This is a genomic window from Massilia sp. BAP21 (genome assembly GCF_057801335.1).
In genome coordinates, this window is record NZ_CM173596.1 from 1,142,654 (window position 1) to 1,198,448 (window position 55,795).

Sequence of the window (55,795 nt, forward strand, 5' to 3'; positions counted from 1 at the left end):
GCATGATCGACGAATCGGGCCGCGACATCATGCTGGAAGTCGATGGCGGCATCAAGGCCGAGAACATCGCCGCCGCAGCCGCTGCCGGCGCCGACACCTTTGTCGCCGGCTCGGCCATCTTCGGCAAGCCCGACTACAAGGCCGTGATCGACGCCATGCGCGCCGAACTGGCCAGCGTAGGCAAGTAATGCGGGCCGGCGCCGCGGCCATCAGGGCCGCCATCATCGACCTGGACGGCACCATGCTCGACACGGTGCCGGATTTCGAACTGGCCCTGAACGCCATGCGCGCCGAGTTCTCGCTGGCGCCGATCACGCAGGACGTGATCAAGCCGATGGTCGGCAAGGGTTCCGAAAAGCTGATCCGCGACGTGCTGGCGCTCGACTTCGACGCCGCCCGCATCGACGCCGTCTACAACGAGGCGATGGCCGCCTACCAGCGCCACTACCTCGCCATCAACGGCGAGCGCAGCGTGCTGTTCGATGGCGTGATCGAGGGCCTGCAAGCCCTGCGCGAACTCGGCCTGCGCCTGGCCTGCGTGACCAACAAGCCGATCAGCTTCACCACGCCGCTGCTGGCGCAAAAGGGCCTGGCGCCCTACTTCGAGCTGGTCTACGGCGGCGATTCGCTGCCGAAGAAAAAGCCCGATCCGCTGCCGCTGCTGCAGGTCTGCAGCGACTTCGATTTGCCGCCGCCGCAGGTGGTGGCGATCGGCGATTCTTCGAACGATGCCGAAGCGGCGCGCGCCGCGCGTTGCTTCGTGCTCACAGTGCCATATGGTTATAACCACGGAAGGCCTGTTCAAGAGATCGATTCCGATGGTATAGTTAATTCGCTACTGGATGCCGCGAAGCTGATTCGTGCGCACAACGGCGCTTAAACATCACTTATCTATACATGTTCTTCACCAAAAAACACACTGTCAACCAGACCGGCGCCCTTGAGGCCTGGCTGTGGCGACGCTGGCAATCCTGGGCTCACTAACCCTCTATTGATTGCTGCCGGCTGCACGCGCATCCGGCAGGTTTTTTGAACCACCGCCGCCCCACCTCCCTCCAACACGGGCGGCCCGGAGAAGAACATGACCGAACTCGAATTCCGCTCGCTGGCCAACCAGGGCTACAACCGCATTCCGCTCATCGCCGAAGCCTTTGCCGACCTGGAAACGCCGCTCTCGCTCTACCTGAAGCTGGCCCAGTCGCAGAACACCGGCAAGAACACCTTCCTGCTGGAGTCGGTGGTCGGCGGCGAGCGCTTCGGGCGCTACTCCTTCATCGGCCTGCCGGCCAAGACCCTGCTGCGCGCCACGGGCAACCTGGTCGAGATCGTCACCAACGGCGTGGTGACGGAGACGCACGAAGGCAACCCGCTCGACTTCATCGAAGCATTCCAGGCGCGCTTCAAGGTCGCGCTGCGCCCGGGCATGCCGCGCTTCTGCGGCGGCCTGGCCGGCTACTTCGGCTACGACACGGTGCGCCACATCGAGCGCAAGCTCGCCGGCAGCGCGCCGAAGGACGATCTCGGCCTGCCGGAGATCCAGCTGCTGGTGACGGAAGAACTGGCCGTCATCGATAACCTGTCGGGCAAGCTCTACCTGATCGTGTACGCCGACCCGGCGCAGCCGGAAGCCTTTGTCAAAGCCCGGCAGCGCCTGAAGGAACTGCGCGTAATGCTGCGCCGTAGCGTGGACGTGCCCGTCACCACCGGCTCGGTGCGGACCGAGGCCGTGCGCGATTTCAGTAAAGAGGACTACCTGGCGGCCGTGGCCAGGGCCCACGAATACGTGATGGCCGGCGACCTGATGCAGGTGCAGATCGGCCAGCGCATCCGCAAGCCGTATGTGGATTCGCCGCTGTCGCTGTACCGCGCGCTGCGTTCGCTGAACCCGTCGCCCTACATGTATTACTACAATTTCGGCGACATGCAGATCGTCGGCGCCTCGCCGGAAATCCTGGTCCGCAATGAAACGTCACCAGGCGGCGAACGCAAGGTCACGCTGCGCCCGATCGCCGGCACCCGTCCGCGCGGATCGACGCCGGAACGCGACGCCGAACTGGCTATCGAACTGCTGGCCGACCCGAAGGAGATCGCTGAACACGTGATGCTGATCGACCTGGCGCGCAACGACATCGGCCGCATCGCCGAGACCGGCAGCGTGAAGGTCACCGACCGCATGGTCATCGAAAAATACTCGCACGTGCAGCACATCGTCTCGAACGTCGAAGGCAGCCTGAAGGAAGGCCTGTCGAACCTGGATGTGCTGCGCGCCACCTTCCCGGCCGGGACACTGACCGGTGCGCCGAAAGTGCGGGCGATGGAAATCATCGACGAACTCGAGCCGGTGAAACGCGGCATCTACGGCGGTGCCTGCGGCTACCTGAGTTTTGGCGGCGAGATGGACGTGGCGATCGCGATCCGCACGGGCGTGATCAAGGACGGCAACCTGTATGTGCAGGCGGCAGCCGGCATCGTCGCCGATTCGATTCCCGAAATGGAATGGCAGGAAACCGAAAACAAGGCGCGCGCCGTATTGCGTGCGGCCGAGCAGGTGCAAGACGGACTGGATGGGGAGCTCTGACATGCTGCTAATGATCGACAACTACGATTCCTTCACCTACAACATCGTCCAGTACTTCGGCGAACTGGGTGAAGAAGTGCGCACCGTGCGCAACGACGAAGTGACCATCGAACAGATCGCGGACATGCGGATCGACCGCATCTGCATTTCTCCAGGGCCCAAGGCTCCGGTCGATGCCGGCGTGTCGGTCGACGTCATCAAGGAATTCGGCGGCAAGCTGCCTATCCTCGGCGTCTGCCTCGGCCACCAGGCCATCGGCGAAGCGTTTGGGGGCAAGATCGTGCGCGCCAAGCAGGTCATGCACGGCAAGACCTCGCTGGTGGCGCATACCGGCGTCGGCGTGTTCAAGGGCATCCCGAGTCCGTTCACCGTGATCCGCTACCACTCGTTGGCCATCGAGCGCGCCTCGCTGCCCGACTGCCTGGAAGTGACGGCCTGGACCGACGACGGCGAAATCATGGGCGTGCGCCACAAGGCGCTCGACATCGAGGGCGTGCAGTTCCACCCCGAATCGATCCTGTCCGAACACGGCCACGCGCTGCTAAAGAACTTCCTCGCGCGCTCATAACACTACTGGAACCTCCATGCCGATCACACCACAAGAAGCGCTGCTGCGCTGTATCGAACACCGCGAGATCTTCCACGACGAGATGCTGCACCTGTTCCGCCAGATCATGGCCGGCGAGATGTCGCCAACCATGGTGGCGGCACTGACCATGGGCCTGCGCGTGAAGAAGGAAACCATCGGCGAGATCACCGCCGCCGCCCAGGTCATGCGCGAATTTTCCACCAAGGTGCCGATGGCCGACACCAGCCGCCTGCTCGACATCGTCGGCACCGGCGGCGACGGCGCGAATACCTTCAACATCTCCAGCGCCTCGATGTTCGTGGCTGCCGCCGCCGGTGCGCGCGTGGCCAAGCACGGCGGACGCAGCGTGTCGTCGTCGTCGGGCAGCGCCGATTTGATCGAATCGCTCGGCGCCCACATCGATTTGAAACCCGAGCAGATCGCGCAATCGATCGCCCAGACCGGCATCGGCTTCATGTTCGCGCCGAACCATCACGCGGCCATGAAGCACGTGGCGCCGGTGCGCCGCGAACTCGGCGTGCGCAGCATCTTCAACATCCTGGGGCCGCTGACCAACCCGGCCGGCGCGCCGAACATTTTGATGGGCGTATTCCACCCCGACCTGGTCGGCATCCAGGTGCGCGTGCTGCAGCGCCTCGGCGCCCAGCATGCGCTGGTGGTCTGGGGCCGCGACAACATGGACGAAGTCTCGCTCGGCGCCGGCACCCTGGTCGGTGAACTGGTGAACGGCGAGATCTGCGAATACGAAATCCATCCGGAAGATTTTGGTCTGCAGATGGTTTCGAGCCGCAACCTGAAGGTGGCGAATACCGAGGAATCGAAAGTGCGCGTGCTGGAAGCGTTGCGCGGCGAACCGGGTCCGGCGTTCGACATCGTGGCGCTGAACGCCGGCACCGCGCTGTATGCGGCGGGCGTGTGCGCCTCGATCGAGGACGGCCTGGCCAAGGCGCGCGAGACCATCGCAAGCGGTGCGGCGCTGGCCAAGCTGGAACAGTTCGTGAACGTCACGCGCCAGCTGGGAGCACGCTGATCCATGTCCGACATCCTGAACAAGATTTTGGCCGTAAAAGCCGACGAAGTGGCAGCGGCGAAGAAGCACCGCGATTTGTTGAGCCTGCGTCGCGAAGTCGAGTCCGACAGCGAACTGCGCGCCGGCATCCGCGGCTTCGAGGCGAGCCTGCGCCGCAGTATTGCCGAGGGGCGCGCCGGCGTGATCGCCGAGGTGAAAAAGGCCTCGCCTTCGAAGGGCGTGCTGCGGCCGGATTTCCGTCCTGCTGCTATCGCCGAGAGTTACGCGCAAGGCGGCGCATCCTGCCTGTCGGTGCTGACCGACGTGCAGTTTTTCCAGGGTTCCGTGGATTACCTGCGCCAGGCGCGCGCCGCCGTGGAGCTGCCGGTGATCCGCAAGGACTTCATCGTCGACATGTACCAGGTGTACGAAGCCCGTGCGATGGGGGCCGATGCGATTCTCTTGATCGTCTCTGCGCTGGATCATGGCCTGATGGCCGAGTTGGAGGCATGTGCGCAGGAACTCGGTATGGACGTGCTGGTCGAAGTACATGACGGTGATGAGTTGACCGCGGCGCTGCGCCTGAAAACGCGGCTCGTGGGCATCAACAACCGCAACCTGCGCACGTTTGCCGTGTCGCTCGATACGACCATCGATCTGCTGCCGCGTATCCCAAGCGAGCGGCTGGTGGTCACCGAGTCCGGCATCGCCGTGCGGGGCGATGTCGAGCGCATGCGCGCGGCGAACGTGCATGCCTTCCTGGTGGGCGAAGCCTTCATGCGGGCGCCCGATCCCGGCAACGAATTGCGACGATTATTCGACTGACATGAACACTTCCATCCGCATCAGGGCCGCTCTCCTTCTTCTACTGGCAGCCCTGGGCGGATGCAGCACGGTCCAGCCCGTTGCTTCCACGGCCCGACGACTTGTCGAGGCCATTCTTCCCGGTTCTCCCTCTACGCCCAGCCCTGTCGGCCCGCTCGATGCGCCGGCGCCGCCGCCTTCGCGCACGCTCGATGCGTACAAGGCCGAGGTGGCGCAGCACGTCATGCGGCACAACAGCGGGCAGACGTTCAGCGGGCGCTTGCCGCCCATGCTGCCGGCCATCGTGGTGCTGAACATCACGGTGCGCGATGATGGGGAGTTAGAGGATGTAAAGGTACAGAGGTCGCGCGACGAGGATGCGTCGCAGGTGGCGTTGGCGTCGATGCGGCGTAGCGAGCCCTTGCCCAGGCCGGTGCATCTGCTGGCGGGGAGTTCGCGCAAGCTGACGTTTTCGGAGACGTTTTTGTTCAACGACCAGTACCGGTTTCAGTTGCGCAGTCTCGCTGGCCCGCAATAAGCTGACGTGTTTCGATCGGCCCGCGGCTGAAACCGTACGGTGGGGTCATTGATGCCGGGGGCATCAATGACGAAGTGCCCACGCGGAACGCCGCATCATGTTGGCTTCGTTTGAATGTTGCGGTCTGCTCTTGGATGCGGCGTCACAATGCGGGCCACGCGGCTTTAACAATGCCAACGTCATGCAGGCTTCCGCGTGGGCACGGAGTGCCCACCGTACGGTTAGCGTATCAACTCGTGCGCGCGCCGCGTGTGCATCGACACCGGGTGCCGATCCATTACACCGCGCTCGGGCGCGCAATCGTCCCGGCCTTGCGCACGCCGGCCACCGTCGACAGCGTAATGCCCGGCACCCGGTCACCCTGCAGTGTCACCTCGAAGGCCATCAACTCATCGCGCCGGAACGCATGCACCGTCACCTTGTCGCCCACGCGGTAGCGCGACAACAAGGCATCCACGTTCGACGGGTTACCGTTCACGCGCAGGCCGTCGATCGCAATCACGATGTCCAGCGCCGACAATCCTGCCCCATGCGCCGCACCGCCCTCATGCACTTGGGTCAATTTGGCGCCAAGCGGATCACGGCCGATGCCGGCGTCGAGCGACGGCTTGCCGCTGTTGCGCTCGTCCACTAGCTTGACGCCCAGCGGCGCGTACAGCTTGGCCAGCGGCAGGTCCTCGACACCGCGGATGTACTTGTCGAACAGCCCGCGCAGCTTCACGCCGCTGACTTCGTCGAACAGCGCTTCCACTTCGCGCTCGGTCACGCCGCGGCCTGCACCGGCGTAGAAGTCGCGCCCGTAGCGCTGCCACAGCGCGCGCATGATGTCGTCCAGCGAACGCGCACCGTTCGTCTTGGTGCGGATGGTCAGGTCGAAGGCCAGCGCGATCAGCGAACCCTTGGTGTAGTAGCTGATGATGGCGTTCGGCGAATTCTCGTCCTGGCGGTAGTACTTGCTCCAGGCGTCGAAGCTGGAATCGGCCACGCTCTGCTTGGTACGGCCGCTGCCGCGCAACACGCTGCCGACGGTTTTCCCCAGCAGCTTGAAGTAGGTCGGCTCGCCGATGATCCCGGCGCGCACCAGCATCAGGTCGTCGTAGTAGCTGGTGAAGCCTTCGAACAGCCACAGCAGCGGCGTGTAGTTTTCCGCCTGCAGGTCGTAGGGCGCGAACACGGCCGGCTTGATGCGCTTGACGTTCCAGGTATGGAAATACTCGTGGCTGCACAGGCCCAGGAATTTCAGGTAGCCCTCGCCCGGCTCGCCCGACTTCGGCCCGCCTACGCAGGGGAGATCGGCGCGCGCGCAGATCAGCGCGGTCGAGGCGCGGTGCTCGAGGCCGCCGTAGCCGTCGCCCACGGCCATGGTCATGAACACGTAGCGGTCGAGCGGCGCTTTTTTCGTCTCCGGCTCGAAGAAGGCGATCTGGGTTTCGCAGATGGCCTTGAGGTCGGCCTGCAGGCGCGCCATGTCCAGGTTGGGCACGCGGCCGGTGATGACGATGTCGTGCGGGATGCCGTGCGCCTTGAAGGTGGCCAAGGCGAAGTCGCCCATCTCCACCGGGTGGTCGATCAATTCGTCGTAGTCGCCGGCCACGTAGGTGCCGAAGCCGTAGCGCTTGGCGCCGAGTTCCTTCATCGCGGTGGCCACGCGCCAGGTCTTGGCGGCCGCGTCGGCGGGGCGCTGGATGTCGACCTGGTGCGCTTGCGCTTCCTGGCCAACCACGCGCAGGAAGACGCTGGTGCCGTTGAAGAAGCCGTGGGTCTGGTCGAGGTGGGCGGCGCGCACCGACAGGTCCCAGGCATAGACTTCGTAGTGCAGGGTCAGCGGACCTTCGACCGGTGCGGCCTGCCAGGAGTGCTTGTCGAGCTTGGCCAGCGCGACGGCGGCGCCATTCGCCTCGGCGCGGATGCGCACGATGTTGCGCGCGAATTCGCGGATCATGTAGCTGCCCGGGATCCAGGCCGGCAGGGCGAATACCTGGCCATCCGGCGCGGGCGCGGGCACCGTCACCGTGACGTTGAACAGGTGGCCGGCCAGGTCCTTGGGAACGATGCTGTACTGGATGGCGTTCTGCCTATTGGCCGGCTTGCTGGTGCGCCTGGCTGCCTGCGCCGTGGTTTGCTGGATGGTTTGCGGGGCGGCTTGCTGGGTGAGCAGATCAGCGGCCTGATCGGCGGTCTGCGCGGTGGTCTTCTTGGGCTGGGCGGTTTTTTTCATGGGTCGAAGGAAGGCTGCCGGGATACGTATAGTGTAAACGATTCGGCAGCGCCCGGACCCGCAGGCGCTAGAGGTCGGCCGGCGTGTCGATGTCGCGGAAGATCCCGGGGTCGTCGACCTCGACTTCGCGCACCGGCATCGACCTGAGCAGCGCACGCGCGCCGTGCTCCCCTTCCAGCGCCAGCAGCGCCGGCAGGTGCGCGGCGCCGAAAGCCACCGGGTTGCCGCGCCGCCCGGCGTGCACCGGCGTCGCGATGTCCGCGCCATCGGCCAGGGCAGCGAGCAGCGCCCGCATCGTCGCGGGAGAAACGAAAGGCATGTCGCCCAGCGCCACCAGCCAGGCATCGGCTGCGGGCAGCGAATGGCGGATGGCATGCACGAGCGAGGCCGCCATGCCGCTGTCGGCCTCGGGGCACAGCGTGACCTCGACGCCGAGCGCGCGCAGGAGAGCGGCGACGCCGCCGTCGGCCGGCGGCACCACCGCGATCACGCGCGGCACGACAGCAAGAAGCGCACGCGCACTGGCCGCCACCACCGGCTCGCCATCGGGCAGCAACTGGAGCAGCTTGTTGCGCTCGCCCAGCGGATCGAAGCGCCGGCCCCTGCCCGCGGCCAGCAGGATCCCGGCCACATTCATGGCGCCACGCACAGCGCCATTCACGGCGCCATTATGCAAGGGCCTGCGCGGCATCCTTGATGGCCGCGCGTATGCGCTGGTAGGTGCCGCAGCGGCAGATATTCCCGCTCATGGCGTTGTCGATGTCGGCGTCGCTCGGCGCCTTGTTGGTGCGCAGCAGCGCGGTGGCGCTCATCACCTGCCCGCTCTGGCAGTAGCCGCATTGCGGCACGTCGTGGCGTATCCAGGCGTCCTGCACGGCCTTGCCGACCGGGTCGCCGGCCATCGCTTCGATGGTGGTGATCTTCAACCCGGCGGCGGCCAAGATCGGCGTGATGCAGGAGCGGATCGGCGAACCTTCCAGGTGCACGGTGCAGGCGCCGCACAGGGCGGCGCCGCAGCCGAACTTGGTGCCGGTCAGGTCCAGGTTGTCGCGCAGGGCCCAGAGGATGGGCGTGGACGGATCGGCGTCGACCTGCAGGTCGCGCCCGTTGATGTTGAGTTGGACCATGCCGCCCGGCTCCCCTTCATGGCCAAACACTTGTTTGGCTCTTATAACAATTGTTTAGTTCAGCGATTCCAGTTTCGCTTCCAGCGTCTTCAGGTCGACCGCGCCCGGGATACGGCTGCCGTCGGTGAAGAAGATCGCCGGCGTGCCCTGGATGTTCAGCTTGTGGCCCAGTTCCACGACCTTGTCGTTCGGCGATTCGCAGCTGCTTGGCGCGGCTGTCGGCACCTTGCCGTTGATCATCCAGTCGTCCCAGGCCTTGACCTGGTTCGGCGAACACCAGATGTTCTTCGATTTTTCGAAGGAATCCGGCGACAGGATGTTGTACATGAAGGTGTAGATGGTCACGTTGTCGAGCTGGGCCAGCGTGGTGGCGCGCAGGCGCTTGCAATAGCCGCAGTTCGGGTCTTCGAAGACGGCGATCACGCGCTTGCCGTCGCCCTTCACCTGCTTCAGCGCCAGGTTCAGCGGCAGGTCGGAGAACTTGATCTTGTTCAGCTGGTCGATACGCTCGCGGGTCAGGTTCTTCGAGCTCTTGGCGTCGAACACCTGGCCGATGAACAGGTACTCGGCTTTCTTGTCGGTGTACAGGATGTCGCCGCCGACGCGCAGCTCGTACAGGCCGCTGTACGGCGTTTCCTTGATCGAGTCGATCTTGGCGCCGCCCAGGCGCGGCTCGATATTCTTGCGGATCGCCGTTTCGGTGTTCTGGGCATCGACGCAACCCGCGATCAGGCCCGTCGCCAGCAGTACGGCGACCTTGGTTTTTAACATCACTTTGAATTCCTTAGAAAATTACTTGCCGATGGCATGGGCCATCAGGCGCCGTTTCACGAAGGGCAGCTTGTCGAGCAAGTCCAGGCCCAGGTTGCGCACCACGCGCACGGGTTCGAGATTCGCGCCGAACAGGCGCTCCAGGCCGTCGGTGGCCAGCTGCATCAGCAGCACGTCTTCCTTGCGCGCACGCGCGTAACGAGCCAGCACCCGCTCGTCGCCGATGGCGCGGTGCTCCTCGCGCTCGCCGATCACGCGCAGCAGGTCGACCACGTCGCCGAAGCCCAGGTTCATGCCGTGCCCGGCCAGCGGATGCACGGCGTGCGCCGCGTCGCCAATCAGCGCCACGTGCGGCGCCACCAGCGCATGCGGACGCACCAGCGCCAGCGGCACCGCTTTCACGGCTTCCGGCTGCAGCGGTTTCAGGGCGCCGAGCGGCTCGTCGGCATATTCGCACAGGCGGATCGCCAGCTCGCCGAGCGATTCTTCCATCAGGGTGGCGGCCAGGGTTTCCGGCGCCGACCAGACCAGCGACACCTTGTTGCCCGGCAGCGGCAGCAGCGCCACGATGCCGTCCTTGCAGGTGAACCACTGGTGGGCCACGCCGTGGTGCGGCTTTTCGCAGGCAAAATTGGTGACGATGGCGCGCTGGTGGTAGGAGCGGTAATCGATGCCGATGTCGCACTGCCCGCGTACCCAGGAATCGCGGCCGTCGGCGCCGACCACCAGTCTGGCGTCGAGCCTGCGGCCGTCTTCGAGTTCCACTTGCGCGCCTTCCGGGCCGCAGGTGAGACGACAGGCGCAGCCGCTGACGACCTGCACGTTGTGCGCGAACTTCAGGGCGGCGTCCAGGGCTCCATTCAGGTTGCTGTCCTCGACAATCCAGGCCAGGGCGCCGGTATGCGCGCCAAAGGCGTCAAAGCCGAGCTTGCCACCGGCGTTGCCGTTTTCCTTGCCGTCGCCATTTACCGCCATCGCATCGACCGGCGCAATGCGCGCGCCGTCCATCGCGTCCCAGACCTTCAACGACGACAGCACATCGTGCGCCGTATGGTTCAGGGCGTAGACGCGCACGTCCCAGGGCCGTTCCGTTCCCGGCGCAAACGACGGGGCGGCGTCCTGGTCCGCCAGGCGCGGCGCCGGCACCAGCAGGGTGACGCTGTGCCCGGCCTGGGCAAAACCGAGGGCCGCGGTCTTGGCAATGGCGCCATTGCCGACGATGCAGACATCGCTGACGCGGGATTGTGCAGTGGAAGAATGTGGTGTCGTCATGCCAGGCATTATATAGCGGCACCAGCGCGGCACGCCGCGGGCCGCGACCGGGGCGTCAAAAGAAAGTTGCAAGTGGGACTTGCAGAGCCGCGAGGCGCTGGCTATAATCATGCCTCTCTTGGCCTGGTAGCTCAGTTGGTAGAGCAGAGGATTGAAAATCCTTGTGTCGGTGGTTCGATTCCGCCCCGGGCCACCAAGAATTCAGCATTGCGACAGCCATGCAAACAAAAACGCCACCTTCGGGTGGCGTTTTTGTTTTTCCGCTGGCACATCAGCGAGCGGTTTCTGGTGCGCCAGGAAAAACAGCGTTCGTGCTACTTTGAAAATTGGTTTGGTCTACCGACGAATATTCAATGGAGCGAGCATGTCAAAACAGGCAGGCACCGATGACGAGGACGCAGCCAGGCGCCAGACGGTCGCGGAGTTCAAGCAGGCGGTGAACATGACGCCAGCCCAAATGGAGAAGTGGCTCGATACCGACGATTCCAGGCGTGTCGGCCAGAAGCACGGGAATGCCGAATCGACCGGGCACCAATCCGGACGCCGCATCGTCGAACTACTGCACCGGCACGCCCAGGACCTGAGTGCGGATGACATCGCGCACATGCGCAAGGTAATCGGGTACATCCACCGGCACCTGGCACAGAGGCCTACCAGGAGCGATCCGGCATCGAGCGACTGGCGCTATTCGCTGATGAACTGGGGCCACGATCCCGAGAAAAAGTAGGCCCGCTATCAAAGCCTTGCGCCATTGTCCGCACGCTTTCGCCCCGGAGGATGGAAAACCCTGGTGCCGGTGATTCCGCCCCCCAGGAATGCGGCAGCGAGGCCCGGCAAAACCCACCTCCGGGTGGCGCTTCCGGTTCGGGCCAACGGTGGCGTGCACCGTGTCCACGGTCGGGTCAGTAGAATACGCAGGCAAGAACGGTCAGCCCAGGCGATCGTTTGTCCCCCAGCCCAGCGGAGCCACATGAACGCCATCCTGCCCCTTTTACTGTCGGCCGTCATCGCCCATGCGATGCCTGCACGCGCACAAGACACCCAGCCCACGCAAGCCGCGCCGGCCATTACAACGATTCCCTCCCTGGAGGTGTCGCGCTACATGGGCAAGTGGTACGAGATCGCCAGGTTTCCCAACAGATTCCAGCGCGATTGCGTGAGCGACACGAGCGCGACCTATTCCGTCTTGCCGGACGGAAGAGTAAGCGTGGTGAACCGTTGCCGCCAGGCCGACGGATCGGAAAAAAGCGCGGAAGGCGTCGCGCGCCAGCTCGGCGGCCCGACCTCGCCCAGGCTCGAGGTGCGCTTCGCACCGGCCATCCTGTCCTTCATTCCGATGGTATGGGGCGACTACTGGGTCATCGACCTCGATCCGGATTACCGGCTCGCCGCCGTCAGCGACCGCAAGGGCGACTACCTGTGGATCCTGTCGCGCACGCCGACGGTGGACCAGGCTGCCTATGACGCGCTGGTCAAACGGATTGCGGCGCAGGGCCTGGATGTGGCGAAGCTTCAGGCCACGCCGCAGCGCTGAGCCGCACCGCCGCCGACATCACGCACCCACAATGAAGGAAACGAACATGCCACAAACCAATGCCATGAACCGCGCCCTGGTGCTGCAGCAGCGCCCGCACGGCGCACCCGACGCCGACACCTTCCGCCTGACGGAAACCCCGGTGCCGCAAGCGCAGGACGGCCAGGTGCTGCTGCGCACCCTCTACCTGTCGCTCGACCCCTACATGCGCGGACGTATCAGCGCCGCCAAGTCCTATGCGGCCTCGGTCGAGCTCGGCGCCGTGATGGTCGGCGGCACCGTCTCGCGCGTGGAAGCGTCGCGCCATCCGGACTTCCAGGTCGGCCAGCTGGTGCTGGGCTACAGCGGCTGGCAGGACTACGCGCTGTCCGACGGCGCCGGCCTGAACAAGCTCGACGACGACCCGCGGCTGGCCTCGCGCGCACTCGGCGTGCTCGGCATGCCGGGCTTTACCGCCTACATGGGCCTGCTCGACATCGGCCAGCCGCGCCCGGGCGAGACGGTGGTGGTGGCCGCCGCCAGCGGCGCGGTCGGCTCGCTCGTCGGCCAGATCGCGAAGATCAAGGGCGCGCGTGCGGTCGGCATCGCCGGCGGCGCCGACAAGTGCCGCTATGTCGTGGACGAACTCGGCTTCGACGCCTGCATCGACCACCGCGTGCCCGACTTCGCCGCGCAGCTGGCCGCGGCCTGCCCCGACGGCATCGACGTGTATTTCGAAAACGTCGGCGGCGCCGTGTTCGACGCCGTGCTGCCCCTGCTCAACACCAAGGCGCGCATTCCGGTCTGCGGCCTGATCGCCGACTACAACGCCACCGGCCTGCCCGACGGCCCCGACCGTCTCGGCCTGCTGGCACGCACCATCCTGACCAAGCGCATCCGCATGCAGGGCTTCATCATCTTCGACGACTATGGTCCCCGCTACGGCGAGTTCCACGACCAGATGCGCAGCTGGCTCGACGAAGGCAAGATCAAGTTCCGCGAAGACATCGTGGAAGGTCTGGAGAACGCACCGCAAGCATTCATCGGCCTGCTCGAAGGCAAGAACTTCGGCAAGCTCATCATCCACGTCGCCGACTGACGGCGCCCTTTTACCGGAGTATTCCATGAACATTTTGATGGTCTTGACGTCGCATGCAGAACTGGGCGATACCGGCAAGCAGACCGGCTTCTGGCTGGAGGAATTTGCCGCCCCCTACTACGCGCTGAAGGACGCCGGCGCCAACATCACCCTGGTCTCGCCCCAGGGCGGCCAGCCGCCGCTCGACCCGAAGAGCGACGCACCGGACGCCCAGACCGACGCCACCCGGCGCTTCAAGAGCGACGCCGATGCCCAGGCGGTGCTGGCCTCCACCGGCAAGCTGGCCGAGGTGAAGGCTGAGGATTTCGATGCCGTCTTCTATCCGGGCGGACATGGTCCGCTGTGGGACCTGGCCGAGGACAAGGCGTCGATCGCGCTGATCGAAGCCATGGCCGCTGCCGGCAAGCCGCTTGCCCTGGTCTGCCACGCTCCCGGCGTGCTGCGTCATGTGAAGGGCGCCGACGGCCAGCCGCTGGTCAAGGGCAAGCGCGTGACGGGCTTTGCCAACACCGAAGAAGACGCGGTCGGCTTGAGCGAGGTCGTGCCTTTCCTGGTCGAAGACATGCTCAAGCAGCACGGCGGCCAGTATGCGCGCGGCGCCGACTGGGCATCGTATGTGCTGACCGATGGCAAGCTGGTCACGGGCCAGAATCCGGCCTCGTCCGAAGAGGCCGCACAGGCCCTGCTCAAGCTGCTGGCATAGCCGGCGCCCTCAGGCCGCTTTCAGGCGCCACCCTGCGCCTGCGCCATTTCCAGCGCCGGCAAGGTCACCGTCAGGAACGACGATATCTGCGCGACCAGGTCGGCCGCCTGCTGGCGCACCTGCCCCATCTGCAGGATCGACAGCTCGGCCTGGCGCACCGCCTGCTGGACCAGCGTGCGGCGCTGCGTGAGCGTATCGAGCAAGGCGGCATCCGGCGAATTGGCGGCAAGCGTGGCCACCACCGCCAGCACCGCCCCATGCAGGCCCAGGTTCTGCGCCGACGCTTCCAGCTTGCGCATGGCGGCCTCGCTGTCGGCCAGCAGCTGCAGCAGCCCGGCACGCGATGAGGTCAGCACGGCTTTATAGTGTGCAGGCGGCGGCGGGCGGCGGAACAGCTTGCCGAACATGCCGGCCGGCTCGCGGGTACTTTCCAGCGCGGCATCGAGCAGCGCCGGCACGCCCATCCGGGTAAATTTCAAAACCAGCTCGGTGATGGGCTGGAGCAGCGCGGCCTGCTCCAGCAGGGGTTCTTCCGCCCAGTCCGTGACCAGCGCCAGCTTGACCGGCAGGATGCGCCGGAACAGGATGGCGAAGCGCCCTTCCGCGTGCGCGAACAGGGTCGGATAGTCGGCGCGCGCAAGCGCCAGGGCATCGCGCACCGCCGGGTGGTCTTCGCTGTCGAACAGCGCTGCGGGCACCGCCTTTGCGGTCATGCTGGAACTTGCCGGCGCCGCAGGAACGTCGTCGAACGACAATGCCCGGGGCGGAGCGCCGGCGGGCGGCGCGGCCTCCCCGGCCTCGCCGAAGTCAAAGGCGCGCGGCGCGGCCGGCAGGCTGGCCGGTTCGGCGGCAGGCTGGGCATCGGCGCCGAAATCGAAGGCTTTGGGTTTCTGGTCGGTCATCGGTCAGTCAGCATACGCCATGCGCGCTTCGAACGAGCCGGCAGTGCATCCTCAGACGGTACCGCCCAGCTTGCGGATGAAGGTCGCCAGGTTCAGCTTGAAGCCGGCGCCCACGGCGTGGAAGCGCCATTCGCCATCGCGGCGGTACAGCGAGCCGAACTGCAGCGCGGTCTTGTCCGAGTAGTCCTCGGTCAGGTCGTACTGCGCGATCGCTTCGCCCGTCTCGTCGTTGTACACCTTGACGTAGGCGCCCGAGACACGGCCGAAGTTCTGCTTGCGCGCCTCGGCGTCGTGGATGGTGACCACGATAGGCATCTCCATGACGGCCGGGTCGACGCGGCCCAGGTCGACGGTGATGACTTCGTCGTCGCCATCCTTGTCGCCGGTGCGGTTGTCGCCCGAGTGCACCACCGCGCCATCCGGCGAGGTCGTGTGGTTGTAGTAGACGAAATGGGCGTTGCTGATCATGACCGGGTTGTCGTCGGCGTCCTTGCGGCACAGGAATACCGACGAGTCGAGGTCGAAGGCCTGGCCGTCGGCCGCGTTGACTTTCCAGCCCAGGCCGATGCGCACGCGCTTCAGGCCCGGTGCGGTTTTTTCGAGGTTGATGCGATGGCCGGTTTCGAGCATCGTCGACATGGATTCTTCCTTTTTATCGTGAAATGAGTGGGTGCGCCAAACAGCCGGGGATCAGCCCACGGCCGGCGAGAAGCGGGCGATCAGGTCGCGTTCCAGCTCCTGCAGTTTCGGAAGCTCGTCCTTGCGGCGCTGCTGGCCCTCGTGCGAGATCTGCTCGAGCTTGTCGAAGGCGGTGATCAGCTGGGCCTGCACGTGCTGCGCCGTTTCCAGGCTGACCAGCGAGCGCTGCTTGGCGCGCGCCACGGTCTCGGTATTTTCCAGCAGCATGTCGGCCTGCGCGCGGAAGGCCGCGTCGGTGGCGTCGTAGGCGGCATTTGCCACCGCCGCGCTCTGCTTGGCTTCCAGCTGCAGCAGGTAGAGCGAGAACACGTTGCGCCAGGCCGGGATCGAGACGTTGACGATGTCGGTAAAGGTATCGGTCAGGGCGCGCGCATTGTCCTGCGACAGGCGGATCTGCGGCACCATCTGCGTGGCCATCAGCATGGCGCGGCGCAGGTCGTCGATGCGCTTTTCCAGGCGCTCCAGGCGGCGCTTCAGTTCGGTCGCCTGCTGGGCCTCGAAGGCGTTCGTCGGCGCGGCCTGCTGCGCCACCGCCTGGCGCAGGCGCTCGGCCCAGGCTTCGCCCTTCTTCACGTCGGCGTCCAGGCCCTGGTAATAGGTTTCCAGGCCCTTGTACATCTCGTCGAAGTCCTGGATGCGTTTACGGTGCACGTTGGCATGGCGGGTCATTTCCCCGACCAGGGTGTCCATGCGCGACTCGACCATCTGGTACTGCGACAGCATCTTTTCCTTGACCGAGCCGAACATGCCCGTCACGCGCGACAGCAGGCCGCCCGAACGCAGCTTGGCCGGGTCCAGGCCCTTCGAGGTGGCGATCAGTTCGTTCAGCTGGGTGCCGAACACGTCCGCATCCGACGCGCGCACGGTGCCGAGCAGCTTGGCCGACACCTTGGCCACGCCGGCGCCGGTGGAACCGCCCAGGGCCTCGATGGCCTTGTCGTCGATGCCGGAGATGTCGACCCGGACCTGCGGGGCCGGCGCCGGGGCCGCCTCGGGGCGCAAGGCCGGCAGCGCATCCATGCCGACGGGCGCCGACAGCGGCGGCAGCGAGGGAGCAGGGGCAGGCGCCGGTGCGGCGGAGGCGGCGTTCGCTTCTTCGTCGGAGGAGAACAGCGGTTTCATAACATTCCTTCAGGTTGAAATGACAAGAATAGCTTACCACTGGACAACCCTCGCGGGCGAGTACCCTGCCCGGCGCTCAGGTGCTTACCACATCAGATCGTCGGGGATCTGGTAAGCCGCGTACGGATCGTCCGGATCGACCTCGGCCGCCCGCTTCACCTGCACCACCAGCGCTGCGTCGCGCTGGGCGATCTTCTCGCCGATCACGCGCGGCACCAGTTCGGTGGCGTCGCCGATGCGCACGATCACCAGGCGCCCCGCCATCAGGTGCTCTTGCACCTTGCTTGAGACGTGGATGCGTTCGATCTTGCTGTTGTGCGTGAAGTTATAGGCGATGTCGCCGTTGCCCTTGGGTTGGCGGTTCTTCTGCACCAGGTCGAGGATCTGCGCCATGACCGCCTTTTGCTGGGCGGCCGCGTCGCGCTGGGCATTCAGTTCGCGCGCGCGCTCGGCGTTCTTGCGCTGCAGCTCGGCCGCGGCCAGCTTGGCTTCGTCCACGCTTTGCGTGCCGTGCCGGCGGTCGATCTTCTGCTGCTTGCTCTTGTCCTGCTGGACCTGCTTGGCCTTGCCCTTGTTGACCAGGCCAGCCTTTAAAAATTGTTCCTGCAACGATGCCATCTGTGGCGCTCCATCAATAAACGTCCGGCCGTGCGGCACGGATCATCCATAAGCATAGCAAATTGCCAGCCCCTTGCCGCCGGTCCTTCCACGCTCCCCGGCATCCCGGTGGAACCCGCCCGGGCAGCCGGCCCCGGAGCGCATCATCGGCGCAACACCTGGCGCCGCCGCGGGTGACAAGCGATGAAAACCTGCGTTACTATGTTGCGTTGCAGCAAAGTACAGTGCCGTAAATCAACAAGCACTTGCTTGCACATGAAAGCAACAAGTGACACCCACCACCGACATTGCGCACTGGCGCACCCACATCTTTTCCCGCCTGATCACGATCGTCCTCGTGCTCGGCATTGCCACGGCCGCGCCCAGCATCGTGGTCGCCGCGCGCGAGGGCCTGTGGCCGGTCATCGCGGTCGACCTGCTGGCGATTGCCTGGCTGGCCTGCATCTGGCGCCTGCGCGGCCTGCCGTACCGCACCCGGGTGCGGCACTTCATCGCCATCGTGTTTTTCGTCGCCACCGGCATGATGGTCAACATCGGCCAGGTGGCCCAGCTCTACCTGATCGCGCCGCCGGTTTTTGCAGCGGTGCTGCTGGGCATGCGTTCGGCCCTGGCCGCCCTCGGCCTGAGCGGCGCGATCATCCTGGGCCTGGGCCTGTCGGGTATCGTGGCGGCCGACGTCGCCGGCCTGCCGCCAGACGAAGCGGTGTCCTCGCTGCTGGTGGCGATGAACTTCATGTTCGTCGGCTCGCTCATTACGGTGTCCTGCGGCAGCCTGCTGCAAAAGCTGGAAGCCTCGCTGGGCGAGCTGCGCCTGTTCGCCGACACGCTGCAAGAAGGCCAGAGCGCCATGCAGCAGCTGAACGCGGAACTGCGCCTGGCCGCGGCGGCCGTATCGCAATTGAACGACAAGGTCGTCATCGCCCGCGCCGCGGCCCCGGGCCAGCCGCAGCCGATCATCTTCGCCAACGATGCCTTCCTGCGCGCCGCCGGCTATGCGCGCCAGGAACTGCTGGGACGCAGCATGACGCTGCTGATCGGCCCGAAAACCGACCGCGCCGAAGTGGCGCGCATCACCGCGGCCATGGAGCGCGGCCAGGGCGTGTCGGCCGAGCTGATGGTGCATGCGCGCGACGGCACGCCTTATTGGGTCGAACTCGAGGTCACGCCCTTCCTCGACGGACAGGGCGCGCTCACGCACTGGGTGGCGGTGGGGCGCGACATCGGCGAGCGCAAGAAGGCCGCCGGCGCCATCCACCGCCTGGCCTATTACGACGTGCTGACCGGCCTGCCGAACCGGCGCCTGCTGGGCGAGCGCCTCGAAGCCGAGCTGGCGCAGGCACATGCGGGCGAGGCGGGGGGCGGCGCCCTGCTCTTCATCGACCTCGACAACTTCAAGGTCGTGAACGACGCGCGCGGCCATGCCACCGGCGACGCCCTGCTGCGCCAGGCGGCGGCGCGCCTGTCCGCCCTGGTGGGCGAAGCCGGCATGGTGGCGCGCATCGGCGGCGACGAATTCGTGGTCCTGCTCACCGGCCTGGGCCGGGGCGAAGACGCGGTGTCACACGCCGCGCTGGCGCGCGCCCAGGACATCCGCGCGGCGCTGGCCGAGGACATCGAGATCGACGGCCACCGCTACAATTCCTCGGCCAGCATCGGCGTGGCGCCGCTACCGCGCCCGGGCCAGAGCGCCGACGATCTGCTGCGCGAGGCCGACACCGCCATGTACCGCGCCAAGGCCGGCGGGCGCAACGGCGTGGCACTGTTCGAGGCCACCATGCGCGCCGAGGTCGAGGAGCGCCTGACGCTGGAGCGCGAGCTTGGCCTGGCGCTGGCGCGCGAGGAACTGGCGCTGCACCTGCAATTGCAGTTCGATGCCGCCGGCAGCGCGGTCGGCGCCGAACTGCTGATGCGCTGGCGGCGCCAGGACGGCAGCAGCGTCGCGCCCGACGTGTTCATTCCGGTGGCGGAAGCGACGGGCCTGATCGTGCCGCTGGGCGAATGGGCGCTGCGCCAGGCGTGCCAGGCCTGGCGCCAGCTCGATGCGGCCGGCCACGCGCTGCCGCTGTCGGTGAACGTCAGCCCCTCGCAGTTCCGCCAGCACGGCTTCGTCGATTCGGTGCGGCGCCTGCTGCAGGAGACCGGCGTGCCGGCCAGCCAGCTGATCTTCGAGCTCACCGAAGGCCTGGTGGTGGGCCAGCGCGACGGCATCATCGCGCGCATGGGCGAACTGGCCGCGCTCGGCATCCGCTTCTCGATCGACGACTTCGGCACCGGCTACTCGAACCTGGCCTACCTGAAGCGCATGCCGCTGTACGAACTGAAGATCGACAGGAGCTTCATCCGCGACACGCCGCACGACGCCGACGGCACCGCCATCGTGCGCACCATCCTGGGCATGGCCGCCCACCTGCGCCTGCGCGTGGTGGCCGAAGGCGTGGAGACGCCGGAGCAGGCGCGCTTCCTGGCCGAGCACGGCGCGCCGCACATGCAGGGCTACCTGTTTGCGCGGCCCATGCCGCTGGCCGAGGTGCTGGCGCGGCTGGCCGGCGGAGAGGCGCGCCACGCCGCCTGAGGTCGGCAACAGACCTGTTCCGCAGCAGGCAGTGCCCAGCCGCAACCGCGCTCTCGCCTGCCAGGCGACGGCCTATACTGGCCTGTAACGTCATCCTGCGAGAAACCTATGCCTCCTCACCTCGGCCTGGTGTGCATCACCGCATCGAAAGAGGTCCGCTACCGGACCGTTACCCGCAAGCGCCTGCTCGAGCAATCGCTCGATGGGCAGCGCAAGATTCTGGAAGATATTTTCCGCGATAACATCCAGACCTTCGACGGCGCCATGCGCTATTGCCAGCAGAACGGCATTTCCCTGTACCGCCTGCCGTCCTCGATCTTCCCGTTTTCCGACGAGCCGATCGGGCGCGAGATCCTGGCAACGCTGGCCCCGATCCTGGCGCGCTCGGGCGAACGCGCAACCGCCGCCGGCATCCGCCTGGTGATGCACCCGGACCAGTTCGTGGTGCTGAGTTCGGATTCGCCGGCGGTGGTGGAAAACAGCGTCAAGATCTTGCAGATGCACGCCGACATCATGGACTTGCTGCAGCAGCCGCGCTCGCCCTGGGCCATCCTGGAAATCCACGGCGGCAAGTCCGACCGGGCCGACGCCCTGGTGGCGGCGATCGGCCGCCTGCCGGAGGCGATCCGCTCGCGCCTGGCGCTGGAAAACGACGAGTATTCGTACAGCGCCGAAGAAATCTACGCGATCTGCAAGCGCGCCGGCGTGCCGATGGTGTTCGACGCCCACCACCACATCGTGCACGAAAAGCTCGACAGCTACGAGCACCCGAGCGTGGCCGAGATGCTGGCCAAGGCGCGCGAGACCTGGCCCGACCCGGCCCAGCAACTGGTGCACATCTCGAACGGGCGCGAAGGCTTCAACGACCGCCAGCATGCCGACCTGATCGCCACCATGCCTTCCTCGTATGCCGGCGCGCCGTGGATCGAGATCGAAGCCAAGTCCAAGGAAGAAGCCATTGCTGGCCTGCGCGACTGGGTCAGCGCGCTAGCCGGATGAGGTGTAAGTCCAGTCCGACAACCTGTCGGGAATTTTGACAGGTTGATGACATCTTTTTTCGTATTTGTAATTTTTCCTCTCGAAAACAAGCACCTGGGAAACTGGCACGCAATATGCGTATGCCTCCAGCGTCGGCGGAAAGCTTCCGTCGTCATGCTGGGGGTTGCGCCGAAGCTGCTCTCTCGACGCTGCCCCACTGTTCACCACTTTGGAGGCGCAACTACATGATGAAGAAAGCATTGCTTGTTCTGGCATTCTCAGGCGTCGCAGCATCGGCCCAGGCCGGCTTACTGATCAACGAAGGTTTCAACAATGTTGCCGACCTCGGCGGCAAAGGCTGGGTGATCGATAACGCCGGCACGCCCGGCGGCACGACGCCTGCCTGGTACCAGGGCGACCAGGGCATCTTCGAGGCACAAAAAGGCGAAGCCAACAGCTACGCCGCTTCCAACTACAACAACGCCGCCGCCGGTGGCGACCTGTCCAGCTGGCTGATCACGCCCGAGTTTTCCACTGCCATGAACGTGATCGTGTCGTTCTGGCTGCGCGCCGACGGCGTCGGCGGCTACAGCGACCAGATCGCCTTCGGCTTCAGCAACGGCAGTACCTCGCTGACCGACTTCACCCTCGAACCGGCCTTCACCGTTCCGACCGGCGAGTGGACCCTCTACAAGGCACGCCTGAGCCTGCAAGGCGCCGATTCGACCGCGCGCTTCGCCGTGCAGTACACCGGCCCGGCCGATGGCGCCAACTATGTCGGCGTCGACAGCCTGGCCGTGAACGCAGTACCGGAACCGGCCTCGATGCTGATCCTCGCCGGTGGCCTGGCTGCCCTGACCGCCGCACGCCGCCGCCGCAGCTGAACCGGGTGACTTTCCTTTCGGGCTGGCGTCCAACACGCTGCCCACCCTCGTCGTTCTGGAACACATCGCTACCAGGAGATCGTCATGTCACAGAAAGTAACGTCCCGCCTGCGCCTGTCGTGCGCCGCCGGCCTCGGCCTTGCCCTGCTGGGCCTTGCCAGCCTCCCGGCCGCCGCGCAACAAAGCGCGCCGGCAGCATCGAACGATAACCTGACCGTCGTGCGCGACGCCGAGACCGGCAAATTGCGCGCGCCCACTGCCGCCGAAGCGGAAACCCTGAAGCAATCCGGCAAGGTCAGCGCCATGCGCAAGGCGCCGCAAGCCACCCTGCAGAAATTCAACGCCAACGGCGCTACCGGCGTGCGCATGACCGACGAGATGATCAGCACCTCGGTCGTGGTGCGCAAGCCCGACGGCTCGCTGGAAAGCCAGTGCTTCGATTCCCACGGCGCCGCCGATGGTGCCGCCGCGGCCGGCCACGTCCATACCCTCACCCCGGTCACGGAGTAACCATGCGCTCAGTCAATCACTCGCATCTCTCCCGTTCGCTTATCGCCGTTGCCGCCCTGCTCGCCTGCGCGGCAAGCCAGGCAGCCACCATCAACATCCAGAGCCGCGATCCGGCCGGCGTCGGCTTCAACGACACCACGCCGGTGGCGCCAATCGGCGGCAACCCGGGCACCACGCTCGGCCAGCAGCGCTTGAACGTGTACCGCTACGTTGCCGACATCTGGGAACGCAACCTGCAAAGCAACGTCACGATCACCGTCAGCGCCGGCTGGGAAGCCCTGACCTGCTCCAGCAGCTCGGCCGTGCTGGGCAGCGCCGGCGCCTGGAACATCTGGCGCGATTTCCCGAACGCGGTGCCCGGCACCTGGTATCCGCAAGCGCTGGCCAACAAGCTGGCCGGCGTCAACCTGAGCGCCGGCAACCCGGACGACGGCAGCGGTTTCGGCAACGTCGACATCAAGACCCAGTTCAACATCAACCTCGGCAAGCCGGGCTGCCTGGACGGCAGCGGCTTCTACCTGGGCCTGGACGGGAATGCCGGCAGCCAGGTGAACTTTGCCACCACCCTGCTGCACGAACTGGGCCACGGCCTGGGCTTCTCGGTGCTGACGGTCCAGACCGCGACCGGCAACCGCCTGAACGCAGCCGGCTCCGGCTATGTGGCGAGTGGCGGCGTGCCGAGCATCTGGGAACGCCACATGTTCGACAACACGCTGGGCAAGACCTGGCTGAACATGAGCGCGCCGGAGCGCCGCTTCTCGGCCATCAACCCGCTGCAGCTGGCGTGGATCGGCCCGAACGCAGTGGCCGGCGCCTCGATCCTGCGCCCGATCCCGGTGCTGAAGACCCTGTCGCCTGCCTCGGGCGGCAACCTGCAGATGGACTTCAACGCCTCGCCGTTCGGCGTGGTGCCGCCGGCCGGCACGCTCGGCGCCCTGACCACGATCGTCACCCAGGCCGGCGAACTCGGCCCGGGCTGCAGCCCGTACAATGCGGCGAACACGACGGCGGTGCGCGGCAAGGTGCCGATCATCCTCCGTGGCGGCTGCACCTTCGCCGAAAAAGTGAAGAATGCGCAGAACGCGGGCGCGGTCGGGGCGGTGCTGGCGAATAACGTGGCCGGCGCCCTGCTGCCGGGCGGCACCGACGGCTCGATCACGATCCCGTCCTTCGGCGTCAGCCAGGCCGATGGCGCGGCGCTGATCGCGGCGGTGAATGCCGCCAGGGGCTACGGCACGCGCGGCCAGGCGGGCCAGGTCACGGCCGTCCTTGGCTCGGACCCGAACCGCATCGCCGGCGCCGACCGCCTCGGCCGGCCGCTGCTGTACACGCCGAATCCGCTGGTGAGCGGCTCGTCGGTCTCGCACTGGGACGTGACGGCCTCGCCGAACCTGCTGATGGAGCCGAACATCAACGCCGACCTCACCAACACGCTGGTGCCGCCGAAGGACCTGACGCTGCCTCTGCTGAAGGACATGGGCTGGTAAGATGTGAACGAAGGAACACCGGGTGGCCGGCTTGCGCCGGCCACCCGGTTTTTTATTGCTGCGGCAGATGCACGCTCATGTGCTGCGCTTGACGATCACCGCCTCCAGGTACTCGGACGGCACCACCAGCGATGCGCCGCCCGCCGTATTCGCGCCTTGCAGCATGCAGGTGATGTCGGCTTCCAGCGCGGCCTGGCCAGTGCCGTCGAGCGCTGCAAAGGCTTTCTGCACCGGACCGTAGTAATCCTTGAACACCTGCAGCCAGTGCCCCGTCGAGGCATAGCGGAACAGGAACTGGCGGCGCGTGATGCGGATGCCTGACGCCTGGTCACCGAACAGTTCGCGCAGGTAGTCCTCATTCCCCCACAGCGCCGGCGAACGCACCCCGGCCGGCGGCGGTACGTATTTGCCGATCGTCTTGAACAACTGGCCAACCAGGCCTTCCGGCGTCCAGCTTGCCACGCCGATGCGCCCGCCGGCACGGACCACGCGCAGCATCTCGCTGGCCGATCTTGCGTGGTCGGGCGCGAACATCACACCGAACGTGGACAGCGCCACGTCGAACGCGCTGTCGGCGAACGGCAGGTCCTCGGCATCGGCGACGCGGAAATCGATCTTCAGGCCTTCGGCCTCGGCCCGCGCCCGGCCCTTGTCGAGCAGCGCCGGCACGTAGTCGGTCGAGGTCACGCGGGCGAAGCGGTGCGCCGCGGCCAGGCTGGCGTTGCCGTTGCCGGCGGCCACATCGAGCACGGTCTCGCCGGCCCGGATGTCGGCGGCTTCGGCCAGGGTTTCGCCGACGATCTGCAAGGTGACGCCGATCACGGCAAAGTCGCCGCTGGCCCAGGTGGCCTGCTGGCGTTGCTTGATGGCGGCAAAGTCCGGCTGGGCGCCGGCGCGCCCCTGCGGCAAGGTTGAAGTCGATTGCGTTGGCTTGTCCATGGTGGCATCCTCCCATCTCCTAGTTGAAGATGACGAGTATCGCGCGCATGCGCAGCGGCGGCTTGCTCCAGCGTCGCGCCGGTTTGCCCGCGCATCCTGAACCGATGGGTATCGACACCTTGTCCGATGTGCTGCGCTCGGTACGCCTGCGCGGCGCGGTCTTCTACCAGCTCAGTCTGCCGACGAACTGGGCAGTGGAAGCGCCGCCCCTGCGCGACCTGGCCGGCCTGCTGTTTCCCGACGCCGAGCACGTCATGGAATACCACGTGCTCACGCGCGGCAGCGGCTGGGTCGCGGTGGCCGGCCTGGCGCCGGTGCGCCTGCAGCCGGGCGACACCATCATCCTGCCGCACGGCGACGGCCACGTGCTCTCCAGCGACCCGGCCCAGCAGCCCACGCGCATCGATCCGGCCTGGGTGGCCGCCACCCGCGACGCACCCAAGCCGATCCCGATCGTATTTCACTCGCAATACGAGATCACCTGGGGCGAGCCGGCCCAGGCGGCCGAGAACGGGGTGACCTGCGGCTTCCTCAGCTGCGACCGCCACCCCTTCAACCCGCTGCTCGGCGCCCTGCCGCGCCTGCTGCACCTGCCGGCCAGCGGCGCCAGCGCGCGCACCGACCTGGCCGCCCTGGCCGCGCGCGTGGAACAGAACCAGCCGGGCGCCGCCGCCCTGCTGGAACGGGTCAGCGAAACCATGTTCATCGACGCCCTGCGCCGCTACCTCGAGCACCTGCCGGCCGGCAGTACCGGCTGGCTGGCCGGACTACGCGACCCGCAGCTGGGCCGGGCGCTGGGCCTGATCCACCGCGCGCCGGCGCGGCCCTGGACCATCGACGACCTGGCGCGCGCCGCCGGCCTGTCGCGCTCGGTCTTCTGCGCCCGCTTCCTGCGCTTGCTGGGCCAGCCGCCGATGCAATACCTGGCGCGCTGGCGCATGGAGGCGGCGGCCGGGCTGCTGCGCGACAGCCGGGCGCCGGTGGCGTCGGTGGCGCTGGAAGTCGGCTACGAGTCGGAGGCGGCATTTGCGCGGGCGTTCAAGCGCGAGGTGGGGACGTCGCCGGCGCGCTGGCGGCGCGAGCATGTGACGACGGGTTGATGCTGCATTCAAGAAATTATGGACTTGCGGCTAGTTCATGCTAAAATTCGCCGCCTTGGCCTGGTAGCTCAGTTGGTAGAGCAGAGGATTGAAAATCCTTGTGTCGGTGGTTCGATTCCGCCCCGGGCCACCAAGAATGCCGCATCGCTGACGATGCAAACAAAACGCCACCTTCGGGTGGCGTTTTTGTTTTCGCGGCCCGCATTGACGCTGTGGATGAGCCCGGCCATACTCGCGGCTTCTCGATTGCCGAGCTGCAAGCCGGCACCGTCCCGACGCGTAACCTGGAGTCCGCATGCCACCTGCCCCCATGATCACCAACGACGCCGTCATCCTCGGCATGCTGGCCGCCATCCTCGGCGGCGTACTCTGGACCGCCTCACGCGAGGACGGATTCTGGAAGAAGTTCTACAGTTACGTGCCTGCCCTGCTGCTATGCTACCTGCTGCCTTCGCTGCTCAATACGCTGGGCGTGATTGACGGCGCGGGCTCGAAGCTGTATCCGGTGGCGCGCGACTACCTCTTGCCCAGCTCGCTGGTTCTGCTGTGCGTGGCAATCGATTTCAAGGCCATCGTCCGGCTCGGCCCGAAAGCGATCATCATGTTCCTGACCGGCACCGCCGGGGTCATGCTCGGCGCCCTGGTAGCGTTCGAAGCGATGCGCGTCATTCATCCCGAGACGGTGGCCGGCGACACCTGGCGCGGCATGACGACGGTAGCCGGATCCTGGATCGGTGGCGGCGCCAACCAGGCCGCCATGCGCGAAGTATTCGACGTCGACGCGACCATGTTCGGCCAGTTCGTCGCCGTCGATGTGCTAATCGGCAACGTCTGGATGGCGGTGCTGCTGTTCCTCGCCAGCCGTGCCCAGGTGTTCGACCGGTGGACCGGCGCCGACCTGACGGCCCTGAACCGCCTGCGCGACAGCATCGAGCACTACCAGGCGCAGCACGCGCGCATCCCGACCCTGACTGACTTCATGGTGATCCTGGCCTTCGGCCTGGGCGCGACCGGGCTGGCGCATTTCCTGTCGCAATTGCTGGTGGCGTGGGTCAATACCCTGCCGGCCGAGTGGCGCCTGCAGGACTACAGCCTGAATTCCGGCTTTTTCTGGATCGTCGTGATCGCCACCACCATCGGCCTGCTGCTCAGCTTCACGAAGGCGCGCACCTATGAAGGCGCCGGCGCCTCGCGCATCGGGAGCGCGATGCTGTACGTGCTGGTGGCGACGATCGGCATGCAGATGGACCTGAGCGCCCTGCTCGACCGCCCGTGGCTGTTCCTGCTGGGCCTGATCTGGATCGCTTTCCATGGCGGCCTGATGATCCTGATGGCGAAGCTGATCCGCGCGCCGCTGTTCATGATGGCGGTCGGCTCGCAGGCGAACATCGGCGCCGCCGCATCGGCGCCCGTGGTGGCTAGCGCCTTCCACCCTGCGCTGGCGCCGGTCGGGGTGTTGCTCGCCGTGCTGGGCTATGCGCTGGGCACGTACGGCGCCTATATCACCGGCATTACTTTGCGCGCGATCGCCGCAGGCTAGGATCGACCGTCGCGTGCCGCAGCCCGCTCGCCCCCTTGCCATGATGTGGCGGATGAGTGGAAACGAACGATCGCTTCCTGGGCTGCGCTCAAGGTCGTATGCAGCGTATGGCACGGTGCGCTGGGTCCTACACATCGTCCCACTTGAGCCACTTCGCAGCGGTCGCGCGCGTGATGCCAAAGACCTTTGCCGCTTGGCGATCAGACAGGCCGGAATCCTTGATTTCCTGCTACCTATCGTTCCAGGTGCCAGGGAAACCGGGGCAATCGGCCTTAGTCTTTCCTTTCCCTGAATTCACCTTCAATCACCGTGTCGTCGGCGCTATTGCGCGCGTTGCGGCCAGGGGCAAATCTCGAAAACGGCGATGCCAGCCGCTTGAACACGGTTCTTTTCAGCCATGGATAGCCGAGAACAAAAGCCGTCGTCAATCCTGTGAATGCTGCGGGCACGTAGTCGCCTTGTGACAGGAAGAGCAGCAAGGTGAGTGCGAGCAAGCTCACAATGAGCGGCCGGCGTGCAGGTTTCGGCAGCAGGCCAATAATGCGCAGCCTGCCATTGCTTATCCACGGAAACCGTGCGAACAAGGCGCCAAGCAGCAGGCCGGCCAGGAACCGGCTTGTGCCGAGTTGATCGGCCAACACGCCGACGACGAGGAAACCGGTGTAGGTCATCGTGCCGGCCAGGGCGGCCAGCACGCATAAGACAAGGGCAATCGTTAGCCTGGGCCTGCCGACCGCCAATCTGATGAAGGAACCGAGGATTTGTGTACTCCTGCAAATGAATCGGAATGCTGCCGCAAAATTTTAACAGCACTCCCCCGTCTCAGGGTTTCGAACCGGACCAGGCAAGGCGCGCCGCGCCGCATCTGTTCCGGCTCCGGTAGCCGAAGTGACGGTAGCAAGGATGCCAGACACCCGGCATTACTGGCTGTATCGATTCGGATTGCCTTTGTTGTACTGGTTCGCATTGCCATCCTTGAAGACGGCCGGGCCATCCAGGCTGACGCGCACATCCGCGCCATTCCAGCGCATCCAGGGCGTGTGCTCGCTGCCCGACGCCGACGTCAGCCCGGACGGCGCCAGGACGATCGTGTCGCCGTCGATGATGGCGGTGCCGATCACGTAGGTGTAGACACTGTCGTCTTTTGCCGCCGCCGAGCGGGTGAAGTCGTAGGCGCATTCGACCACCTGGTCGCCGTACTCCATGCGCATCACCGGCCTGAGCGACGCCACCGATACCGCGCCATTACCCAGCGCCGAATACACGCTGAAGACGAGCGCTACCCGGCCTCCCACGAGACCGGCAATGCCGGCATTTACCTCCACCGTTTCCGTCGCCGGCATCTTGGCCGACGCTACCGTCACGTCGCCGCAATGCAGCACATACGGCGTACGGTCCAGGGCGCCTGGCGAGGCGGGTGCGGTGACCAGCTTCATGCGGCCGTCGGCCAGCAGGATGCCGACGCGCAGGTCGAGATCGTCGTTGTCGTCGTCACCATCGCCGTTGTCCTGCCAGGTGGCGCGCACCGTGATCTTGCGTGGGGCGGCAGCGCCCTTGACCAGCGATACGGTATGCCGTTCGCCGGCCTTGGTCAGGGTGATCTTGGAGAGCGAGACCTTGGCCGGGGCAGGTGTAGGGGCTGCTGCCGGCGCCGCGGCCGGTGCCGCTTCGGTGCCGCCGAAATGGGCCAGCAGCGCGGACAGGCCACCCGCGAAACCCTGGCCCACGGCGCAGAAACGCCACTGCCCGTCGCGGCGATAGAGTTCGGCCACGATCACGGCTTTTTCGGTGTCGAAGTCCTTGCCGGAGAAGCGGAACACGGCATTTCCGATCGTCATGCTGCTCGCCCCCAGGCCGCGCATGCTGCCGGCGCCGTCGAGCGAAGCGGAAAATACCAGCCGCTCTACCGTCGCCGGCAAGTCATCGAGCCGCAGTGCAAACGTCGACGCCTGGCCGGAGGTGGACAGGACAATCGCATTGCCAGGGCTCGCCATCTGGTTGAAGAACACCATGTAGCGGTCGTCGGACAGCTTGCCGGCCGCATCCACGCCAAAGCAGGCCACATCGATGCTGCTGCCGGCCGCTGGCGCCAGCAGCAGTTCCGTCGATAGCGTCGAAGAACATCCCAGGTCGGAAAGTTTGCTTCGGTGACCGCGAACAATCTCAGCCATTGTGATGTTCCTCCAGTATGTGTGATTGAATATTTCTCCTCAGAAAATTATAACGAAAGAGCGCCGTGTTGCGGCATGCATCCTGTACATCCTTGCGCTGTTATGCCGGGCATCAAGCGGTCGTCGCTTTAACCGCCAACAGCTAGCCGTGACGACGCGGCCTACCCGCTGGCTTCAGCTTTCCGTGACTTCCACCCGGTGGCTGACGGCCGTACTGCGTCCGTCACGGTCGACCACCGTGACGACCAGCTCATAGACGCCCGGCGCCGCGTAGCCATGGCTGGCGCTGGCAGTGCCGGCGCCGCCGCTCTCGCGCAGCTTGCCGGCCTGCCTGGCGCTGCCGTCGCCCCATGACCAGTTGACGCTGCGCGTGCCGGTTCCGTCGCCGTCGAGGAAACCGACCCTGGCGTCCAGCCGCGCGCCCACCGTGACCGAAGCCGGCGCCAGGACCGGGCCGAGCAGATGGCCGCCATGGTGTTCGCCAGCATGCCCGCCACCTGGCTTGAGCAGCACCAGTCCGGCATTCGAATTCGCCACGATGATGCCGCTATCGTTGATCGACAGCGCCTGTTCCAGCACCAGGCCAGGCGGCGTACGGTGCAAGGCCCGGTTCAGGTCCAGCATGCCGCCGCTGGCGCTCCAGACGAATGCGCGCATGGCGCCGGCCCGGTCTTCTGCAAACCCGACCACCTGGCCCCGGGCATTCACATCGCGTGCAACCGAGGTCCTGCCGCCCAGGGTGCCGAGTTCGCGCATGCCGCCGGCGCGCGTCCATGACATGGCGCGCTGGCGGCCATCGGCGTAACCGATGCCGCCGGCGATGTGCAGGCCGGGCGTCATCGCGTTCACCCAGGCCGTGGTGCCGCGCCCGGTGCCGAGGTCGACCATGCCGCCCGCCCGCGTCCACAGGAAAGGCCGGTCGCCGCCGTCGTCGAACGAGGCGAGGCGGTTGCCGGCCACCTCGCCTCCCGCCCCGACTGCCACCGGCGCCGACTCCACGCTGCCCAGGGTGTCGATGGCAACCGTGCCGCCCGAGCGTGTCCAGGCAAAGGCATGGGTTTGTTCATCATCGATGGTCGCCACGCCGGCGATCAGGCCGCCATCGTTCAGCACCCGGCCGGCAGACGGCCAGGGCAAGCCGGGCGCCAGGCCCAGGTCTTCCATGCCACTTGCGGCGCTCCAGCGAAACGGTCGGGCCGCGTCGTCGGGCGTATGGCTGAACGAGCCGGTCACGACGCCGCGCCTGTTGATGGCCAGTCCGTACGAACGGCCACCGGCAGCGCCACGGATGCCGAGCATGCCGCCGCCCGCGCTCCAGACAAAGGCGTTTTCGAAACCATGCCCGTTCAGCGAGGTGCCCGCAACCTGCCCTGCATCGTTCAGGCCGCCGACATACACGTTCGCTCCGCCCAGTGAGCCGATATTTTTGACGACAGTACCGTCATAAAAGAATCCGGCCGTGCGGCCGGCACCGAGCATCGAAAAGGCCACCTGTCCGCTCGCGTTGATGTGCGGGTAGGCGGCGATCGTGCCGGGACCGAGATTGATCACGCGGTAGCCTGCATAAGGGCTGCCCGACCCACCATGCCCATCATCCAACGCCTGGGCCATGGCGGCGGCGCCCCATATCACCGACAACACAAGCAGCCAGGCCGCATGCACCAGTTTCCAAGGTGCGCGGACGGCTGACGCACCGTTTATTCGAACAACTCGCATGAACGCTCCCATCAAATTGGACCCAGCCCGCTGGTATCGCGGCGGCCGGGCAAGAGGCATCATCATGCGCTGCGAACTGGAGCGCACGGAGGGGCGCCGCGTGAAATCACGCGATCCCTTGTGCTGCGCCAATCGACTATTCACGGATCAATTGTTCGTGAACATGAAGAGAGAACCGGCGCCATGGATGTGAAAAGTGGACAGCATCAAGGGGAGCGGCTACATTGCTAAGTTGCCAACTGCGCTTCCTGGCCGTGGCGACCACTCACCGAACAGAGAAGAATCCATGCAGATTGCCGCTGTCCTGCGCCGTACCGGCGCCTTCGTATTCGCCGCGCTGGCGCTGGGCTGCTCCACCTCGCCCGCGCCGCCGCCGGCCGCCACCTCCATCCTTTTCGTTGGCAACAGCTTCATCTACGGCGACCCGGCCGGCGCACCCGCGCCGCTGGTCAAGTTTTTCCGGCCGAATACCGTGACGGACCTGAACGGCGAAGGCATCGGCGGCGTGCCGGCGCTGTTCAAGGCGATGACCGAGCAGGCCGGCCTGCGCTACGACGTGAGCCTGGAAACCATCCCCGGCGCCGGCCTGAACGCGCATTACGACAGGAAGCTGCCTGTCATCGCCAGGCCCTACGACGTGGTCCTGCTGCAGAGCTACAGTACGCTGGATGCGGCCAGGCCCGGCAATCCCGAGAGCCTGATCACGTACACCGGCCTGCTCGCACAAGCCTTGCGCGCGCAGAACCCGAAGGTCGATATCCAGCTGGTCGCCACCTGGTCGCGCGCCGACCAGACCTACAAACCGGGCGGCGCCTGGTACGGCAAGCCGATCGACGCCATGGCGCTGGACGTACGCCGCGGCGTCGATGCCGCCGCGGCCGCGCATGGCCTTTCCGGCGGTGTGATTCCGGTCGGCGAAGCCTGGAACCGCGCCATCGACGCCGGCCTGGCCGACGCCAATCCGTATGACGGCATCAAGGCCGGCCAGGTCAATCTGTGGGCGCCGGACGCCTACCACGGCAGCGCGCACGGCTATTACCTGGAAGCGCTGACCATCTTCGGCAAGGTGACCGGGCGCGATCCGCGCACGCTCGGCGCCGACGATCCGGTGGCGCGCGACATCGGCATCGATGCGGCAACGGCCGGCGCGCTGCAGCGCTTTGCGGCCGAGCAGCTGGCCGCAAAGCACAACGCAGACGATTGAACGCCGCCGGAACGGCGGCGGCCTACACGACGCTGTTCCAGGGCGCCGACAAGCGCATCGCGCAATTGATGAGGCCCACCATCGAGTAGGTCTGCGGGAAGTTGCCCCACATCTCGCCGGTAACAGGATGGGTGTCTTCGGACAGCAGGCCGAGGTGGTTGCGCGCCGCCAGCATGGCTTCGAAGACTTCGCGCGCCTCCTCCACCCGTCCGATGCGCGCCAACGCATCGATGCGCCAGAAGGTGCAGATGTTAAAGGCGGTTTCCGGCTTGCCGAAATCGTCGGGCGCTTCGTAGCGGCGCATGTAGGGGCCGTCGCACAGCGAACGTTCGAGCGCGTCGACGGTGGCGACGAAGCGCGGGTCCTTCGGGTCGATGAAGTTGATCTCTGCCATCAGCAGCACGCTGGCGTCGAGGTCGCGCCCGCCCAGGCTTTCGGCAAAGGCCTGGCGTTCCTCGCTCCAGGCTTCGCGCAGCAGGCGCTCGCGGATCATGTCAGCACGTTCGCTCCAGTAGGCGGCGCGGTCCGGCAGCGCCAGCTTGTCGGCGATCTTGGCCAGGCGGTCGCAGGCGGCCCAGTTCATCAGCACCGAGGAGGTGTGCACGCGCGCCCGGGTGCGCAGCTCCCACATGCCGGCGTCGGGTTCCGCATGCAGGCGGAAAGCCTGCTCGCCCACCGCTTCGAGCTGGCGGAACTCGGCCAGCCCGGCGCGCCGGAACAAGCGGTGGTCGAAGAAGGCCTGGGCCGCGCCGAGCACGATGTTGCCATACACGTCGTGCTGGAAATGTTCCTGCGCCTGGTTGCCCACGCGCACAGGTCCGTTGTTGCGGTAGCCGGGCAAGTGCTCGAGTATCGATTCGGGCAATTGCTCCTCTAACCCGATCCCGTACAGCGGCTGGATGTGGCCACCCTTGGCGCGCGCCACCACATTGCCCAGCCAGCGCAGGTAGTCTTCCATGGTGCCCACTTCCGACAGGCTGTTCAGGGCGCGGATGACAAAGAAGGCGTCGCGTAGCCAGCAGAAGCGGTAGTCCCAGTTGCGCCCGCTCCCCGGCGCTTCCGGAATGCTGGTGGTCATGGCGGCGATGATGGCGCCGGTGTCTTCGAACAGCGACAGCTTCAGGGTGATCGCGGCGCGGATCACCACGTCCTGCCATTCGAGCGGCAGGGCCAGGCGGCGCGACCAGGTGCGCCAGTAGCCGACCGTTTCTTTCTCGAAGCGGTGGGCGGTATCCTCGATGCCGTCGGCCAGGGTTTCGTCGGGGCCGAGCATGAAGTTCATCGGCCGGTCGAGCACGAAGAAGGTTTCGGCCAGCACGTGACTGAGCGAGGCATCGGTGTTCAGGCGCAGGGTCTGGGCCGGGCCGACGTAGCGGATGTGGTGGCTGCCCTGGGTGATCTGCGGCGGCTTGACGCCGTATTCGAAGCGCGGGCGCAGCACCACGCGCATGCGCACGCCGCTGCCGATCGGGCGCACGCGGCGCACCAGCATCAGGGGCCGGAACATGCGGTCGCGGCTCAGGAAGCGCGGCGCGAAGTCGGTGATCTCGATGCCGTTGCCGGCGCCATCGAACAGGCGCGTGCGCAGCACGGCCGTATTCGCCTCGTACTCCTGCTCGCCGTAGGAAAACCCGTCGATCTCGAAACGCCACACACTGCCGTTCTCGCCCGGATCGAGCAGGGCGTTGAACACGGGGTCGCCGTCGAAGCGCGGCAGGCAGGACCATACCACGCCGCCCATGCGGTCGACCAGTGCGCTGAAGGCACAGTTGCCGACCACGCCGCATTCGAGCGAGCCCTGGGTAGCACCGGGGCCGGCGTCTGGTCCGGACACCGCCGGGTTGCTGGATACATCGTTCATGTCGCTTCCTTTCCATTGACGGGCATGGCGGCGGCCCGCGCCAGCGCCGCGCGCAGGTCTTGCGCCGACGCGATGCGGTGATGCGCCACGCTCGGCCCCGCACCCACCTTGATGCCGGCGCCGCCGATGCCCTGTACGTAATCGAAGCCCGCCTCGTCGGTGGTGTCGTCGCCGGCGAACACCGCGCGGTGGCCGGCGAAAGGCGCCTCGGCCAGGAAATCGCGGATCGCCGTGCCCTTGCCGATACCGGCTGCCTTGACCTCGATGATCATCTTGCCCTCCATCAGGAGCAGTTCAGGACTGTAGCGGATGGCCTCGTGCAGCGCCGCACGGCAGACTTCCTGCAGCTGCGGCGCCTGGCGGTAATGCAGGGCCAGCGCGCCATGTTTTTCCTCGACCCAGAGGCCGGGATGGCGCGCGGCCAGGGCTAGTGCTTCGCCGCGCACGGCGTTGAAATCGGGCGGCGGCAGGCGCCGCAACGCGCCGTCGGCGCCGCGCCTTTCCATGCCGTGTACACCGGCAGCGGGCAGGCGCAAGGGCGCCAGCAGGGCGTCGAGTTCGGCCACCGGCCGTCCCGACACCACGGCCACCCGGCCGCCGAGCCGCTCCTGCAGGGCGGCCAGCGCCGCCAGCATCTCGGGCAGCACGATCACCTGGTCGGGCCGGGCGGCGATGTCGACCAGGGTACCGTCGAAGTCGAGGAAAAGCGCGCAGTCGGGCGCGGCCAGCAGGTCGAGGGCACTGTCGTTCGTGCTCATGGCGCCGTCCTCTTGAACTTGTCCTGGCTGAGCGAGCCGATGCGCGACATGACACGCTCGCGCTGGCGCAGGCGCGCCGCATCCTGCAGCATGCGCCCGGCCCAGCGGTAGACGTTGAAGTCGCGCACCCGGCGCCGCATGCTGCGCATGCGCTCGCCCTGCTCGTCGGCCGGCATGGTCAGCGCCCGGTACAGGGCTTCGGCGCCCTGCTCGATGTGGTAAGGATTGACGATCAGCGCTTCGTGCAGCTCGCGCGCGGCGCCGGTGAACTGGCTCAGGATCAGCACGCCCTGCTCGTCGTCGCGGGCGGCGATGAATTCCTTGGCCACCAGGTTCATGCCGTCGTGCAGGCTGGTGACGCTGCAGACCTGGGCAGCACGGAAGTAAGGGCGCAGCTGGTCCTGGCCGTGGTGCTCGGCCTTCAGGATGATCGGCACGTAGCTGTCGCGCGAGAAGCGCTGGTTGATGCGCTGGGCCAGCCCGCGCACGCGCGCCTCGAAGTTCTGGTACTCGTCGAGCGAGGAACGGGTGGGAGCAGCGATCTGCACGAAGGTGAAGCGCCCCACCATGTGCGGGTGCAGCTCGAGCATGCGCTCGACCGCCTGGAAGCGCTCGACGATGCCCTTGGTGTAGTCGAGGCGGTCGACGCCGATGCCGAGCAGGTGGTCCTCGGGCAGGCCCAGCGCATGGCGGACCTGCGCATGGCTGGCGGCGGCGTCGGGTTCGCCCGGCACGGGTTCGGGCCAGGCGATCGAGATCGGATAGTGCTCGACCTGGGTCAGCTGGTTGCCGTAGCTGACGGTCGAGGCCTCGGTTTCGATCCGGGTTTCCAGGTAGCGGTCGACGGTATCGAGGAAGTTCTTGCGGTGGAAAGGCGTGTGGAAGCCGAGGATGGTGCTGCCCAGCATGCCGTCGAGGATCTCCTCGCGCCACGGACAGATGCCGAAGGATTCCGGGTTCGGCCAGGGAATGTGCCAGAAGGTGATGATGGTCGCCTTCGGCAACACCGCGCGTACCATGCGCGGCAGCAGGGCGAAGTGGTAATCCTGGATCAGCACCACCGGGTTATCGGAATGCGCCTCGCGGATCACGGCGTTGGCGAAACGCTGGTTCACCTTCACGTACTCTTCCCAGTCCGATGAGCGGAATACCGGGCGCACGTGGGCGATATGGCACAGCGGCCACAGGCCCTCGTTGGCGAAGCCATAGTAATAGCCCTGCTCTTCTTCCTTCGACAGCCAGACCCGGCGCAGCGTATAGCTGGGGTTCTCCGGCGGCACCGGAACATGGTCGTTGCGGTCGACGGTGGCGCGGTCGGCCGAGCCGGCGCCGTGCGCGATCCAGGTGCCGGAGCAGGCGCGCATCACCGCTTCCACGGCGGTGACCAGGCCGCTGGCCGGGCGCTGCACCTGCACGCCCTCGGGCGTGGCCACGTGGATATAAGGCTCGCGGTTCGACACCACCAGGATTTCGTCCCCGGCCAGCTCGCGCTGCAACAAGGATTTCAGCGTATCGGCGTCCCAGGCCTGGCCGTTGCCGGCGGCGCCGGGCTGGTCGCGGTTGTACTCGTAGAGCAGGGCGCGCAGGTCGCTTGCCAGCGGCGCCATTTCCGGCGGCGTGGCATGCGTCGAGCGCGGCAACAGTTCGCCGCGCAGCATGGCGCGCACACCACTCACCCAGCCGCGCCAGCTTAGGTGCGCGACCAGCACGGTAATCAGCGACACGATGCAGGCCAGCGCCGCGAACAGCCAGGTGATGTATTTCTTGGTGTCTTCGCTGCGGCGCTCGATGAAGCTCATGTCGTGCACCAGCACCAAACGGCCGACGCTCGCCCCGTCGCGCAACAGTTCCTCCGAGGACACGTGGACCGGCCCCTGGGGCAGGCGCACCACCGGGTTGGCCTTGCCTGTGCGGTCCTGGTTTTGCCAGCAGCCCAGCGACAGCGGGTAGGTGCCGGTCTTGTACTGGAGCTTGCCGTCGGTATCGCAGAAACCGATCGCATACAGGCGCTCGTCCTGGACAGCGCGGTTGAACATTTCGTTGATGCGCCGCGGCGACTTTTCTTCGAGATAGCTGAGCAGGGGCTGCTGCAGCGTGCCCGACACGAACTGCGAACGCGCGTCGAGGTCGCGGACGAACCAACGCACGGTGAAACTCTCCATCCAGGGAACCGCGAAATAGCCGAACAAGGCCAGCACGACTGCCAGGGGAACGATGAACCGCATCGCTAACTGTACCGATCTGAAACGCATGGGATTCCTTCAGGGTGGGACGGTGCCGCCGATCGTTTGATTATAACTTTGGACAAATATTCTTGTCGAAAAGGCATCCAGCGCAACAGGGTCGCCTTGCGCGCCGGCACAACAGACCTGCAAGTCCGTACAATCGGCCTCATGAAAATGCGCAAGAAATCCGACCTCCCCGCCAAGCTGTGCGCACACTGCGGCCTGCCTTTCAGCTGGCGCAAGAAGTGGGAGCGCGATTGGGAGCAGGTCAAGTATTGTTCGGAACGCTGCCGCCGCGCGGGCAAGCCGGACGCCGAGCCAGGCAATCCATCCCGGTAACATCCGCGTTTCTCGCCAGGAAGCCCGTAGTCATGCCTGCCGCACAGGGTTTCATGTCGGGAAATCCGCGGTTCACCGCATTCCGAAGCGGCCCGGCACAGGGTGCGGCACGATGGCCGCATTCCAACCACCACCGCCCCCACCATGAAACGCATGCTCACCAGCATGGCAGCCGTGCTCGCCATGACCGCCAGTTCCGCCTACGCCGAAGATGTCCAGGGCATTTGGACCGGCAGCATCGCCAACTCCCTGCGCGTCACCGTCAAGTTCGACAAGACCCTTGATGGCAAGTGGGAAGCGACCATGTCGGTCCCGGCCCAGAACCTGGTGACCAAAGTCGAGAACGTCACCGTCGCCCCGGACAGGATCGGCTTCGAGCTGACGAAACTGCGCGCCAGCTACGCCGCCACCTGGAACGCGCAGGAGCAGGCCTGGACCGGCACCTGGACCCAGGGCCGCAGCGCGCCCCTGAACCTGAAGCGCACCACCGAAGAAGCCAGCAAGCCGAAGCGCCCGCAGGAAGACGCAATCGCCGCCCGTCCGGCCACCTACACCAGCACCGAGATCGCCTTCAGCAATGCCGGCGCCGACGTGAAGCTGGCCGGCACCTTCACCGTTCCGCAGGGCCAGGGTCCCTTCCCCGCCGTGGTACTGGTGCACGGTTCCGGCTCCATCGACCGCGACGGCAAGGTGTTCGGCCACAAGCCCTTGCTGGTGCTGGCCGACCACCTGAGCCGCCAGGGCATCGCCGTGCTGCGCTATGACAAGCGCGGCGTCGGCAAGTCGGGCGGCAAGCTGAAGGAAGCGACCACGCGCGACCTGGCCGCCGATGCCGAGGCGGCCCTGCGTTTCCTGCGCAGCCGTCCTGAGGTCGACGGCAAGCGCATCGGTGTCATCGGCCATTCGGAGGGTGGCCTGGTCGCGCCGCTGCTCGCCTCGCGCGACCCGGGCATTGCCTTCGTCGTGATGCTGGCCGGGCCGGGCGTGGGCGGCGCCCGCCTGCTGGTCGAGCAGCATGCCCTGCTGGCGCGGGCGCGCGGCGTGCCCGACGCGGCCATCGAAAAGGACCGCGTCCTGAACCGGGCCCTGTTCAGCGCCATGGCCGAGGAACCGACTCTGGCGGCGGCGCGCGAGAAGGCGGGCCTGATCCTGGCCGAGGCCGAGCGCAAGGGCGAGCTGCCGGCCGGCCGCGGCGCCGCCGCGCTGGAGCGCTTCGGCACGGACTGGTTCCGCGAGCTGCTCGCCTACGAACCGGCGCCGGTGCTGCAAACCGTGCGCCAGCCCATCCTGGTGCTGAACGGCGAACGCGACCTGCAAGTGCCGGCCGGTCTCAGCCTGCCGCCCATCCGTACCGCGCTGGCCGGCAATCCGCGCGCCGTGGTGCAGGAACTGCCGGGCCTGAACCACCTGTTCCAGACAGCGAAGACCGGCAGCATCGAGGAGTACGGCGAGATCGAGGAAAGCTTTGCACCGGCGGCGCTGGACACGATCGCCGGCTGGATCAAGACCACGGTGCAGTGAGCGCCAGCGTAAAATAGCTTTATGGAAACGATCACCACGCCGCATGACCAGCCCCTTCCGCACAGCCTGGCCACCAGGATCGCCGGCTGGGGCAGCGTCGCGCGCCAGTATCCGATCTTCGGCAAGACCTGGTTCGGCTACCGGGTGCGCTCCTTCCTGGTGCCGCTTGGCCTGCTGACCGCGGTCATGGTCCTCATCGGCGCCTTCATCCCCGGTTCCCAGGCGGCGCTGGTGCGTGGCGCCTTGCTGGCGGTCTGGCTGGTGGTGGTGCTGGCCCTGTTTCTCGGCCGGGGCCTGGCGGTGCTGGTCTGCCGGCAGCGCTGGCCGGCGCAGCGCGAAGTGGCCGGTGTCGTCTGCGCACTGCTGCTTGGCGCCCTGGTGGCGCTGCCGCTGACGCCCTACACCCGGATCAACTCGCCACCCCCGTCGATTCCGCACGCCACGCCCGAACAGGCCGAACAGCTGCGCGCCCAGACTCGTGAAAACCAAGTGGTGAACGTGATTTTCTGGGTCCTGGTACTGGGCTGGCTGGGCGGCGGCACCGACCTGCTGGCCTGGTTGCGCCAGCGCCGCCTGATGCGCGAGAACGAACTGCTCGGTGAAGTCGCGCGCTACAGGGACGAGCGCAACGAGGTCGAGATGCAGCTGTCGATCCTGGCCAGCCAGGTCGAGCCGCACTTCCTGTTCAATACCCTCTCTGGCGTACGCGCCGCCATGCTGAGCGACCCGGCGCGCGGCGTGGCCATGATCGACCACCTGGTCGACTACCTGCGCGCCACCATCCCACAGCTGCGCGCCGACCGCGCCCAGACCTTCGTGTCGCTCGGCTCCCAGCTCGATGCGGCGCAGGCCTACCTCGGCATCATCCGCGCGCGCCTGCCGCGGCTCGATGTCGCGATCGACTGCCCGCCCGAGCTGCGCAAGGTGGCGATTCCGCCGCTGATGCTGATCTCGCTGGTCGAGAACGCCGTCAAGCACGGCATCGAACTCAAGAAGGGGCCGGCGCGCATCGCGGTCAGCGCCACGCGCCGCCAGGCCGACGATGGCGCGCTGCTGGAGCTGGCGGTCGCCGACGATGGCCTCGGTTTCGGCGGCGCCACCAGCGGCAGCGGCATCGGCCTGTCGAACATCCGCGAACGCCTGAAGCACCTGTACGGCGATGCGGCGGTCCTGTCGCTGCGCGCGAACGACGGCGGTGGCGTCACGGCCGCCATCGTGCTGCCGCTGCGCGCCATGCCAGGCAAGGGAGCGTGAGCATGCCGACCGCGATCATCGCCGACGATGAAGACCTGCAGCGCAGCGACCTGCGGCGCATGCTGTCCCTGGCCTGGCCGGACCTGGAGATCGTCGCCCTGTGCGAGGATGGCAGCGAGGCGCTGGACGCGATCGCGCGCCTGCGCCCGGACGTCGCCTTCCTCGACATCCGCATGCCCGGCCTCAGCGGCCTGGAAGTGGCAGGCGCCAGCGGCGGCGCCTGCCGCCTGGTGTTCACCACCGCCTACGACAGCCACGCGCTGGAAGCCTTCGACCTGGGCGCCATCGACTACCTGCTCAAGCCGGTCAGCCAGGACCGCCTGGCGCAGGCCGTCGCGCGCCTGCAGGAGCGCCTGCATGTGCACATGAGCGGGAGCGGCGACAGTGCCGGACTGATGCAGGCCATGCTGGAACTCGACCGCCGCCTGCGCACGGCCGCGCGCGAGGAACGCATCCGCTGGATCAGCGCCAGCGCCGGCAGCACCATCAAGATCTTCCCGGTCGAGGAAATCTTGTTCTTCGAATCGGATACGCGCTATACGCGCGTGGTCAGCGCCACCGACGAAGGGCTGATCCGCAAGCCGCTGAAGGAACTCCAGGCCGGACTCGACCCGGACGCATTCTGGCAAATCCACCGCGGCACCCTGGTGGCCGTACGCGCAATCGCCCGCGCCCGCCGCGACGAACTCGGCAACATCACGGTCGAGCTGCGCGGCCACCCGCAGCAATTGAAGGTGAGCCAGACCTATGCCTGGCGCTTCAGGAGCGAGGTGTCGTTCCGCTGACAGGCACACGTCCCACGGCCCGCGATTACTCTGCCGGCAGCGCGAAGATCGCCTGCAAATCTTCCGCGCCCAGCGCCGGGGCCGCGCCCTCGCCTGCCTCGGCGGCCAGGACGGCATTCGCCAGCTCGCCCTTGCGCCGCTGCAGGTCCTGGATTTTTTCTTCCAGCGTGCCGCGCGCGATCAGTTTATAGACGAACACCGGCTGCTCCTGGCCGATGCGCCAGGCGCGGTCGGTGGCCTGGTTTTCGCTGGCCGGGTTCCACCACGGATCGTAGTGGATGACGGTGTCGGCCGCCGTCAAATTCAGCCCGACGCCGCCCGCCTTCAGGCTGATCAGGAACACGCCGACCTGCCCCTGCTGGAAGGCGGCGATCGGCGCGGCGCGGTCGACCGTATCGCCGGTGAGCAGGGCGTAGTCGACCGCGCGCGCCTGCAGCGCGTTGCCGATCAGCGCCAGCATGCTGGTGAACTGGGAAAACACCAGCACCTTGCGGCCCTCGCTGAGCAGGGTGTCGAGCAAGTCCATCAGGGCGTCGAGCTTGGCCGAAGGGGCCGCGCTGTCGGGGCGCAGCAGGCGCGGGTCGCAGCACACCTGGCGCAGCTTGAGCAGGGCGTCGAGGATCACGATCTGGCTGCGCGCCAGGCCCTTGCGGCTGACCTCCTCGCGCACGCGGCGGTCCATCGCCACGCGCACGGTTTCGTAGAGGTCGCCCTGGGCCGCGCCGAATTCCACCGGCACCACCACCTCGGTCTTGGGCGGCAGTTCGGTCGCCACCTTGTCCTTGGTCCGGCGCAGCATGAAGGGTTTTACACGGCGCAGCAGGAGGTCCTTGCGCCGTACGTCGCCCCCCTGCTCGATCGGCTTGCGAAAGCGCGCCCGGAAGGTCTTGTCGTCGCCCAGCAGGCCCGGCATCAGGAAGTGGAACTGCGACCAGAGTTCGCCCAGGTGGTTCTGCAGCGGCGTGCCGGTCAGGCACAGGCGGTGGCGGGCGTCGAGCAGGCAGGCAACCTGCGCCGCGCGCGAACGGTGGTTCTTGATGTACTGCGATTCGTCCAGGATCAGCAAGTGGTAGCGCGCCTTGCGCAGCGCCGCTTCGTCGCGCCCGAGCAGGGCGTACGTGGTGAGCACCAGGTCGGCCTCGCCGATGCGCTCGAACTGGGCGGCGCGGTCCTTGCCGTGCAGGAGCAGCACGCGCAGGCCGGGCGCGAAGCGGGCCGCTTCGGCCTGCCAGTTGCCCATCAGGCTGGTCGGCGCCACCACCAGCGCCGGCGCATCCAGCCTTCCCGCTTCCTTCTCGGTCAGGATGTGGGCCAGGGTCTGGATGGTCTTGCCGAGGCCCATGTCGTCGGCCAGGATGCCGCCGAAGCCATACTCGCGCAGGAACTGCATCCACGCCAGGCCGGCCTGCTGGTATGCGCGTAGCTGCGCCTGCAACCCGGCCGGCGCCGCCACCGGCTGGATGCCGGCGAAGTCGTGCAGCTTGCGGCCCAGTTCGCGCAGGCGCTCGCCGCCCAGCCAGCGCAAATGCGCCGCCGCTTCCAGCTCGGCCAGGCGCGCGGCGTCGGTGAAGGGCAGCTGCATGCTGTCGCCGATGCGCTCGGCAAAATACAATTCGCCCAGCGTGGACAGGATGGGCTTGATGCGCTGCCAGGGCAGGGCGACGCGTTTGTCGCCGCCCAGGTCGAGCACGATCTCGTCGGCATCCTCGTGCGCCGCCAGCGCGGCCGGGCTGAAGTTCGCCGGCGCCTCGCGGATCATCTCCAGCAGCATCGGCAACAAGGCATGGCGCCGCCCCCCGACCACGATGCCGAGTTCCAGCGCGAACCAGGGACTGCCCTCCCTGTCCTCGTTCAGGTCGGCGTACCAGTCCTGCACGTCGGCGATGTCGTAACGGTAGTTGCCGTCGAATTCGACCTGCCAGCCGGCGGCGCGCAGGCGCGGCAGCTCACTGCGGGCAAAGTGCAGCCACGCCTGTTGGGTCGGCAGGCACAGGGGCTGCACGAGATCGTCGAGCGGCGAGCCGGGTCGCGGAGGCGCAAAACCGAGTCCTGCGAGCCTGGCGCCAGCCGCCGCTTCGGCTTCCAGATCGCGCTCGACCAGTTCGACGCCACCATCGACCACGCGCCGGAACACCGGCCCCTCCTCGTCCGCCGTATTCAAGCCGTCGTATTCGAAGGAGAGCTGCGCATAGTCGTGCCAGACCCATTCGCGGCGGCGGGTATCCGGTTCGCTGTTCAGCAGCAGGCAGGGTACAGGCGCGATGTCGCGGCGCCGCTTGAGCGCCAGTTCCTGCGGCAGCGGCAGGATGCGCTCGAGGCCGAGTTCGGCCAGGCGCAGCGCCATGCCGGCGCGCTCCTCGGCATGCAGGAGCGGCGTACGCGCGACCAGGTCCAGCAAAGGACCGGCCGGCAGCGCAGCCAAGGCCTTGGGCAGCGTCAGCCGGCCCAGGATGCCATCGTCCAGGTACAGCAGCGGCTCGGTCGGCAGGATGGCGCCGAGGCGTCCGCCATCGTCGCAGCGCCATTCCAGCGCCAGCGCTTCGCTGCCGGGCGTGTCCGGATGCCAGCCTAGCACCGCCCCCAATGGCGGGCCGGGCTGGATGCTGTACAGGCGGCCGGCGCGCAGCCCGGCCAGCGTGTCGGCCCAGAACAGCTTGCCGTCCTCGCACAACTGCTCGAGCACGCGCGCGCCCAGGCGGCCCTCGGGCTTGAAGCCGCCGGCGCGCATGTTGCCAAGGCTCTGGCCGATGATCAGGCGCACCATGTCTTCGTCGTCGGGCGACACATGCGCGGGCGGCGCCATCACGAGGCCGTAGGGATCGTTGTGCAGCGTGGTGCCGCCGACGCTGCCATCCTGGCGCAGGCGCAGCTTGCACAGGTTCAGGAAAGGCTCGCCGCTGTGCGGGTCGGGCACCATCACATAGCCGAGCCGGGACGCCGAGCCTGGCCTGGGCGCGGCAGGCGCCGGTGCGGCCTGCAAGGATGCCATCTGCTGCAGCCAGTATTCGGCGGCCATCGGCAGCGCGGGCCCCTGTTCCTGCTGTTCCAGGCTGGCCAGCAGGACGGCCACGACGTGCTTGCAGTTATATGAGATCGGGCAGCTGCAGCTACCCTCGAAGCGGAAGCCGCGCGGGTCTTCCCGGAAGCGGATGGTCTGGCGGTAGAACGTGCCGCCGCTGCCGCCGACCTCGCCCTCGATGCGCTCGCCGGCGTTGCGCGCGGCCAGCACCCTGCCGTCAGCCGCATAGCCTTCGCCGCGGCGGAAGGTGCCGCTGTCGAACTGGCGCTTGATGTCGTCGTAGGTGAAATGCATGGATGGCAGCCCGGCAGGTGGAGGCGCCATTATGGCGCATCGGCCGTCACCAGGATCGTTACCTGATTACCTGCAGCTTGACCTTCTTCCCCTGCCGATACGTGTACATCGTCAGCGCCGCGTTCTTCAGGTCCCCCTTGGGATCGAAAGCGATATTGCCGGTGATGCCCTGGTAGCCGACCTTTGCCAGGAAAGGCAGGTACTTCGCCGGATCGGACGACTTGGCCTGCTGCATGGCCGTGGCCAGCACCATCACCGAATCGTAGGCATACGGCGCATAGGTCTGCAGCGGCATCTTGTAGCGCTGGCGGTAGCGTTCGACAAAGGCGTTGAACTTCGCCTCCTCGGCGCCGGTCACGCCGCCGGCCACCACGCAGATCACCTTGTCGTCGCCGAGCGCGTCGCCGGCCAGCTGCGGCAGCTTTTCCGAGCAGATGCCGTCGCCCGACACCAGCTTGGCGCGCAGGCCGAGCGCCTTCATCTGCTTGAGCATGGGGCCGGCCACGGCGTCCATGCCGCCGTAGAAAATCACGTCCGGGTCCTGGCCGCGGATCTGCGTGAGAATCGCCGTGAAGTCGCTCGCCTTGTCGTTGGTGAACTGGCGGCTGACGATCTTCGCGCCCTTGTTGGCACGCACGCTGCGGTTGAATTCGTCCGCCAGGCCCTGGCCGAAGGCGGTGCGGTCGTCGATGACGGCGATCTTCTTCGCCTTCAGGGTGGTGACCGCGTAATTGGCCAGGGTCTTCCCGATCAGCTTGTCGCTGGCGACCACGCGGAAGGCGGTCTTGTAGCCCTGGGCCGTGTACTGCGGCGTGGTGGCGGCCGGGGAGATTTGCGGGATGCCGGCGTCGTGGTAGATCTTCGAGGCCGGCACCGTGGTCCCCGAGTTCAGGTGGCCGACCACGCCGGCCACGCGCGCATCGACCAGCTTCTGCGCCACGGCGGCGCCGGTCTTCGGGTCGCTGGCGTCGTCTTCCGGCTGCAGCACCCACTTCACCTTCTTGCCGCCGATGACGATGCCTTTCGTGTTCAGGTCGTCGATCGCCATGCGGGCGCCGTTTTCGATGTCCTTGCCCTGATGCGCACCCGGCCCCGACAGCGGCGAGGCGGTGCCGATCTTCACGCTGGCCTGGGCCTGGTCTTGCGCCCGCACCGTGGGCATGGTGGCCATGATGATCAGGGACAGGACGGTGGGCGATGCTGGCATGAGCGGCTCCTCTGCGATGACGGTGCTTTCATTCTACTGCCGACATCGAAATTCTTGCCAAATAAACAAATCGTGCGCGGTATTGACGTGTGTATTGACAGGCATGCTGCATATTCGCCTGCGGTAGCCGATCAGCCACACACGCTTGAACACAGCTATCTCACGGTCAATTTTCGACCTACAATAATTCACACAGTGAGACCAAGTTTCGCTGTGCAAAACTACAATTATGGAGGCAATCCGATGAACAAGCAGCTCCGCATTTCCGCGTCGCGCCGTGCCCTGCCGCCGGTGCTGACCACGCTGGTCGCAGCCCTGACCCTGTCCGCCTGCGGCAGCGGCAGCACCGATCCCGTCCCGCCGCCGGTCCAGACCACGCCGCCGCCGGTGGCGGTCCAGCCCGAGCCGGCACGTCCGCAGGATACCCGCACCTTTGCCGTGGTCGAAGCCAACCTGCCCTTCAATGCCATGACCAATGCGCCGGACACCGACCGCTGGTGGGGCGTGCTGAACAAGGCGGGCTACCAGATCGAAGTGCCGAAGAACTGGAACGGCATGCTGGTCATGTACGCCCACGGCTATGCCGGCACCGGGTCCAACCTGTCGGTCTCGCCGCCGGCCCTGCGGCGTCACCTGATCGCGCAAGGCTATGCCTGGGCCGCGTCGAGCTACAGCACCAACTATTACGACGTGCGCGCCGGCGTCGAGGACACCAATGCCCTGGCCCTGGCCTTCAAGGACATCGCCGGCAAGAACGGCCGCACCCTGAACGCGCCGACCAAGACCTACATCATCGGCGTCTCGATGGGCGGCCACGTCACGGCCGCCGCTGTGGACGAGGAAAACATCGCCACCGCCAACAACAAGATCCGCTACGCCGGCGCGGTGCCGATGTGCGGCGTGCTGGGCGACACCGAGCTGTACGATTATTTTGCCGCCTACCAGACCGCGGCCATGGTCGAAGCCGGCATGCCGGCCACCGACTGGCCGCCATCGAACTGGGCCACGATCGGACCGCAGGTGCAGGCCAAGCTGTTCTCGAGCTTCCCGGGCGGCAGCACCCCGACCGCGCAGGCCGTGCCGACCGCCCAGGGCATGCGCCTGAAGCAGATCGTCGCCAACCTGAGCGGCGGCCCGCGTCCGCTGTTCGACTACGCCTATTCCGGCTCCTACCAGAACACCGTGTGGGGCACCTTCGGGCGCGACGGCAAGATGCAGGGCATCCTGAACGAGGACGTGGTCACGACCAAGGACATCACCTTCCAGCTCGACGCCGACCCGGCCCTGAGCGCGGAAGAAGTGGCCTACAATGCGAGCATCTTCCGCGTACCCTCGGTGATCGACGCCAACCGCCTGCGCCGCGACGGCCTGCGCTGGATTCCGAAGACGAACGCGCAGATCAAGGTGCCGGTGGTGACCATCCACACCCTGGGCGACCTGTACGTGCCGTTCAAGATGGAGCAGATCTACAAGCGCCGCGCCGACGCGCTGGGGACCTCGAATTTGCTGGTGCAGCGCGCGATCCGCGGCATTGCCCACTGCGATTTCACGATTGCGGAACAGGCCTCGGCCTTCGATGCGATGACCAAGTGGGAACAGCAGGGCGTGAAGCCGGAGGGCGACGATGTGCTCACGCCGTCGGTGGTGGCCGATCCGCAGTATGGCTGCAAGTTCACCGACAACACGCGCTCGCCGGACGACAGCAATTCGCTGCTGGCGGTGCGGGCATCGCTGCCGCAGTGCACGCCGCGCTGAGTCTGCGTCGTTGATGCAAAAGCACCAGCCCGCGGGCTGGCGCTTTTTTTTGTCTGAACAGGAGCCGGGGAACGTCGCGGCCGGCGCCTTTATCGGATGCGATACAGCGACCCGTACGGTGGGGTCTTTGAGGCCGGGAGCCTCGAAGACGAAGTGCCCACGCGGTTACGTACCTATGCGTCTTGTGTTGGCCGCGAGGTAACGCTCGCAAACATCAAGCGGAGCCGGTTCGTGGCCGACGGAAGCATCGCGAGCGACATGTCACGGTCAACGTAGGAAGCACGAGCACGTAACCGCGTGGGCACGGGGTGCCCACCGTACGTTGAGGCCATCATTCCAAAAAACGTTAGCGGCTCTCCGCGTTTACTTCCCGACCACCTTCACCTGCTTCACATCCAGCGTCGATTCGCCGAACGTTTCCTTGTCGAACTCCCCGGTCAATTCGACCATCGTGTTCTGGTCCACATTCACGCCCTGCGGGAAATACTTGGCGTCGATCTCCACCGTGATCTTGCCGCTGGCATCGGTGAACTCATAATCCTCGCCGCCCTTGTGGCTGGTGAGCTTGCCCTGCAGGCGCACGTACTGGTCGTCCTTGCCGTTGTCGAGCAGCTGCTTCGCCGTCATCAAAGGCGCGCTCGACGGCCCGGTGTAGCCGGATGCGGCCGGCTTGCTCGACGGCCCCGTATAGTTGCCCGGCTGGGCGATGGCGGCGGCCGAGCCGGCGACGAGGGCGGTGATGCAGGACAGTTGGATCAGTCGTTTCATGGTCGTTCCTCCGTTAATGGATGTTCACGCTGCCGTTCGCGGCAGGCACAGACGCATTACACCGTTCGGACATTAATCCTATCTTAAAGTGTTAGCCTCAGGCTGCCGGCAGGTCGAGCGTCACGCCCAGCCCGCGCCCGTCCAGCCCGACGCCGAATCCAAGCGTCATGCCGTGCAGCTCGGCAATGCGGCGCACGATCGACAGGCCAAGCCCGCTGCCGCCCTGCCCCTGCCCCAGCACGCGGAAGAAGCGCTCGCTCAGGCGCGCGCGGCTGGCCTCGTCCACGCCGGGGCCGTTGTCGCGCACGGCGATGCGCGCACGCCCATCACACCACCCTGCCGAGATCTCGACCCGGCTGCCCTCGGGGCAGTAACGCAGCGCGTTCTCGACCAGGTTGCGCAGCATAATCTCCAGCATGCGCGGCTCGGCCTGCACGGTATCGAGCGCGCAATACAGCGTGAGCGCGATCCCGCGCCGCCCAGCTTCCGGCAGGTGCAGGGCCAGCACACCCTCCAGCAAGGGCCCCAGCAGCACCTGCTGGCGCACCAGCTGCTCGCGCGCCAGCGGGTCGAGCCGGGCCAGCGTCAGCAAACTGTCGACCAGTGCGGTCAGGCGCGCGATGTCCTGGCGCAGCTTGCCGAAAGGCGCCGCCAGCTCCGGATGCTGGCGGCCGAGCAGCTGCACGTGCATGTGCAGCCCGGCCAGCGGCGTGCGCAGTTCGTGCGCGGCATCGGCGGTGAAGCGGCGCTCGGCCTGCAGGGCCGCGTCCAGCCGTTCCAGCACGCCGTTCAGGGCGCCCACGATGGGCAGCAGCTCGCGCGGCTGGCCGTCGAGCGCCACCGGGGCCAGGTCGCTCGGGGTCTTGGCGGCGATTGCGTTCGCGGTGCGGCGCAGGGGCTGCAGCACGCGGCCGATCAGCAGCCAGCACACCAGTGCCAGCAGCAGCAGGATGCCGGCCACCGGCAGCCACAGCGATTCCGCAAGCTCCTCCAGGATGTCGAAGCGCTTGTCCTGGCGCTGCCCCACCTGCACCTCGAAGCGGTTTGCCTCGTCGCGCACCACGAACACGCGCCAGCGGCGGCCATCGACCTGCGGGTCGGCAAAGCCTTCGTCATCGTCGAAACCGGACACGAATGCCCGCTTCGGCGCGCCCTCGGTACGCTGGATCACGCGGCCATCGGCCACGATCTGGTACTGCATGTCCACCTTGCGCACCTCCCTGGCAGCCGGGCGCGCCGGCAAGCCGCGCGCGTGCCAGTCGGTGGTGGCGGACAGGATCATGTAGCCGGCTTCTTCCAGCGCATCGTCGAAGACCTCGTTGGTTTCCTGCCAGGCGATCACGGTGACGATGGCCAGGCTGGCCAGCCACAAGGCCACGCTGGCCGAGACGATGGCCAGCACCAGGCGCCGCCGCAGCGAGGCCGGCCGCGGTGCCACGCTGTCAGCTGTCATCGTGCTTCAGCCGGTAGCCGAGGCCGCGCACGGTGACGATGCTGTCGCTCCCCAGCTTTTTGCGCAGGTTGTGGATGTAGACCTCGATGGCATTGCTCTCGACCTCCTCGCCCCAGCCGTACAGGCTTTCCTCGATCTGGGCGCGGGTGACGATGCCGTTCTTGCGCAGCAGGAGGGCGTGCAGCACGTGGTACTCGCGCGCGGTGAGGGCCACCGGCTGCCCGGCCAGCGTGGCCTGCCTGGTATCGGGATCGAGCGCGATGGCGCCGTGGGTCAAGGCGTTGCTGGCCTGGCTGGCGCCGCGCCGGGCAGCGGCCCGGATGCGCGCCGACATCTCTTCGAGTTCGAAGGGTTTGACCAGGTAGTCATCGGCGCCCAGGTCCAGGCCTTCGACACGGTCGGCCAGGGCATTGAAGGCGGTGATCAGGATCACGGGCACGGCGTTGCCGGCGGCGCGCAGGCGGGCCAGCAGCGCGTCGCCGGAGAGGCCGGGCAGGCCGCGGTCGAGCAGCACGCAGTCGTAATGGTGGGTTTTCAAGGCGGTGTCGGCCGAGTCGCCGCGCTCGACCCAGTCGACCGCATGGCCGTCCAAGCGCAGCCAGGACTGGATGGTGTCGCCGAGGGAGGTGTCGTCTTCTACGAGCAGGATGCGCATGCTTCGCTACCTTAGGCGTGGTGGATGAAGGGAATCTTAAGAAAGGGAGGCCCCCGGCAGGCAGCGGACGTCGGATTTCTTTACAAAAATTAAAAATAAGAAATCAATTTATTGCCAAGCAATTGTTTTTAAAGCTTAACTTTTGGTGGCACGGCGATTGCTATAGCAAGGACACTAACTATAAAAGGCATGTCCATGCTCAATTTTAAATTCTCCCGTTTCCTGAAACTCGCCGCTGCCAGCCTGGCCTTCGCCTCCCAGGCCGTGCTGGCTGCGCCGGTCGACTTTTCCGGCGCCCTGACCGAGTCCGATCCTGTCTTCAACCGGCCTTTCACCACCTTCACCCTGAGCACCCTGGGTACGGCCACGTCTTACGACGTATTCAATTTCCACGTGACCGCCGACGGCGTCTACTCCATGCAGACGCTCTCCGCCACCACCCGCGACGGCGACACCTTCCTGGCCCTGTATGCGAACGCCTTCGATGCATCGTCGCCACTGTCGAACCTGCTGACCATCGACGACGATGCGGGTGCCGGCTTCCTCTCGCTGATCAGCCGGTCGCTGCAAGCCGATACCCGCTACTTCCTGGTCGTGACCTCGTACTACAATAACGAGTTCGGCAGCTACACCGGCCGTTTCGACACCGTCAGCGGTGGCGGCCAGGTGGTCCTGGGCGATGCCGCCAGCGACGTACCGGAGCCGGCCACCCTGGCCCTGCTGCCGCTGGCCTTGCTGGGCATGGGCATGGCGCGCCGCCGCCAGCGCCGTTGATCCGGCATCCAATACGCACGGTGGGCGGCGCTGGCCGCCCATTTTCTTTGGTGCCGGCCCAGCTTGACATCCTGCTTGCGCGAACTAGGCTGAAGGCATCGACTATCCGGGCATGACCAACCGCGATTGTCAGTGGACAGCCGAATGTCAGGGAGAGCTGTCATGAACGCACAAGACAACAAACAGCTGGTCATGGAGTGCTACCAGCTATTTCTGAAGGGCGATATCCGCAGCCTGCTCGATCGCTGCGACGACAACGCCGACTGGGTCGAACGCGACTCGGACTGCATTCCTTTCGCCGGCACCTACCATGGCAAGGCCGAGATTGCCGACTTCTTCACCAAACTGGCCAACGGCGCCGAGGCGCTCAGTTTCACGACCAGGGAATTCATCGCCGAGGGCGACAAGGTGGTGGTCGTGGGCGAAGCGACCTGGCTGGCCAAGCCGACCGGCCGCAGCTTCGACAGCCCCTGGGTGCACGTGCTGACGGTACGCGACGGCAAGATCGCACGCTTCGAGGCCTACAACGATACCGCGCCGGCCGAGCGCGCCTTCCGCACGGACCTGCCTGCGCAGGCATCCATGGCAACGCCGATGCATCACTGAAGCGGCCGCATCGTTGAAGAAGCGGCCGCCGCAAGCCGCCACAAGCCGAAGCGTCAGGCTTTCTTGAGCGCGTCCGGCTTGTGCGCCGCCTCGGCGCCGGTCTTGTCGCTGACCACCAGGTATTCCGGATTCTCCTTCGACGCCGCCACCTCGTGACCCTTGATCGTGGTGTGCGCGGTCAGCTTTTTCTTGACCGTGCCATGTACCGTCCCCTGCGACGATTCCCAGGTCACCTTGTCGCCGGCCTTGAAGGCATTGCTCATGATTGAACTCCGTAGATGGTCGATGAGCGCCATTTGACCATAGCCGGACAGAATTTCCGCACGTTACGGAAACAGCCGGACAACGCGCCCTGGCAGGCGCGGGTATGCTGGACATCCGAACAACACTGCGCTCTCCTGCCTTGAATCGTCCGCCAACCGCGCACCTGCTGCATGCCGCCCTGCTGGCCTGTGCCCTGCCCTGGGCCGGCGCAGCACTGGCGCAGAACGATGCGCGCGTGGTGGCCGGCATCAATGCCTACCGTGCGGCGCCCGCGTCCTGCCCGGGTGTGCGCCTGGCGCCTGCGCCTGCCCTGGCAGCGCAGGCGGCACTGGCGCGGGTGCGCCTCGGACCCGGCACGTTTCCGGAATGGGCGCTTGAACAGGCCGGCTACCATACCGACAAGGCCGAGGTGATCCACGTCGGCGGCGCGCCCGACGCCGAGGCCGTGCTCGAACTGCTGCGCAAGCAGTACTGCCGCAGCCTGCTCGATGCCGCCTTCACCGACGTTGGCGTGGCGCGTAGCGGCACCGACTGGACGATCGTGCTGGCGCGCCCCACCCCGCCGCTGGCGCTGCCTGAACAGGAGGAAGCCGGACGCATCATCCTGGACCTGGTGAATGTGGCGCGGGCGCAGGCGCGCAACTGTGGCGACCGCCAGTTTGGCGCAGCGCCGCCGGTGGCCTGGAATGCGCAACTGGCCCAGGCCGCGCTGGCGCACAGCAGCGACATGGCCACCCACCGCCGGTTCAGCCACCAGGGTTCGGACGGCAGCGAAGCGGCGCAACGCGCCACCCGCGCCGGCTACCGCTGGCGCCACATCGGCGAGAACATCGCGGCAGGACAGACCTCGCCGCAGGAAGCGGTGCAAGGCTGGATCGACAGCCCCGGGCATTGCGCCAACCTGATGAATCCGCAGTTCAGCGAGATGGGGGCGGGGTATGCGGTGAGCCGCGTGCGGTTTCCGGGGTTTCCGTACTGGACGCAAGTGTTCGGGACACCGTAAAGATTGGCTACGATCAGCGACCGTACGGTGGGCACTCCGTGCCCACGCGGAACGACGATCATTGTTGGCGTTTGAAGGCGTCGCAAATGATGCTCGTTGATAGCGTATCCAGGAGCGCCTTGCCAGCGTGTCATCCATGGCGTAATCCGCGAGCGAATCATCCCCGCCGCGGACTCCTGGACAAGCACGTAACCGCGTGGGCACAGAGTGCCCACCGTACGGGATACGCCAACGCATATCGGAATACGTCAACGCATATTCGTAGGGTGGACGGGTCTCCCGTCCACGCGTCCAACCCAAGCACGTTTCGCCCCAGCACCATGAAAAAAGGAGCGCCGCAGCGCTCCTTTCACATCAGCCGAATCGGCCGGTAATTACCAGAAAATCACCCGCTCTTCCGGCGACAGATACATCTTGTCGCCCGGCTTCACGTCATACGCTTCGTAGAAGCCCGGGTGGTTGCGCAGGCTGCCGTTCACGCGGAATTCCGACGGCGAGTGCGGGTCCGATTTCACTTGCGCGATCAGTGCGGCGTCGCGCGCCTTGCCGCGGCGGGCCTGGGCCAGGCCCATGAACAGGCGCTGCTCGCCGGTGAAGCCGTCGATCACCGGGGCCGGCTTGCCTTTCAATGAAATCTTATACGCACGGCTGGCCATGATGGCGCCGGCGTTGTCGGCGATGTTCTCGCCCAGCGTCAGCTCGCCGTTCAGGTGGTAGCCCTGCACCGGGCTGTAGCCGGCGTACTGCGCCACCAGCACCTTGCCGCGCGCCGCGAACTTCTCGCCGTCTTCCTTAGTCCACCAGTTGCGCAAATTGCCGTCGCCGTCGAACTGCGAACCCTTGTCGTCGAACGCGTGGCTGATCTCGTGGCCGATCGAAATGCCGACCGCGCCGTAGTTCACCGCCGGCTCGGCGTTCGCATCGTACAGCGGCGCCTGCAGGCGCGCTGCCGGGAACACGACTTCGTTCATGCTCGGGCTGTAGTAGGCGTTCACGGTCTGCGGGCTCATGCTCCAGGCCAGGCGGTCCACTGGTTTACCCAGCTTGTTGATGCCGAATGCGTGGCCGAATTCGCGCGAGCGCATCACGTTGCCGACCAGGTCGCCGCGCACGACGTTCAGCGACGAGTAATCGCGCCATTTTTCCGGGTAGCCGATCTTGGCGTTCATCTTCGACAGCTTGATCTGCGCCTGCTTCTTGGTCTCGGGGCTCATCCAGTCGAGGGTCTCGATGCCTTCCTTGAAGGCGGTGATGAAGTTCTTCACCATCTCCTCGACCTGCGCCTTGCGCTCGGCCGGGAAGTGGCGCTCCACATACACCTTGCCCACCACTTCGCTCAGCTCGCGGTTAACCAGGGCGATGGCGCGCTTGTCGAGCGGACGGTTTTCCTTGGTACCCGACAGCACGGTGCCGCGGAAGGCAAAGCTCTCGTCGACGAACGGCTGCGACAAATAAGGGGCGTAGGCGCTGATCAGGTGGAAAGCGTAATACGATTTCCAGGTGTCGACCGGGGTGGCGGCGATGATCTTGTCCAGGGCAGCCAGGTAGCTCGGCTGGCTGACGATCAGCGAATCGACCTTGCCGGCCACGCCGACGTCCTTCATCCAGGTGGTCCAGTCGAAGCCCGGCATCAGGTCCTTCAGCTGGGCGAACGTCATCTTGTTGTAACGCTTGACCGGGTCGCGGTTCTCGACGGCGCTCCACTGCGCCCTGGCGATCTCGGTTTCCAGCGCCACGATCTTGGCTGCTTCAGCGGCGGCGTCCTTGTGGCCGGCCAGGGTCAGCATCTTCTCCACATGCACCTGGTACTTGGCGCGGAAGTCCTTCATGCGCGCTTCGTCGGCCAGGTAGTAGTCGCGGTTCGGCAGGCCCAGGCCCGACTGGCCGACGCTCACCACATAGCGGGTCGAGTCCTTGCTGTCCTGGCCGACGTACATGCCGAGCGGCGCCTCGCCGCCGATGCGGTCCATGTGGGCCGACAGTGCCGCGATGCCGCGCTTGTCCTTCAGGGCGGCGATGCGCGCCAGCTCGCCTTTCAATGGCGTGAGGCCGAGCGCATTGCGGCGCGCCTCGTCGACGTAGCTGGTGTAGTAGTCGCCCATCTTCTGCGCGTCGGAGCCCTTGGCGGCCTTGGTGTCGGCGGCGGCCTGCTCGATGATGGCGCGGATCTGGTTCTCGACGTTTTCCTGGGCCACGCTGAAGGCGCTCCAGCTGGAACGGTCCGACGGGATGTCGACGGTTTCCAGCCACTTGCCCTGGGTGTGACGGAAGAAGTCGTCCTGCGCGCGCACGCTGGCGTCCATCGCGGCCTTGTCGACGCCGGATACCGCGGCGGCGGCAGCGGTCGATGGGGCGCTGGTGGCTGCTGCGTCTTTCGCGCCGGCGTGGGCGGTGACGGCGAACAGCCCCGCGATCAGGGTGCTGCACAGGGTACGCTTCATGTGATTCTCCGTTATAGGAATGGTTGGGACCGGAGGATGCTAATGCATAAAGCCTGGCATTGCCAAGTAGAACAATGGCGTTCGCATATGCATGTGTGTTTTGCATACAGCCTGTAAGTACGGGGCGTATGCAAAATGGCGCGGGCGCTG

General features: G+C 66.4%; 50 protein-coding genes, 2 tRNA genes and 1 pseudogene (1 of these 53 only partly in view). 29 read left to right on the plus strand and 24 right to left on the minus strand.

What is annotated here, in order from left to right:
• The 7 genes from rpe to ACWYRN_RS05075 all read left to right on the plus strand — a co-directional run.
• Positions 1-188 carry the 3' end of a ribulose-phosphate 3-epimerase gene (gene rpe / locus ACWYRN_RS05045; RefSeq protein WP_488691418.1) on the plus strand. The gene continues 484 nt to the left of window position 1, outside the view, so the window shows 188 of its 672 coding nt (coding positions 485-672); its start codon lies beyond the left edge, outside the window; it ends in the stop codon at positions 186-188.
• On the plus strand, positions 188-880 hold the full coding sequence (locus ACWYRN_RS05050; protein WP_488691420.1) for a phosphoglycolate phosphatase: 693 nt from the start codon (positions 188-190) through the stop codon (positions 878-880). Before rpe ends, ACWYRN_RS05050 begins: the two co-directional genes overlap by 1 nt.
• Positions 881-1,081: 201 nt before the next feature.
• Positions 1,082-2,578 carry an anthranilate synthase component I gene (gene trpE / locus ACWYRN_RS05055; RefSeq protein ID WP_488691421.1) on the plus strand — a complete coding sequence of 499 codons (1,497 nt, stop codon included), beginning with the start codon at positions 1,082-1,084 and terminating at the stop codon, positions 2,576-2,578.
• A gap of 1 nt (position 2,579) precedes the next feature.
• Positions 2,580-3,146 (plus strand): anthranilate synthase component II, encoded by a 567-nt coding sequence (locus tag ACWYRN_RS05060; RefSeq protein WP_488691422.1) that lies wholly within the window; start codon positions 2,580-2,582, stop codon positions 3,144-3,146.
• Positions 3,147-3,162: 16 nt separating this feature from the next.
• Positions 3,163-4,197, plus strand: coding sequence for an anthranilate phosphoribosyltransferase (trpD, locus tag ACWYRN_RS05065; protein ID WP_488691423.1), 1,035 nt, complete (start codon positions 3,163-3,165; stop codon positions 4,195-4,197).
• A gap of 3 nt (positions 4,198-4,200) precedes the next feature.
• Positions 4,201-5,001 carry an indole-3-glycerol phosphate synthase TrpC gene (gene trpC, locus ACWYRN_RS05070; RefSeq protein WP_488691424.1) on the plus strand — a complete coding sequence of 267 codons (801 nt, stop codon included), beginning with the start codon at positions 4,201-4,203 and terminating at the stop codon, positions 4,999-5,001.
• 1 nt (position 5,002) lies between these two features.
• Entirely contained in the window at positions 5,003-5,518 is a 516-nt protein-coding gene (locus ACWYRN_RS05075) for a hypothetical protein (protein WP_488691425.1), read from the plus strand.
• 277 nt (positions 5,519-5,795) lie between these two features.
• Here the strand turns inward: ACWYRN_RS05075 and ACWYRN_RS05080 are convergent, their stop codons facing one another.
• The 5 genes from ACWYRN_RS05080 to ACWYRN_RS05100 form a co-directional block, all read right to left on the minus strand.
• On the minus strand, positions 5,796-7,736 hold the full coding sequence (locus ACWYRN_RS05080; RefSeq protein ID WP_488691427.1) for a M61 family metallopeptidase: 1,941 nt from the start codon (positions 7,734-7,736) through the stop codon (positions 5,796-5,798).
• A 67-nt stretch (positions 7,737-7,803) separates the two neighbouring features.
• A complete protein-coding gene (locus ACWYRN_RS05085; RefSeq protein WP_488692777.1) occupies positions 7,804-8,373 on the minus strand; it encodes a nucleotidyltransferase family protein in 570 nt (189 codons plus the stop codon).
• Between the two features lie 31 nt (positions 8,374-8,404).
• A complete protein-coding gene (locus tag ACWYRN_RS05090) occupies positions 8,405-8,863 on the minus strand; it encodes a (2Fe-2S)-binding protein (protein ID WP_488691429.1) in 459 nt (152 codons plus the stop codon).
• 54 nt (positions 8,864-8,917) lie between these two features.
• A complete protein-coding gene (locus ACWYRN_RS05095) occupies positions 8,918-9,634 on the minus strand; it encodes a DsbC family protein (protein ID WP_488691430.1) in 717 nt (238 codons plus the stop codon).
• Between the two features lie 21 nt (positions 9,635-9,655).
• The gene (locus ACWYRN_RS05100; RefSeq protein ID WP_488691431.1) at positions 9,656-10,906 is read right to left on the minus strand and encodes an FAD-dependent monooxygenase; all 1,251 of its coding nucleotides are present in this window, start codon (positions 10,904-10,906) and stop codon (positions 9,656-9,658) included.
• Between the two features lie 120 nt (positions 10,907-11,026).
• On the opposite strand from ACWYRN_RS05100, the gene ACWYRN_RS05105 reads away from it, so the two are divergent.
• The 5 genes from ACWYRN_RS05105 to ACWYRN_RS05125 all read left to right on the plus strand — a co-directional run bounded on the left by ACWYRN_RS05105 (position 11,027) and on the right by ACWYRN_RS05125 (position 14,221).
• Positions 11,027-11,102: transfer RNA gene (locus ACWYRN_RS05105), tRNA-Phe, on the plus strand.
• A 168-nt stretch (positions 11,103-11,270) separates the two neighbouring features.
• Positions 11,271-11,633: a DUF3140 domain-containing protein gene (locus ACWYRN_RS05110; RefSeq protein ID WP_488691432.1), complete on the plus strand. Its 363-nt coding sequence runs from the start codon at positions 11,271-11,273 to the stop codon at positions 11,631-11,633.
• 243 nt (positions 11,634-11,876) lie between these two features.
• Positions 11,877-12,440 carry a lipocalin family protein gene (locus ACWYRN_RS05115; protein ID WP_488691433.1) on the plus strand — a complete coding sequence of 188 codons (564 nt, stop codon included), beginning with the start codon at positions 11,877-11,879 and terminating at the stop codon, positions 12,438-12,440.
• Between the two features lie 46 nt (positions 12,441-12,486).
• On the plus strand, positions 12,487-13,518 hold the full coding sequence (locus ACWYRN_RS05120; protein WP_488691434.1) for an NADP-dependent oxidoreductase: 1,032 nt from the start codon (positions 12,487-12,489) through the stop codon (positions 13,516-13,518).
• 25 nt (positions 13,519-13,543) lie between these two features.
• On the plus strand, positions 13,544-14,221 hold the full coding sequence (locus tag ACWYRN_RS05125; RefSeq protein ID WP_488691435.1) for a type 1 glutamine amidotransferase domain-containing protein: 678 nt from the start codon (positions 13,544-13,546) through the stop codon (positions 14,219-14,221).
• Positions 14,222-14,241: 20 nt separating this feature from the next.
• On the opposite strand, the gene ACWYRN_RS05130 is transcribed toward ACWYRN_RS05125, so the two are convergent.
• The 4 genes from ACWYRN_RS05130 to ACWYRN_RS05145 all read right to left on the minus strand — a co-directional run bounded on the left by ACWYRN_RS05130 (position 14,242) and on the right by ACWYRN_RS05145 (position 17,562).
• A complete protein-coding gene (locus ACWYRN_RS05130; protein ID WP_488691436.1) occupies positions 14,242-15,123 on the minus strand; it encodes a hypothetical protein in 882 nt (293 codons plus the stop codon).
• Positions 15,124-15,174: 51 nt separating this feature from the next.
• Entirely contained in the window at positions 15,175-15,762 is a 588-nt protein-coding gene (locus ACWYRN_RS05135; protein ID WP_488691437.1) for a TerD family protein, read from the minus strand.
• Positions 15,763-15,813: 51 nt separating this feature from the next.
• Positions 15,814-16,944 carry a toxic anion resistance protein gene (locus tag ACWYRN_RS05140; protein WP_488691438.1) on the minus strand — a complete coding sequence of 377 codons (1,131 nt, stop codon included), beginning with the start codon at positions 16,942-16,944 and terminating at the stop codon, positions 15,814-15,816.
• A gap of 84 nt (positions 16,945-17,028) precedes the next feature.
• Entirely contained in the window at positions 17,029-17,562 is a 534-nt protein-coding gene (locus tag ACWYRN_RS05145; RefSeq protein WP_488691439.1) for a DUF2058 domain-containing protein, read from the minus strand.
• A 268-nt stretch (positions 17,563-17,830) separates the two neighbouring features.
• On the opposite strand from ACWYRN_RS05145, the gene ACWYRN_RS05150 reads away from it, so the two are divergent.
• The 5 genes from ACWYRN_RS05150 to ACWYRN_RS05170 all read left to right on the plus strand — a co-directional run bounded on the left by ACWYRN_RS05150 (position 17,831) and on the right by ACWYRN_RS05170 (position 23,993).
• A complete protein-coding gene (locus ACWYRN_RS05150; protein ID WP_488691440.1) occupies positions 17,831-20,134 on the plus strand; it encodes a putative bifunctional diguanylate cyclase/phosphodiesterase in 2,304 nt (767 codons plus the stop codon).
• Positions 20,135-20,242: 108 nt separating this feature from the next.
• A complete protein-coding gene (gene uvsE, locus ACWYRN_RS05155) occupies positions 20,243-21,133 on the plus strand; it encodes a UV DNA damage repair endonuclease UvsE (protein WP_488691441.1) in 891 nt (296 codons plus the stop codon).
• Positions 21,134-21,357: 224 nt separating this feature from the next.
• Positions 21,358-21,996, plus strand: coding sequence for a choice-of-anchor J domain-containing protein (locus tag ACWYRN_RS05160; RefSeq protein ID WP_488691442.1), 639 nt, complete (start codon positions 21,358-21,360; stop codon positions 21,994-21,996).
• Between the two features lie 84 nt (positions 21,997-22,080).
• Positions 22,081-22,506, plus strand: coding sequence for a post-PEP-CTERM-1 domain-containing protein (locus ACWYRN_RS05165; RefSeq protein WP_488691443.1), 426 nt, complete (start codon positions 22,081-22,083; stop codon positions 22,504-22,506).
• A gap of 2 nt (positions 22,507-22,508) precedes the next feature.
• Positions 22,509-23,993: a PA domain-containing protein gene (locus tag ACWYRN_RS05170; protein ID WP_488691444.1), complete on the plus strand. Its 1,485-nt coding sequence runs from the start codon at positions 22,509-22,511 to the stop codon at positions 23,991-23,993.
• A gap of 75 nt (positions 23,994-24,068) precedes the next feature.
• On the opposite strand, the gene ACWYRN_RS05175 is transcribed toward ACWYRN_RS05170, so the two are convergent.
• On the minus strand, positions 24,069-24,932 hold the full coding sequence (locus ACWYRN_RS05175) for a class I SAM-dependent methyltransferase (RefSeq protein ID WP_488691445.1): 864 nt from the start codon (positions 24,930-24,932) through the stop codon (positions 24,069-24,071).
• Positions 24,933-24,961: 29 nt separating this feature from the next.
• On the opposite strand from ACWYRN_RS05175, the gene ACWYRN_RS05180 reads away from it, so the two are divergent.
• The 3 genes from ACWYRN_RS05180 to ACWYRN_RS05190 all read left to right on the plus strand — a co-directional run bounded on the left by ACWYRN_RS05180 (position 24,962) and on the right by ACWYRN_RS05190 (position 27,572).
• Positions 24,962-26,032, plus strand: a complete 1,071-nt coding sequence (locus ACWYRN_RS05180; protein ID WP_488691446.1) for an AraC family transcriptional regulator — start codon at positions 24,962-24,964, stop codon at positions 26,030-26,032.
• A gap of 57 nt (positions 26,033-26,089) precedes the next feature.
• Positions 26,090-26,165: transfer RNA gene (locus tag ACWYRN_RS05185), tRNA-Phe, on the plus strand.
• A 162-nt stretch (positions 26,166-26,327) separates the two neighbouring features.
• A complete protein-coding gene (locus ACWYRN_RS05190) occupies positions 26,328-27,572 on the plus strand; it encodes a DUF819 family protein (protein ID WP_488691447.1) in 1,245 nt (414 codons plus the stop codon).
• Between the two features lie 65 nt (positions 27,573-27,637).
• On the opposite strand, the pseudogene ACWYRN_RS05195 reads toward ACWYRN_RS05190, so the two are convergent.
• The 4 genes and pseudogenes from ACWYRN_RS05195 to ACWYRN_RS05210 all read right to left on the minus strand — a co-directional run.
• A pseudogene (locus ACWYRN_RS05195) lies at positions 27,638-27,795 on the minus strand (IS481 family transposase); the annotation flags it as partial.
• A gap of 49 nt (positions 27,796-27,844) precedes the next feature.
• The gene (locus ACWYRN_RS05200; RefSeq protein WP_488691448.1) at positions 27,845-28,267 is read right to left on the minus strand and encodes a hypothetical protein; all 423 of its coding nucleotides are present in this window, start codon (positions 28,265-28,267) and stop codon (positions 27,845-27,847) included.
• 225 nt (positions 28,268-28,492) lie between these two features.
• Positions 28,493-29,743 carry a TerD family protein gene (locus ACWYRN_RS05205; RefSeq protein WP_488691449.1) on the minus strand — a complete coding sequence of 417 codons (1,251 nt, stop codon included), beginning with the start codon at positions 29,741-29,743 and terminating at the stop codon, positions 28,493-28,495.
• Positions 29,744-29,917: 174 nt separating this feature from the next.
• Positions 29,918-31,405 carry a PKD domain-containing protein gene (locus ACWYRN_RS05210; protein ID WP_488691450.1) on the minus strand — a complete coding sequence of 496 codons (1,488 nt, stop codon included), beginning with the start codon at positions 31,403-31,405 and terminating at the stop codon, positions 29,918-29,920.
• A 340-nt stretch (positions 31,406-31,745) separates the two neighbouring features.
• On the opposite strand from ACWYRN_RS05210, the gene ACWYRN_RS05215 reads away from it, so the two are divergent.
• On the plus strand, positions 31,746-32,663 hold the full coding sequence (locus ACWYRN_RS05215) for a PEP-CTERM sorting domain-containing protein (protein ID WP_488691451.1): 918 nt from the start codon (positions 31,746-31,748) through the stop codon (positions 32,661-32,663).
• A gap of 22 nt (positions 32,664-32,685) precedes the next feature.
• Here the strand turns inward: ACWYRN_RS05215 and ACWYRN_RS05220 are convergent, their stop codons facing one another.
• From ACWYRN_RS05220 to ACWYRN_RS05230, 3 genes are read right to left on the minus strand one after another with little or no spacing between them, the layout of a single operon-like run.
• Positions 32,686-34,524, minus strand: a complete 1,839-nt coding sequence (locus ACWYRN_RS05220; protein WP_488691452.1) for a glycoside hydrolase family 15 protein — start codon at positions 34,522-34,524, stop codon at positions 32,686-32,688.
• The gene (otsB, locus tag ACWYRN_RS05225; RefSeq protein WP_488691453.1) at positions 34,521-35,282 is read right to left on the minus strand and encodes a trehalose-phosphatase; all 762 of its coding nucleotides are present in this window, start codon (positions 35,280-35,282) and stop codon (positions 34,521-34,523) included. Before otsB ends, ACWYRN_RS05220 begins: the two co-directional genes overlap by 4 nt.
• Complete coding sequence (locus ACWYRN_RS05230; protein WP_488691454.1) at positions 35,279-37,534, minus strand: alpha,alpha-trehalose-phosphate synthase (UDP-forming); 2,256 nt, start codon at positions 37,532-37,534, stop codon at positions 35,279-35,281. The genes otsB and ACWYRN_RS05230 overlap by 4 nt, the downstream gene beginning before the upstream one ends.
• Before the next feature lie 141 nt (positions 37,535-37,675).
• On the opposite strand from ACWYRN_RS05230, the gene ACWYRN_RS05235 reads away from it, so the two are divergent.
• The 4 genes from ACWYRN_RS05235 to ACWYRN_RS05250 all read left to right on the plus strand — a co-directional run bounded on the left by ACWYRN_RS05235 (position 37,676) and on the right by ACWYRN_RS05250 (position 41,406).
• A complete protein-coding gene (locus ACWYRN_RS05235) occupies positions 37,676-37,846 on the plus strand; it encodes a DUF2256 domain-containing protein (protein WP_488691455.1) in 171 nt (56 codons plus the stop codon).
• A gap of 144 nt (positions 37,847-37,990) precedes the next feature.
• On the plus strand, positions 37,991-39,367 hold the full coding sequence (locus ACWYRN_RS05240) for an alpha/beta hydrolase family protein (RefSeq protein ID WP_488691456.1): 1,377 nt from the start codon (positions 37,991-37,993) through the stop codon (positions 39,365-39,367).
• Positions 39,368-39,388: 21 nt separating this feature from the next.
• Complete coding sequence (locus ACWYRN_RS05245; RefSeq protein WP_488691457.1) at positions 39,389-40,621, plus strand: sensor histidine kinase; 1,233 nt, start codon at positions 39,389-39,391, stop codon at positions 40,619-40,621.
• A 2-nt stretch (positions 40,622-40,623) separates the two neighbouring features.
• Positions 40,624-41,406: a LytR/AlgR family response regulator transcription factor gene (locus ACWYRN_RS05250; RefSeq protein WP_488691458.1), complete on the plus strand. Its 783-nt coding sequence runs from the start codon at positions 40,624-40,626 to the stop codon at positions 41,404-41,406.
• 25 nt (positions 41,407-41,431) lie between these two features.
• Here the strand turns inward: ACWYRN_RS05250 and ACWYRN_RS05255 are convergent, their stop codons facing one another.
• Both ACWYRN_RS05255 and ACWYRN_RS05260 read right to left on the minus strand, forming a co-directional pair.
• Positions 41,432-44,719 carry a DEAD/DEAH box helicase gene (locus ACWYRN_RS05255; RefSeq protein ID WP_488691459.1) on the minus strand — a complete coding sequence of 1,096 codons (3,288 nt, stop codon included), beginning with the start codon at positions 44,717-44,719 and terminating at the stop codon, positions 41,432-41,434.
• Between the two features lie 58 nt (positions 44,720-44,777).
• Complete coding sequence (locus tag ACWYRN_RS05260) at positions 44,778-45,926, minus strand: branched-chain amino acid ABC transporter substrate-binding protein (RefSeq protein ID WP_488691460.1); 1,149 nt, start codon at positions 45,924-45,926, stop codon at positions 44,778-44,780.
• Positions 45,927-46,169: 243 nt separating this feature from the next.
• Here ACWYRN_RS05260 and ACWYRN_RS05265 point away from each other — a divergent pair, with 243 nt between their 5' ends.
• On the plus strand, positions 46,170-47,681 hold the full coding sequence (locus ACWYRN_RS05265) for an alpha/beta hydrolase (RefSeq protein WP_488691461.1): 1,512 nt from the start codon (positions 46,170-46,172) through the stop codon (positions 47,679-47,681).
• A gap of 363 nt (positions 47,682-48,044) precedes the next feature.
• Here ACWYRN_RS05265 and ACWYRN_RS05270 read toward each other — a convergent pair whose 3' ends face one another.
• The 3 genes from ACWYRN_RS05270 to ACWYRN_RS05280 form a co-directional block, all read right to left on the minus strand.
• Complete coding sequence (locus ACWYRN_RS05270; RefSeq protein WP_488691462.1) at positions 48,045-48,449, minus strand: YgiW/YdeI family stress tolerance OB fold protein; 405 nt, start codon at positions 48,447-48,449, stop codon at positions 48,045-48,047.
• 97 nt (positions 48,450-48,546) lie between these two features.
• The gene (locus ACWYRN_RS05275) at positions 48,547-49,902 is read right to left on the minus strand and encodes an ATP-binding protein (protein ID WP_488691463.1); all 1,356 of its coding nucleotides are present in this window, start codon (positions 49,900-49,902) and stop codon (positions 48,547-48,549) included.
• Complete coding sequence (locus ACWYRN_RS05280; RefSeq protein WP_488691464.1) at positions 49,892-50,557, minus strand: response regulator transcription factor; 666 nt, start codon at positions 50,555-50,557, stop codon at positions 49,892-49,894. Before ACWYRN_RS05280 ends, ACWYRN_RS05275 begins: the two co-directional genes overlap by 11 nt.
• Before the next feature lie 195 nt (positions 50,558-50,752).
• Here ACWYRN_RS05280 and ACWYRN_RS05285 point away from each other — a divergent pair, with 195 nt between their 5' ends.
• Both ACWYRN_RS05285 and ACWYRN_RS05290 read left to right on the plus strand, forming a co-directional pair.
• Positions 50,753-51,331: a PEP-CTERM sorting domain-containing protein gene (locus ACWYRN_RS05285; protein WP_488691465.1), complete on the plus strand. Its 579-nt coding sequence runs from the start codon at positions 50,753-50,755 to the stop codon at positions 51,329-51,331.
• Positions 51,332-51,493: 162 nt separating this feature from the next.
• The gene (locus ACWYRN_RS05290; protein WP_488691466.1) at positions 51,494-51,937 is read left to right on the plus strand and encodes a nuclear transport factor 2 family protein; all 444 of its coding nucleotides are present in this window, start codon (positions 51,494-51,496) and stop codon (positions 51,935-51,937) included.
• Between the two features lie 53 nt (positions 51,938-51,990).
• Here ACWYRN_RS05290 and ACWYRN_RS05295 read toward each other — a convergent pair whose 3' ends face one another.
• Complete coding sequence (locus tag ACWYRN_RS05295; RefSeq protein ID WP_229437545.1) at positions 51,991-52,200, minus strand: hypervirulence associated TUDOR domain-containing protein; 210 nt, start codon at positions 52,198-52,200, stop codon at positions 51,991-51,993.
• 104 nt (positions 52,201-52,304) lie between these two features.
• Between ACWYRN_RS05295 and ACWYRN_RS05300 the strand changes: the two genes are divergently transcribed.
• Positions 52,305-53,204, plus strand: coding sequence for a CAP domain-containing protein (locus ACWYRN_RS05300; protein ID WP_488691467.1), 900 nt, complete (start codon positions 52,305-52,307; stop codon positions 53,202-53,204).
• A gap of 374 nt (positions 53,205-53,578) precedes the next feature.
• Here the strand turns inward: ACWYRN_RS05300 and ACWYRN_RS05305 are convergent, their stop codons facing one another.
• Positions 53,579-55,645: a M13 family metallopeptidase gene (locus ACWYRN_RS05305; RefSeq protein ID WP_488691468.1), complete on the minus strand. Its 2,067-nt coding sequence runs from the start codon at positions 55,643-55,645 to the stop codon at positions 53,579-53,581.
• Positions 55,646-55,795: the final 150 nt, after the last annotated feature.

Excerpts from the sequence above, each read along its gene's own strand:
- ACWYRN_RS05190 (WP_488691447.1), top strand. The coding sequence starts at position 26,328 with ATGCCACCTGCCCCCATGATCACCAACGACGCCGTCATCCTCGGCATG.
- ACWYRN_RS05115 (WP_488691433.1), top strand. The coding sequence starts at position 11,877 with ATGAACGCCATCCTGCCCCTTTTACTGTCGGCCGTCATCGCCCATGCG.
- ACWYRN_RS05215 (WP_488691451.1), top strand. The coding sequence starts at position 31,746 with ATGCAGATTGCCGCTGTCCTGCGCCGTACCGGCGCCTTCGTATTCGCC.
- ACWYRN_RS05100 (WP_488691431.1), bottom strand. The coding sequence starts at position 10,906 with ATGACGACACCACATTCTTCCACTGCACAATCCCGCGTCAGCGATGTC.
- ACWYRN_RS05205 (WP_488691449.1), bottom strand. The coding sequence starts at position 29,743 with ATGGCTGAGATTGTTCGCGGTCACCGAAGCAAACTTTCCGACCTGGGA.
- ACWYRN_RS05295 (WP_229437545.1), bottom strand. The coding sequence starts at position 52,200 with ATGAGCAATGCCTTCAAGGCCGGCGACAAGGTGACCTGGGAATCGTCG.
- ACWYRN_RS05090 (WP_488691429.1), bottom strand. The coding sequence starts at position 8,863 with ATGGTCCAACTCAACATCAACGGGCGCGACCTGCAGGTCGACGCCGAT.
- trpD (WP_488691423.1), top strand. The coding sequence starts at position 3,163 with ATGCCGATCACACCACAAGAAGCGCTGCTGCGCTGTATCGAACACCGC.
- ACWYRN_RS05125 (WP_488691435.1), top strand. The coding sequence starts at position 13,544 with ATGAACATTTTGATGGTCTTGACGTCGCATGCAGAACTGGGCGATACC.
- ACWYRN_RS05145 (WP_488691439.1), bottom strand. The coding sequence starts at position 17,562 with ATGGCATCGTTGCAGGAACAATTTTTAAAGGCTGGCCTGGTCAACAAG.
- ACWYRN_RS05265 (WP_488691461.1), top strand. The coding sequence starts at position 46,170 with ATGAACAAGCAGCTCCGCATTTCCGCGTCGCGCCGTGCCCTGCCGCCG.
- ACWYRN_RS05050 (WP_488691420.1), top strand. The coding sequence starts at position 188 with ATGCGGGCCGGCGCCGCGGCCATCAGGGCCGCCATCATCGACCTGGAC.
- ACWYRN_RS05250 (WP_488691458.1), top strand. The coding sequence starts at position 40,624 with ATGCCGACCGCGATCATCGCCGACGATGAAGACCTGCAGCGCAGCGAC.
- ACWYRN_RS05255 (WP_488691459.1), bottom strand. The coding sequence starts at position 44,719 with ATGCATTTCACCTACGACGACATCAAGCGCCAGTTCGACAGCGGCACC.
- ACWYRN_RS05140 (WP_488691438.1), bottom strand. The coding sequence starts at position 16,944 with ATGAAACCGCTGTTCTCCTCCGACGAAGAAGCGAACGCCGCCTCCGCC.
- ACWYRN_RS05305 (WP_488691468.1), bottom strand. The coding sequence starts at position 55,645 with ATGAAGCGTACCCTGTGCAGCACCCTGATCGCGGGGCTGTTCGCCGTC.
- ACWYRN_RS05175 (WP_488691445.1), bottom strand. The coding sequence starts at position 24,932 with ATGGACAAGCCAACGCAATCGACTTCAACCTTGCCGCAGGGGCGCGCC.
- ACWYRN_RS05230 (WP_488691454.1), bottom strand. The coding sequence starts at position 37,534 with ATGCGTTTCAGATCGGTACAGTTAGCGATGCGGTTCATCGTTCCCCTG.
- uvsE (WP_488691441.1), top strand. The coding sequence starts at position 20,243 with ATGCCTCCTCACCTCGGCCTGGTGTGCATCACCGCATCGAAAGAGGTC.
- ACWYRN_RS05235 (WP_488691455.1), top strand. The coding sequence starts at position 37,676 with ATGAAAATGCGCAAGAAATCCGACCTCCCCGCCAAGCTGTGCGCACAC.
- ACWYRN_RS05120 (WP_488691434.1), top strand. The coding sequence starts at position 12,487 with ATGCCACAAACCAATGCCATGAACCGCGCCCTGGTGCTGCAGCAGCGC.
- ACWYRN_RS05285 (WP_488691465.1), top strand. The coding sequence starts at position 50,753 with ATGCTCAATTTTAAATTCTCCCGTTTCCTGAAACTCGCCGCTGCCAGC.
- ACWYRN_RS05280 (WP_488691464.1), bottom strand. The coding sequence starts at position 50,557 with ATGCGCATCCTGCTCGTAGAAGACGACACCTCCCTCGGCGACACCATC.
- ACWYRN_RS05180 (WP_488691446.1), top strand. The coding sequence starts at position 24,962 with ATGACGAGTATCGCGCGCATGCGCAGCGGCGGCTTGCTCCAGCGTCGC.
- ACWYRN_RS05300 (WP_488691467.1), top strand. The coding sequence starts at position 52,305 with ATGCTGGACATCCGAACAACACTGCGCTCTCCTGCCTTGAATCGTCCG.
- otsB (WP_488691453.1), bottom strand. The coding sequence starts at position 35,282 with ATGAGCACGAACGACAGTGCCCTCGACCTGCTGGCCGCGCCCGACTGC.
- ACWYRN_RS05160 (WP_488691442.1), top strand. The coding sequence starts at position 21,358 with ATGATGAAGAAAGCATTGCTTGTTCTGGCATTCTCAGGCGTCGCAGCA.
- ACWYRN_RS05110 (WP_488691432.1), top strand. The coding sequence starts at position 11,271 with ATGTCAAAACAGGCAGGCACCGATGACGAGGACGCAGCCAGGCGCCAG.
- ACWYRN_RS05060 (WP_488691422.1), top strand. The coding sequence starts at position 2,580 with ATGCTGCTAATGATCGACAACTACGATTCCTTCACCTACAACATCGTC.
- ACWYRN_RS05135 (WP_488691437.1), bottom strand. The coding sequence starts at position 15,762 with ATGTCGACGATGCTCGAAACCGGCCATCGCATCAACCTCGAAAAAACC.
- ACWYRN_RS05240 (WP_488691456.1), top strand. The coding sequence starts at position 37,991 with ATGAAACGCATGCTCACCAGCATGGCAGCCGTGCTCGCCATGACCGCC.
- ACWYRN_RS05275 (WP_488691463.1), bottom strand. The coding sequence starts at position 49,902 with ATGACAGCTGACAGCGTGGCACCGCGGCCGGCCTCGCTGCGGCGGCGC.
- ACWYRN_RS05290 (WP_488691466.1), top strand. The coding sequence starts at position 51,494 with ATGAACGCACAAGACAACAAACAGCTGGTCATGGAGTGCTACCAGCTA.
- ACWYRN_RS05075 (WP_488691425.1), top strand. The coding sequence starts at position 5,003 with ATGAACACTTCCATCCGCATCAGGGCCGCTCTCCTTCTTCTACTGGCA.
- ACWYRN_RS05165 (WP_488691443.1), top strand. The coding sequence starts at position 22,081 with ATGTCACAGAAAGTAACGTCCCGCCTGCGCCTGTCGTGCGCCGCCGGC.
- ACWYRN_RS05170 (WP_488691444.1), top strand. The coding sequence starts at position 22,509 with ATGCGCTCAGTCAATCACTCGCATCTCTCCCGTTCGCTTATCGCCGTT.
- ACWYRN_RS05080 (WP_488691427.1), bottom strand. The coding sequence starts at position 7,736 with ATGAAAAAAACCGCCCAGCCCAAGAAGACCACCGCGCAGACCGCCGAT.
- ACWYRN_RS05245 (WP_488691457.1), top strand. The coding sequence starts at position 39,389 with ATGGAAACGATCACCACGCCGCATGACCAGCCCCTTCCGCACAGCCTG.
- trpE (WP_488691421.1), top strand. The coding sequence starts at position 1,082 with ATGACCGAACTCGAATTCCGCTCGCTGGCCAACCAGGGCTACAACCGC.
- trpC (WP_488691424.1), top strand. The coding sequence starts at position 4,201 with ATGTCCGACATCCTGAACAAGATTTTGGCCGTAAAAGCCGACGAAGTG.
- ACWYRN_RS05130 (WP_488691436.1), bottom strand. The coding sequence starts at position 15,123 with ATGACCGACCAGAAACCCAAAGCCTTCGATTTCGGCGCCGATGCCCAG.
- ACWYRN_RS05085 (WP_488692777.1), bottom strand. The coding sequence starts at position 8,373 with ATGAATGTGGCCGGGATCCTGCTGGCCGCGGGCAGGGGCCGGCGCTTC.
- ACWYRN_RS05095 (WP_488691430.1), bottom strand. The coding sequence starts at position 9,634 with ATGTTAAAAACCAAGGTCGCCGTACTGCTGGCGACGGGCCTGATCGCG.
- ACWYRN_RS05260 (WP_488691460.1), bottom strand. The coding sequence starts at position 45,926 with ATGCCAGCATCGCCCACCGTCCTGTCCCTGATCATCATGGCCACCATG.
- ACWYRN_RS05270 (WP_488691462.1), bottom strand. The coding sequence starts at position 48,449 with ATGAAACGACTGATCCAACTGTCCTGCATCACCGCCCTCGTCGCCGGC.
- ACWYRN_RS05220 (WP_488691452.1), bottom strand. The coding sequence starts at position 34,524 with ATGAACGATGTATCCAGCAACCCGGCGGTGTCCGGACCAGACGCCGGC.